49 protein-coding genes (1 of these 49 running past the window's edge) are annotated in these 57,671 nt (G+C 60.2%); 31 read left to right on the top strand and 18 right to left on the bottom strand.

Annotated features, from left to right (window positions below; translation table 11 throughout):
- The 7 genes from NKI22_RS21390 to NKI22_RS21360 all read left to right on the top strand — a co-directional run.
- Positions 1-510, top strand: partial view of a hypothetical protein gene (locus NKI22_RS21390; RefSeq protein ID WP_352639363.1) — the end only. The gene continues 771 nt to the left of window position 1, outside the view; the window shows 510 of its 1,281 coding nt (coding positions 772-1,281); its start codon lies off the left edge, out of view; the stop codon is at positions 508-510.
- A 278-nt stretch (positions 511-788) separates the two neighbouring features.
- Entirely contained in the window at positions 789-1,022 is a 234-nt protein-coding gene (locus tag NKI22_RS21385; protein ID WP_084642590.1) for a Trm112 family protein, read from the top strand.
- A gap of 337 nt (positions 1,023-1,359) precedes the next feature.
- Positions 1,360-2,583 carry a glycosyltransferase family 4 protein gene (locus NKI22_RS21380; protein ID WP_352484586.1) on the top strand — a complete coding sequence of 408 codons (1,224 nt, stop codon included), beginning with the start codon at positions 1,360-1,362 and terminating at the stop codon, positions 2,581-2,583.
- Positions 2,580-3,836, top strand: a complete 1,257-nt coding sequence (locus NKI22_RS21375) for an O-antigen ligase family protein (protein ID WP_023718567.1) — start codon at positions 2,580-2,582, stop codon at positions 3,834-3,836. Before NKI22_RS21380 ends, NKI22_RS21375 begins: the two co-directional genes overlap by 4 nt.
- Before the next feature lie 4 nt (positions 3,837-3,840).
- Positions 3,841-5,838, top strand: a complete 1,998-nt coding sequence (asnB, locus tag NKI22_RS21370; RefSeq protein WP_352639484.1) for an asparagine synthase (glutamine-hydrolyzing) — start codon at positions 3,841-3,843, stop codon at positions 5,836-5,838.
- A 1-nt stretch (position 5,839) separates the two neighbouring features.
- Positions 5,840-8,062, top strand: a complete 2,223-nt coding sequence (locus tag NKI22_RS21365; RefSeq protein ID WP_352815148.1) for a GumC family protein — start codon at positions 5,840-5,842, stop codon at positions 8,060-8,062.
- Positions 8,059-9,600 carry a lipopolysaccharide biosynthesis protein gene (locus NKI22_RS21360; RefSeq protein WP_352639368.1) on the top strand — a complete coding sequence of 514 codons (1,542 nt, stop codon included), beginning with the start codon at positions 8,059-8,061 and terminating at the stop codon, positions 9,598-9,600. Before NKI22_RS21365 ends, NKI22_RS21360 begins: the two co-directional genes overlap by 4 nt.
- 182 nt (positions 9,601-9,782) lie before the next feature.
- Here NKI22_RS21360 and NKI22_RS21355 read toward each other — a convergent pair whose 3' ends face one another.
- Together NKI22_RS21355 and NKI22_RS21350 are read right to left on the bottom strand one after the other, a co-directional pair.
- A complete protein-coding gene (locus NKI22_RS21355; protein ID WP_352589636.1) occupies positions 9,783-10,865 on the bottom strand; it encodes an NAD-dependent epimerase in 1,083 nt (360 codons plus the stop codon).
- Positions 10,866-11,170: 305 nt separating this feature from the next.
- The gene (locus tag NKI22_RS21350; RefSeq protein WP_031193850.1) at positions 11,171-11,881 is read right to left on the bottom strand and encodes a helix-turn-helix transcriptional regulator; all 711 of its coding nucleotides are present in this window, start codon (positions 11,879-11,881) and stop codon (positions 11,171-11,173) included.
- Between the two features lie 289 nt (positions 11,882-12,170).
- Between NKI22_RS21350 and NKI22_RS21345 the strand changes: the two genes are divergently transcribed.
- Positions 12,171-13,910: a PAS domain S-box protein gene (locus NKI22_RS21345; RefSeq protein WP_352589436.1), complete on the top strand. Its 1,740-nt coding sequence runs from the start codon at positions 12,171-12,173 to the stop codon at positions 13,908-13,910.
- 182 nt (positions 13,911-14,092) lie between these two features.
- On the opposite strand, the gene NKI22_RS21340 is transcribed toward NKI22_RS21345, so the two are convergent.
- The gene (locus NKI22_RS21340) at positions 14,093-14,767 is read right to left on the bottom strand and encodes a LuxR C-terminal-related transcriptional regulator (RefSeq protein ID WP_352484593.1); all 675 of its coding nucleotides are present in this window, start codon (positions 14,765-14,767) and stop codon (positions 14,093-14,095) included.
- A gap of 511 nt (positions 14,768-15,278) precedes the next feature.
- On the opposite strand from NKI22_RS21340, the gene NKI22_RS21335 reads away from it, so the two are divergent.
- The 5 genes from NKI22_RS21335 to NKI22_RS21315 all read left to right on the top strand — a co-directional run bounded on the left by NKI22_RS21335 (position 15,279) and on the right by NKI22_RS21315 (position 20,264).
- A complete protein-coding gene (locus tag NKI22_RS21335; protein ID WP_031193847.1) occupies positions 15,279-16,001 on the top strand; it encodes a nucleotidyltransferase family protein in 723 nt (240 codons plus the stop codon).
- A gap of 47 nt (positions 16,002-16,048) precedes the next feature.
- Positions 16,049-17,185 (top strand): DegT/DnrJ/EryC1/StrS family aminotransferase, encoded by a 1,137-nt coding sequence (locus tag NKI22_RS21330; protein WP_023718557.1) that lies wholly within the window; start codon positions 16,049-16,051, stop codon positions 17,183-17,185.
- Complete coding sequence (locus NKI22_RS21325; protein ID WP_031193846.1) at positions 17,182-17,856, top strand: sugar transferase; 675 nt, start codon at positions 17,182-17,184, stop codon at positions 17,854-17,856. Before NKI22_RS21330 ends, NKI22_RS21325 begins: the two co-directional genes overlap by 4 nt.
- 74 nt (positions 17,857-17,930) lie before the next feature.
- Positions 17,931-18,935 (top strand): SDR family NAD(P)-dependent oxidoreductase, encoded by a 1,005-nt coding sequence (locus NKI22_RS21320; protein ID WP_023718555.1) that lies wholly within the window; start codon positions 17,931-17,933, stop codon positions 18,933-18,935.
- A 66-nt stretch (positions 18,936-19,001) separates the two neighbouring features.
- Positions 19,002-20,264: a polysaccharide biosynthesis/export family protein gene (locus NKI22_RS21315; RefSeq protein ID WP_352639375.1), complete on the top strand. Its 1,263-nt coding sequence runs from the start codon at positions 19,002-19,004 to the stop codon at positions 20,262-20,264.
- A 47-nt stretch (positions 20,265-20,311) separates the two neighbouring features.
- On the opposite strand, the gene NKI22_RS21310 is transcribed toward NKI22_RS21315, so the two are convergent.
- Positions 20,312-21,610 carry an HlyD family type I secretion periplasmic adaptor subunit gene (locus NKI22_RS21310; protein ID WP_352589441.1) on the bottom strand — a complete coding sequence of 433 codons (1,299 nt, stop codon included), beginning with the start codon at positions 21,608-21,610 and terminating at the stop codon, positions 20,312-20,314.
- A 242-nt stretch (positions 21,611-21,852) separates the two neighbouring features.
- A complete protein-coding gene (locus NKI22_RS21305) occupies positions 21,853-23,604 on the bottom strand; it encodes a type I secretion system permease/ATPase (protein WP_023718552.1) in 1,752 nt (583 codons plus the stop codon).
- A gap of 408 nt (positions 23,605-24,012) precedes the next feature.
- On the opposite strand from NKI22_RS21305, the gene NKI22_RS21300 reads away from it, so the two are divergent.
- Positions 24,013-24,705: a N5-glutamine methyltransferase family protein gene (locus tag NKI22_RS21300; RefSeq protein ID WP_023718551.1), complete on the top strand. Its 693-nt coding sequence runs from the start codon at positions 24,013-24,015 to the stop codon at positions 24,703-24,705.
- A gap of 87 nt (positions 24,706-24,792) precedes the next feature.
- Here NKI22_RS21300 and NKI22_RS21295 read toward each other — a convergent pair whose 3' ends face one another.
- From NKI22_RS21295 to NKI22_RS21255, 9 genes are all read right to left on the bottom strand, one after another.
- Positions 24,793-25,059 carry an acyl carrier protein gene (locus NKI22_RS21295; protein WP_023718550.1) on the bottom strand — a complete coding sequence of 89 codons (267 nt, stop codon included), beginning with the start codon at positions 25,057-25,059 and terminating at the stop codon, positions 24,793-24,795.
- Positions 25,060-25,115: 56 nt separating this feature from the next.
- Positions 25,116-26,672: a class I adenylate-forming enzyme family protein gene (locus NKI22_RS21290; protein WP_023718549.1), complete on the bottom strand. Its 1,557-nt coding sequence runs from the start codon at positions 26,670-26,672 to the stop codon at positions 25,116-25,118.
- Positions 26,669-28,690 carry an asparagine synthase (glutamine-hydrolyzing) gene (gene asnB, locus NKI22_RS21285; RefSeq protein ID WP_352494500.1) on the bottom strand — a complete coding sequence of 674 codons (2,022 nt, stop codon included), beginning with the start codon at positions 28,688-28,690 and terminating at the stop codon, positions 26,669-26,671. The genes NKI22_RS21290 and asnB (NKI22_RS21285) overlap by 4 nt, the downstream gene beginning before the upstream one ends.
- A 3-nt stretch (positions 28,691-28,693) precedes the next feature.
- Positions 28,694-29,677, bottom strand: coding sequence for an NAD(+) synthase (gene nadE, locus NKI22_RS21280; protein WP_031193946.1), 984 nt, complete (start codon positions 29,675-29,677; stop codon positions 28,694-28,696).
- On the bottom strand, positions 29,674-32,412 hold the full coding sequence (locus NKI22_RS21275; protein WP_502897709.1) for an AMP-binding protein: 2,739 nt from the start codon (positions 32,410-32,412) through the stop codon (positions 29,674-29,676). Before NKI22_RS21275 ends, nadE begins: the two co-directional genes overlap by 4 nt.
- Before the next feature lie 267 nt (positions 32,413-32,679).
- A complete protein-coding gene (locus NKI22_RS21270; RefSeq protein ID WP_023718545.1) occupies positions 32,680-32,928 on the bottom strand; it encodes a hypothetical protein in 249 nt (82 codons plus the stop codon).
- Between the two features lie 12 nt (positions 32,929-32,940).
- Positions 32,941-33,372, bottom strand: a complete 432-nt coding sequence (locus tag NKI22_RS21265) for a hypothetical protein (RefSeq protein ID WP_352639384.1) — start codon at positions 33,370-33,372, stop codon at positions 32,941-32,943.
- Positions 33,373-33,470: 98 nt separating this feature from the next.
- Complete coding sequence (locus NKI22_RS21260) at positions 33,471-34,370, bottom strand: proline iminopeptidase-family hydrolase (RefSeq protein ID WP_352639386.1); 900 nt, start codon at positions 34,368-34,370, stop codon at positions 33,471-33,473.
- A gap of 173 nt (positions 34,371-34,543) precedes the next feature.
- The gene (locus tag NKI22_RS21255; RefSeq protein ID WP_352639388.1) at positions 34,544-35,269 is read right to left on the bottom strand and encodes a LuxR family transcriptional regulator; all 726 of its coding nucleotides are present in this window, start codon (positions 35,267-35,269) and stop codon (positions 34,544-34,546) included.
- A gap of 301 nt (positions 35,270-35,570) precedes the next feature.
- On the opposite strand from NKI22_RS21255, the gene NKI22_RS21250 reads away from it, so the two are divergent.
- From NKI22_RS21250 to NKI22_RS21205, 10 genes are all read left to right on the top strand, one after another.
- Positions 35,571-37,244 carry an ABC transporter substrate-binding protein gene (locus NKI22_RS21250; protein WP_352815150.1) on the top strand — a complete coding sequence of 558 codons (1,674 nt, stop codon included), beginning with the start codon at positions 35,571-35,573 and terminating at the stop codon, positions 37,242-37,244.
- A 107-nt stretch (positions 37,245-37,351) separates the two neighbouring features.
- Positions 37,352-38,380: an ABC transporter permease gene (locus tag NKI22_RS21245; RefSeq protein ID WP_352958834.1), complete on the top strand. Its 1,029-nt coding sequence runs from the start codon at positions 37,352-37,354 to the stop codon at positions 38,378-38,380.
- Positions 38,380-39,354 (top strand): ABC transporter permease, encoded by a 975-nt coding sequence (locus NKI22_RS21240; protein ID WP_023718540.1) that lies wholly within the window; start codon positions 38,380-38,382, stop codon positions 39,352-39,354. Before NKI22_RS21245 ends, NKI22_RS21240 begins: the two co-directional genes overlap by 1 nt.
- Positions 39,344-40,366, top strand: coding sequence for an ABC transporter ATP-binding protein (locus NKI22_RS21235; protein ID WP_352716113.1), 1,023 nt, complete (start codon positions 39,344-39,346; stop codon positions 40,364-40,366). The genes NKI22_RS21240 and NKI22_RS21235 overlap by 11 nt, the downstream gene beginning before the upstream one ends.
- A complete protein-coding gene (locus tag NKI22_RS21230; protein WP_352639398.1) occupies positions 40,363-41,349 on the top strand; it encodes an ABC transporter ATP-binding protein in 987 nt (328 codons plus the stop codon). Before NKI22_RS21235 ends, NKI22_RS21230 begins: the two co-directional genes overlap by 4 nt.
- 345 nt (positions 41,350-41,694) lie before the next feature.
- On the top strand, positions 41,695-42,903 hold the full coding sequence (locus NKI22_RS21225; protein WP_352937642.1) for an ABC transporter substrate-binding protein: 1,209 nt from the start codon (positions 41,695-41,697) through the stop codon (positions 42,901-42,903).
- Between the two features lie 11 nt (positions 42,904-42,914).
- Positions 42,915-43,688 (top strand): ABC transporter ATP-binding protein, encoded by a 774-nt coding sequence (locus NKI22_RS21220; RefSeq protein WP_352524838.1) that lies wholly within the window; start codon positions 42,915-42,917, stop codon positions 43,686-43,688.
- Positions 43,681-44,391 (top strand): ABC transporter ATP-binding protein, encoded by a 711-nt coding sequence (locus tag NKI22_RS21215; RefSeq protein ID WP_352494493.1) that lies wholly within the window; start codon positions 43,681-43,683, stop codon positions 44,389-44,391. The genes NKI22_RS21220 and NKI22_RS21215 overlap by 8 nt, the downstream gene beginning before the upstream one ends.
- Before the next feature lie 7 nt (positions 44,392-44,398).
- Positions 44,399-45,286 (top strand): branched-chain amino acid ABC transporter permease, encoded by an 888-nt coding sequence (locus NKI22_RS21210; protein WP_031193840.1) that lies wholly within the window; start codon positions 44,399-44,401, stop codon positions 45,284-45,286.
- A gap of 1 nt (position 45,287) precedes the next feature.
- Complete coding sequence (locus NKI22_RS21205) at positions 45,288-46,265, top strand: branched-chain amino acid ABC transporter permease (RefSeq protein WP_352639403.1); 978 nt, start codon at positions 45,288-45,290, stop codon at positions 46,263-46,265.
- 20 nt (positions 46,266-46,285) lie between these two features.
- Here NKI22_RS21205 and NKI22_RS21200 read toward each other — a convergent pair whose 3' ends face one another.
- From NKI22_RS21200 to NKI22_RS21185, 4 genes are read right to left on the bottom strand one after another with little or no spacing between them, the layout of a single operon-like run.
- Positions 46,286-47,458: an ABC transporter ATP-binding protein gene (locus NKI22_RS21200; RefSeq protein WP_352639405.1), complete on the bottom strand. Its 1,173-nt coding sequence runs from the start codon at positions 47,456-47,458 to the stop codon at positions 46,286-46,288.
- On the bottom strand, positions 47,451-48,593 hold the full coding sequence (locus NKI22_RS21195; RefSeq protein WP_352484610.1) for an extracellular solute-binding protein: 1,143 nt from the start codon (positions 48,591-48,593) through the stop codon (positions 47,451-47,453). Before NKI22_RS21195 ends, NKI22_RS21200 begins: the two co-directional genes overlap by 8 nt.
- A 22-nt stretch (positions 48,594-48,615) precedes the next feature.
- Positions 48,616-49,437 carry an ABC transporter permease gene (locus NKI22_RS21190; protein WP_023718529.1) on the bottom strand — a complete coding sequence of 274 codons (822 nt, stop codon included), beginning with the start codon at positions 49,435-49,437 and terminating at the stop codon, positions 48,616-48,618.
- Entirely contained in the window at positions 49,434-50,312 is an 879-nt protein-coding gene (locus NKI22_RS21185) for an ABC transporter permease (protein WP_023718528.1), read from the bottom strand. Before NKI22_RS21185 ends, NKI22_RS21190 begins: the two co-directional genes overlap by 4 nt.
- Before the next feature lie 247 nt (positions 50,313-50,559).
- On the opposite strand from NKI22_RS21185, the gene NKI22_RS21180 reads away from it, so the two are divergent.
- The 7 genes from NKI22_RS21180 to NKI22_RS21150 all read left to right on the top strand — a co-directional run bounded on the left by NKI22_RS21180 (position 50,560) and on the right by NKI22_RS21150 (position 57,521).
- Complete coding sequence (locus tag NKI22_RS21180) at positions 50,560-51,486, top strand: ArsR/SmtB family transcription factor (protein ID WP_352494491.1); 927 nt, start codon at positions 50,560-50,562, stop codon at positions 51,484-51,486.
- 4 nt (positions 51,487-51,490) lie between these two features.
- A complete protein-coding gene (locus tag NKI22_RS21175) occupies positions 51,491-51,652 on the top strand; it encodes a hypothetical protein (RefSeq protein WP_156948152.1) in 162 nt (53 codons plus the stop codon).
- 18 nt (positions 51,653-51,670) lie between these two features.
- On the top strand, positions 51,671-53,182 hold the full coding sequence (gene arfA / locus NKI22_RS21170; protein ID WP_352815154.1) for an arabinosylfuranosidase ArfA: 1,512 nt from the start codon (positions 51,671-51,673) through the stop codon (positions 53,180-53,182).
- A gap of 50 nt (positions 53,183-53,232) precedes the next feature.
- Complete coding sequence (locus NKI22_RS21165; protein ID WP_352589459.1) at positions 53,233-54,324, top strand: ABC transporter ATP-binding protein; 1,092 nt, start codon at positions 53,233-53,235, stop codon at positions 54,322-54,324.
- A 19-nt stretch (positions 54,325-54,343) separates the two neighbouring features.
- Positions 54,344-55,261 (top strand): carbohydrate ABC transporter permease, encoded by a 918-nt coding sequence (locus tag NKI22_RS21160; RefSeq protein WP_051409714.1) that lies wholly within the window; start codon positions 54,344-54,346, stop codon positions 55,259-55,261.
- Positions 55,258-56,106, top strand: a complete 849-nt coding sequence (locus NKI22_RS21155; protein WP_352484059.1) for a carbohydrate ABC transporter permease — start codon at positions 55,258-55,260, stop codon at positions 56,104-56,106. The genes NKI22_RS21160 and NKI22_RS21155 overlap by 4 nt, the downstream gene beginning before the upstream one ends.
- 95 nt (positions 56,107-56,201) lie before the next feature.
- A complete protein-coding gene (locus tag NKI22_RS21150) occupies positions 56,202-57,521 on the top strand; it encodes an ABC transporter substrate-binding protein (RefSeq protein WP_352589462.1) in 1,320 nt (439 codons plus the stop codon).
- Positions 57,522-57,671: the final 150 nt, after the last annotated feature.

The raw sequence follows: 57,671 nt of genomic DNA, 5'->3' as shown, positions 1-57,671 counted from the left end.
ACCGAGCATCATCGGCCTGGCCATGGGGACATGACGGTCGATGCCGACGGCAGCGAAATCTATGTGGGGATCAGTAAATCCGATCCGGACATATTCCAGGTGATCAAGCGAAGGCTGTCAGATGGGAAAGTCACCTCGCTGATGAGATATGGCGAAGCACAGCATGCATCGCTCAGGTCACTGGACAGGCCGGGTTGGGTGTTCCTTAGCTATTCCGGCGACCCGGACGAAGTATCGAAATATCCGAATTGGGCGCCGTATGCGCGGGAAGTCATCGCGCTGCGCATCGACGGCAGCGGAGAGGTTCGACGTGTTGTGCAGACGAAGAACGCTCCATTCGACTACTGGAGTGAGACCCACGCCTCGCCGTCCCCAGACGGTTCACAGGTGGTCTGGTCAAGCAATTGGGGAGTACCCGGCGGTCCGGTTTACGATTTCGTCGCCCGTATTGACTGGCCGGAACGGTCAAACACTGGCTCGAGAGCATTAACCGCGAGCGGTCTTCAATAACGAAACCTTCCGGCCACCTATCACGGTTGTCTCCGATCGTGCTTACCCATTGTCCGTTCAACACCTCACCTCCAACTTCGCCGCCACGCAGCTCCGTCCAATGTCAATTCATTCAAACAGACGACGACAGGTGGCCAAGCCTGCACCTACCGTGAAAGTGCAGTTTGCAAGGCTTATGACACTTGCCGGAACTCTACGATTTACAGAAATGACTCGAACGTCGGGTGATGGCTTTTGTGCGAAAGACGCTCGCGTCGGAGCCGAGAAAGGAATAGCAGATGGATGCGGATAGGCGAGCCGAAGAGAATGCCTCTTTCAATCCTGAGTTGTTGAAACGGTTAGTATGCCCAGTGACCAAAGGCTCACTTGCCTGGGATGGGGATCGCGACGAACTCGTATCGAAGAGCGCAGGACTTGCCTACCCGGTACGCGACGGCATTCCGATCCTGCTAGCATCGGAGGCACGGGCGATCATCTCCCGCGTGGTCAAACTTCGCGCATCCAGAGGATGAGCTAGCCGCGCAAATTAGGCGGCATTCCGACGGCAACCAGCACCAAGACAGGAAAGTGCCGCGGAGCGCGAGCCGTTTGTCAACAGACCACTCCGTGCTCGGGCATCTGGGCAGTGCCGACCTTTTTGATGCAACGCGCGGCTACCTGAACCGGCTGGGCACGGCGATCCGTTTCCGGGACACGGTGTGTGTCATTCAAACAGACGAGGACAGTGGCAAGGCCTGCCCCTACCGTGACCTTGGGCGTGATGGGTAACGAAACCAACACTATGAAAGCAAATTCAACGGCCGGCCACTTCGCGCGATCGGGCTACGGCGAACGGTCAGGAGACGCAGGATGAATCCGCACCTCGTGTGTGTTGGAGGCGAGGATCACGCCCTGCGAATCCCCTTCCTGATGTCGCTGCGAGAGAAGGGATTCCAGGTTACTGCGGTTTCGAGCGGCGGTGAAGCCGCATTCCTGCGGCATGGCATTCCGCATCGCAGCTACGGTTTCGACCGCTTTTCCAGCAGCAGCGGGGAATGGGCCGCCATCAAAACCATTCGAAAGCTGATGGCGGAACTCCGGCCGGATATTATCCAAAGCTTCGACACCAAGCCCAACCTGGTGACGCCACTTGCGGTGCGCGGGAGCGTTCCAGTCGTGCGCACAATCAACGGTCTGGGCTGGACGTTCTCGTCCCTGGAACCGCGCGCCCTGGCCCTGCGCCCAATCTTTTGCGGACTGCAATGGCTTTCGTCCTTATGGACGGCCGCTACGGTGTTCCAAAATCGGGACGATCAGTCATTCTTTGAACGCTACCGACTGATCATACGTGGCAGCGGACGAGTGATCCGCAGTTCTGGAATCGATGTCGATGCGTTCGCCATGGCAAGGCATCTTGCCCCGTCGGCGATGAAAATGCGCGAGGAGCTTGGGCTCCAATCCGCCGAGATCGTAATTTTTGTCGGCCGGCTAACTCGCCAGAAAGGCATCCCGACACTCCTCAAGGCAGTCCCTCGCATTTTGGCTGAAAGGCCCGATGCCCGTTTCGTGCTTGTCGGGCCATTGGAATCCGAGGGCCCATTTGCGGTGGACAAGGCGGAGATTGATCGACATGCGCCCCATGTCATCGCCTTGGGCCCACGACGCGACGTTCCTGCCCTGCTTGGCATGGCCGATCTGTTCGCCTTTCCGACACAATATCGCGAAGGGATTCCGCGCGTCCTGCTGGAGGCAGGGCTTGCAGGATTGCCTATCGTCGCCTCAAGGATGCCTGGCTGCAATGAGGTGGTCGAAGACGGATGGAACGGCCATCTCGTCCCACCGCACGATCCGAACAGCCTTGCATCTCGAATTATAGACCTCTTGTCCGACCGCCGGAAAGGAAGGACCATGGGCGCTCGCTCTGTCGAGCTGGTCCGGACGCAGTTCTCGCTGCCCTGGGTGGTCGAGCAATATTGCGATCTCTACGACAATGTCCTTAGCGCCAAATCCCATGGCGGCTTCGCTCGACCGGCGTCGCCCGCGTTGCTTGAAGAGGCTGCTGCAAACCGCGCATTGGGTGGAGCGCGCCGATGATCCGCGACGCGTTGCTCGCCTGCGGCGTTGCGATGTCCTATGCGGCGCAGCTCACCATTCCGGGAGTGCCACTCGGCTATGGCGAGCTGTTTCTCGCGCTTTGGATCATGCTGTCGATCGGCCGAGTGCTCGCCGGCGGTCATTTGGTAGTCAGGCCCGCCCTGATCCGTGTCGCGGGCTTCTGGCTGATCATGACGCTTGCTCTGGGGATTGGCACCATCGTCGGCTATCTGACCACGGTGCTGTACCTGTCGGTGGTGATGCACGATATGATAGCCTACCTGCTGCTGATCTGCGTCACCTGCCTAGCCGCCGCGGAGCCCGAGGCTGATCGTCATCTGCGCAGTACTGCCTGGTGGGTGGTCGCGATCGCGAATGCAGGCTTTATTGTTCAGCTGGCACTTGGATGGGGTTGGATCCACCAATCCGGCGTCGATCCGTGGTACTGGGATCGCTTCCGCGGCTGGTCCGAGAACCCGAACCAGCTCGCGCTCTATTGTGCACTCTTTGGCCCATTCGCCTTGCATCTTGCGACGACCACAAGCAATCCGTGGGCGAGATTGGCCGGGCTCAGCAGCCTTATCCTGACCATCTATATCGGAAGGCTGACGAAGAGTGATACCTATCTGTACACGACGGTCCTGGCCTGCTTGATATTTCTTGGGCTGCGGGTTCGGACATGGCTCGCAACCGGTGACGGCAAGGCCAGCTTTTCCCGGCAAGTTACCCTCCTGTTGATGATTGGCTTCCTTCCGTTGGCCTTGTCGATGACGCCCTACATTCTCACGGAAGCGGGCAGCGTCGAACAGTTCGCCTTAAGTCTCACCAAGGACAAGGGCGGCGACGCAACCGCCGAAACCGCCGCACTTCGCCTCCATCTCTGGGGAGATGCATTGGGCAAGGGCCTGACGTCAGGATCCCTGGGCCTTGGTCCTGGGCCGCATCTGGAGCGCCCGCCCATTTCCTACAGCCAGTTTCTGCCCCGGCCTTTCGAGGCTCACAACACGATTCTCGATCTATACACTCAAGGTGGTTTGATTGCGGTCCTAGCCCTGGCCTGGATTGTCGGCGCGGCGGCTTTATGCGCATGGCGTGCAAAGCTCGATGCCCTGTTCGTGCTCGTCGTGTCGATCGTTATCTTCGGGATGCCACATCTGATCATCCGCCATCCAATCGTGTGGTTTGCGCTGACCATTTGCCTTGTTGCCGGAACGCCGCAAACGGTTTCGGCAACCTCGAGCGACCGGAGGTGATGGCATGTGTGGGATTGCCGGAATTCTCCTTGCACCCGATGCAGCCAGTGCCAGGCCGCTCACGGCCATAGGGCAGATGACGACGGGCCTTCGTCATCGCGGGCCTGATGGTGAAGGCTTCTGGGTCAACCGTGAAGCCGGCATCGCCTTCGGCCACAGGCGTTTGGCTATCGTCGATCTATCGGAGGCGGGACGCCAACCAATGCATTCGGCAAGTGGCCGATATGCCATTACGTTCAACGGCGAGATCTACAATTTCCGCGATCTGCGCCGCGAACTTGAAGGCGCTGGCCATCGGTTCCGTGGCGCCAGCGATACCGAAGTCATGCTGTGCGCAATCGAGAGTTGGGGTCTCGACACCGCACTGACGCGCCTCGCTGGCATGTTCGCATTTGGATTGTGGGATCTGAAGACCAGGACCCTCCATCTCGCCCGCGACCGAATGGGCAAAAAGCCGCTCTATGTTGCTGCAACACGCGATGCGCTTGTTTTTGCCTCCGAGTTGAAGGCGATCAATCGTTTTCCAGGGTTCTGTCAGGAGCTCGATCTCGACGCGGCTGCGACGATGCTTTCGAAGGGATGGGTGCCGGGTAACAGTTGCATCTGGCAAGGCGTATTCAAGTTACCTCCTAGCTCGGTTCTGTCTGTGACGGCGGCAGATTTTGCCGAGGCGCGCAGTGCCGCATCCCTTTCGCAACGCGTCCGACACTGGTGGTCGCTGCCTGAAGTCGCCGCGAACGGTCGACTGAATCCAATCGCCGGCACCGACGAAGAACTGACCGACGAACTCGACGACCTGCTGCGACTTGCCGTTCGGGAACGCATGGTAGCCGATGTGCCGCTGGGTGCCTTTCTGTCTGGTGGCATCGACAGCTCCGCCGTTGTGGCGCTGATGCAGGCTCAGTCGCCGAAGCCGGTGCGCACATTCACGATTGCTTTCGGAGAAGGCGGGTTTGATGAGGCTCCCCACGCCGCGGAGGTTGCGCGGCATCTGGGCACCAATCATACTGAACTACACCTTTCGGCCGCCGCTGCGCGCGAGGTCATTCCAGAATTGCCGCAGATCTGGGACGAGCCGTTCGCCGACGAATCGCAGATACCAACTTTGCTGGTGGCGCGGCTCGCCCGCCAGCATGTTACCGTGGCCCTGTCAGGCGACGGTGGCGATGAATGCTTCGCCGGTTACGCCCGCCACTTCATGGCGGCGCGGTTGAAACGACAGCATGCGCTGCCGTCGCCGCTGCGTCACACGCTTGCTGCAGGGGTCGAATTGCTGGCCCGTGCGGCGCGCTACGATCTCGTCAGCAAGCTGCCGCTTTCGGCGAGTGCACGGCTCGCGCTGCGGAGCGATCGGCTGCACCGCCTCGCTCGGCTGCTCGCCGCAGCAGATGAGGACGAATTGTATCAACGGCTGACCGGAGTATCGACCGAGAGCCTCACACTCCACAAGCCGTCCACATCAATTCAAGAGTCACCCCGGCTTGATGGCCTGCTGTCCCGTCTCTTGTACGACGACATGGCCGGCTACCTGCCCGACGATATACTGGTGAAGTTGGACCGTGCCAGCATGGCCAACAGCCTCGAGGGCCGGTGCCCGCTTCTCGACCATCGGGTTGTCGAATTCGCTTGGCGGCTGCCCGCACATGCGAAGGTTCGCAATGGCAAAGGCAAGTGGATACTTCGTCAGTTGCTGAGCCGCTATCTTCCGCAACGGCTGATCGACCGGCCGAAGCAGGGTTTCGATGTTCCCATAGCGGTCTGGCTGAGAGGCCCGTTGCGCGACTGGGCCAGCGATCTGGTCGCCGATATGCGCCTCTCCGGAGATGGGATCTTCGACTTTGCGAAGGTCGCGATGTGCTGGCGCGACCACCTTGACGGAAGACAGGACCATTCTCGTGATTTGTGGCCCGCATTGATGTTCCAGGCCTGGCGCAACGAGGCCGGGCGGCCCCCAGGGCCGGCAACGGGCATGTCTACAGTGCTCGAACTGACAGGAGTATAAGATGGAAGGTTCCATAGTCAGCCGCATTCACCTTCCGCGCGCCACTGAAATGCACGTGCCGACGCGCGAGATCAACCCGCGCATGAGGCCATTCCTGCGCGAACAGATCGACGCGCAGACCCCCTTCCATCAACTCCTTATTACCGTCGCGAGGAGAAAATGGTTCCTGCTTGCAATGGTGATTTTGGGCGGTGTGTTGGCTGGGCTTGCGGGTTTTGCGCGTCCCGTCCTGTTCGAGTCGACCGCACAGGTGATTGTCGATGCTCCTGGCAGGAATGCGGCTCCCGGAGGCGCAGATTCTGCGCAGGAGATGCTGGATGCGAGCATTGATGACCACTTAACCATGCTCTCTTCGCAGGGGCATCTGCGTCGCGTGGTGGCAGCCCTGCGCAAGACGGAGGTTGGTAACATTGCTGAGCAAGGGGATGTCGTAACCGGAAATTCACGCCCCGCTCCGGCCGGCGGCGACTTGCAGAACATACGCACCTTCGCAGCCGGTCTGCTGGAAAGCATTTGGCCGCAGGGCAAGCCGGCGGCCGCCGATGAAGACGAACTCAAGGCATTACGGAAGGGCATGAGGGTTGGACAGGAACTGCGATCAAGAGTGATCACGGTCGGCTTCACCGACAACGATCCGGCGCGAGCCGCCCTTGTGGCCAATACGTTCGTCCAAGTATACATCGACGATCTCGCACAGAAGCGCAGGGCGTCAGACAGACTGGAACTCGCCTCGATCGTCGCTAGCCTACCGGTCGTACAAAGCGACTTGGCGAAAGCAACCGACCGCCTGGAAAAGTATCGGCTGAGCCATGGCGCGGTCGATCAAGGTGCGGCGGACAACGCTGCCAAGGAGACAGCCGAGCTCAGCCAGCAGATATCTTTGTCGAAGGCGGATCTCTCCGCAACGGAATCTCGCCTTCAACACATCGAGGCTTTGCGAAAGGAAGGAGCATCGGTCGCGACGCTCGCCGAAGCGATCGGGTCACCGGTACTGGCCGACATGGCGGCTCGCCAAGCCAACGACAATGCGGATGCGGGCCTGAGTACTGCAATCAACCGCGAGATCGAACAAGGCACTGATCGCATTGCTGCGGAGGCGAACATCTACCGTGCCCAGATTGCGGCTCTGGAGGGGCGCAAGAATGTGCTTGATGCGGTGGTGGCCGACACAGCCGGCCGGCTTTCCGGCTTGCGTGCGCTCGAGCCGCAGGTCAGCATCTTGACGCAGCGATACAACCAGCTACTCACGCAACAACAGGATCTGGTGCAGCGTATCGCAACCCCCTTGCCCGGAGTCTCGATCCTTTCAGCGGCGTGGCCGCCGACGAATCCAAAAACCCTGCCGCCCATCTTCCTTATTCCGCCCGGCATGATCGTGTTTGGTCTCATTGGCGGGATCTTCGTGATGGTCCGCAGCCGCCTCAATCAGACCTTGTGCGGCGAGGCCGAAGCTGAAGCCGCGCTCAGGGTCCCATGCCTGGGGCTGATACCGGAAGCGCCCACAATACACGCGAAACGACTTCAGCAGCTGGTTCTTGGCCAACGAAAGTCCAGCTACAGCCGAGCCATCACTTCCCTCCTCGTCACCGTGACACTCAACAAGGCGAGGGGCCGCGCTTCGCACGTCATCCTCGTAACGTCCAGTATCCGGCATGATGGCAAGACCGAGCTTGCATGGAGCTTGGCGTTGGCAGCTACCCGACTTGGGGGACGAGTGCTTTTTCTCGATCTTGACAGCACGGGGGCCCGCCTCACGAACGAGTTCCTGAACGAATTCGGCGCGCTCCGGCCGCATAAATCCTTTGGAGACTATATGAACGACCGTTGTCCCCTGCACGACGCGGTCACGGGAATGCCTGAAATTGGAATCGACTTCATGGCGCTGGCACCATCAGAGGATCTGCTGCCGCAGCTGTCCATGATCGACGGATCCCTGGTCACAGATGAGCTGCGCTCAATCTACAGCGTCGTCATTATAAATGGACCGCTGGGACTTGGAGGACCTGAGGCCAGGCTACTGACGGGCTGGGCTGACGCGGTTCTGTTCGCCGTTCGCTGGGGCAGAACGCGTCGCAGCATCGCGCGCGGTGTTCTGCAGCTGCTGACGGAGGACGAGACGGCTCAGGTCCCCGTAGGCAGCGTTCTCACGCACGTCAATCTACAGAAACACGCTGGCTATCGGTTTGGGGACAGCGCAGATCTCTTGCTCGAGAGAACATCATGAGTGTCACATGCGGGCTTCCGCGTAACGACCGTCGCGGCAGTCAGTCTGTCGAGCGGAAGATAATATCGAAGAGTTCGCAGACCGGAGCTGGGCCCGCCGGCGCAAGAGACATCGACGATTGCAGCGATCCGAAGCTCGCCCGCTTCCCTGCGGCCTCCGTTGCTCCAGCAAATATGGTTTTGCCGCACGAGGAGGACACGGGCCGGGGTCTCGGCTATGCCAGCATCTTCGCTCTTTTGGTCTATATCGGGGGTGCGGGCTTGACCAGCTTGGCGCAGTTATTGATTGCGCGCATCGTTGGCTCCACCAGCTATGGCATCTACTCCTATGTTCTGGCCTGGACCTCGGTGCTTGCCTATCTTGCAACGCTTGGGTTCCATGTATCCTTGCTGCGTTTCGTCTCCGCCTACAGTGCCAAAGGGCGGCTTGACCTGGTACACGGGGTAATCAGGTTTGCTCTGCAAAGGTCGCTGGCGGCAGCGACACTATTCGGCATCATTGGCGCCGCCTTGGTCTTGTTCTTTTCGGATTCTTCTCACAAGGAGCTTCAAACCAGCCAGCTGCTAGGCATGGCAGCAGTGCCTTTGGTCACCGCCTACGCGTTGGGCGCAACACTTGTTCGTGCTTTCGGCGGCGGTGTCTCGGCCCTCATGCCGGAACGCATCGTGCGCGACGGCCTATTGTTGACGTTGCTGGGAATGGCGGTCTTATCCGGATCATGGACCCCCAACGCACCCCTGGTGATGCAGGCGGTGCTGGCAAGTTCAGCCATCACGGTCGGCCTGGTGTTCATCATGGCGGCAAAATTTCAGCCGCCCGGCTTGCGGCAGGTTCAGCCAGGCGACGAGTCGCGGGAATGGTGGTCCGCGGTTCCGCCAATGATGCTCATGGCCGGGCTCGATGTTTTCATCAGCCGGGCCGGGGTCATGGTGCTGGGCTGGACGCATCACATTCGCGAAGCGGGCATTTTCGCCTTGGGATTGAACGTCGCATTGCTTGTGAGCCTTTCCCTGGTCGCTGTCTCGACGATGTTTGCGCCGACAGCGGCCGCCCTTCATGCCCGAGGCGATCGGATGGCTCTGCAGCAGCTGTTTTCACGGGCCGCCCTACTTTCCTCTGGCGGCGCCATAGCGATGGCCATCCCGATGCTTGCGATTATTGAACCTCTGTTGAGCTGGTTCGGCGGAGATTTCAGTACAGCGGCACCCGTCGCGCGGATACTCATTCTCGGATATGTCTTTGTCGCGCTATGCGGACCCCAGATGCTCCTCTTGATGATGACTGGAAACGAATGGGCGGCAGCCGCAACCATGATCGCCGGCGCCGCGGCCAGCATCATGGGCTGTGCCGCAGGAATTGCGCTCTACGGCGCGCCGGGCGCCGCAGTGGGCCTCGCGCTTGCGTTGGCGATTTGGAATGTGGCGATGTCGATTTATATCAGCAAACGGCTGAAAATTATCCCTGGGCTGATCTTTGCGCTGGCGTCGCTCAGAACGCGCGCAGTCGAAGGCCAGCCGCCTCATTGGTTCCTGCGCTGATCTGATGTTATCGCGCCCGATACTCGACGGCATCAGCGTTCAGGAATTTCGAGTCCAAGATTGTGTCGGATAGAGGCTGGCGGGGGCGGCTTTGGGGCCGACACTCGCTTTATTCTCTGTCCGAAAAAAATGCGAAATCTCAAATTTGCCGAGTGGCAGATCGTTGCCCGACAAGGCGCGGCCTACACTGTGGCCTCATCATTCACCGACGTTTGTTGCCGTATGCTGACCGCGTCATCCGTTCCATGAAAGTCCCGGTACCATTCGACAAAGCGTTGCACTCCGTCCTCAAGCGGTGTCGCCGGGGCGAAGCCGACGGCCTTGCGGAGATCGCTGACGTCGGCGCGCGTCTCCAGAACGTCGCCAGGCGGCAACGGCACATCCACGCGAAGCGCCCGGCTGTCAAGGGCGGTCTCGATGATCGAAATCAGTCGGTTGATTTCCTCGGGCCGGTCGTTGCCGATATTGTAGACGCGACACGGCGCGGAACTTGTAGCAGGGTCGGCGGTGCAAGGGTCCCAATTCGGATCGGGCCGCGGCGGTGCAGCGAGTGCCCGAACCACGCCCTCAGCGATATCGTCGATATAGGTGAAGTCTCGCCAGACGCGGCCGGCATTGGCTACTTCGATTGGCTTGCCCTCGATGATCGCGCGCGTGAACAAATAGACTGCCATGTCGGGCCTGCCCCAGGGGCCATAAACGGTAAAGAAGCGCAGTCCCGTCACGGGCAGGTCGAACAAATGGCTGTAGGAATGCGCCATGAATTCATTCGAACGCTTGGTGGCGGCGTAGAAGCTGACGGGATGATCGGCGCCGTGGTGCTCGGAAAACGGTATGGTTCGATTTAAGCCGTAGACGGAGCTCGAGGAGGCGTAGACGAGATGACTGACGCCGTAATGCCGGCAGCCCTCAAGGACGTTTAGAAACCCCACTATGTTCGATTGCACGTAGGCGTGCGGGTCAACAATTGAATGACGCACGCCGGCCTGAGCCGCGAGATGGACAAAGTGTGAGGGGCGAACGTTTGAAAACAGCAACTGAACGCGCGCGGCATCCGCCAGATCCATTCGTATCGGCGTGAACTCCGCCTCGCTACAGAGGCGTGCAAACCGCGCTTCCTTGAGCCGCAGATCGTAATAGGGTGTGAAATTGTCGACGCCCACGACTTTGACACCCAGACGCAAAAGCCGCGAGGCCACGTGAAAACCAATGAAACCTGCTGCGCCGGTGACGACGATCGGTCCTGTCCGTGCAAGTCTCTTCACCGCTTGATCCGAACGCGATCGGGCGATTTCCACCTTCTCCGTTGCGGCAAGGACAGACTCGCTGCATAGATCGTTGTCCAACTTGTCGCCTTTCGAATTCCGTTCGACAGTACCGAATTGCCGGTCCGAGATTCCAGCTTCCGATATTTACGTCAGCGCATCGAACCTGGTGGAGTTCAGGCGACGTCGGTGCCACGAACCGCGCAACGCGATGCACGACCTGCCAAATCATGACACTCCAAATTGCGTCGTCTGGATCCCGGGCGGACGCCGACGTCCGGCGATTGCATTTAAGTGGCCGGCCCTTATGGCAGGACCGAAATACGCCCAAGAAGGGCCACCAGTTCCGCCTGGCGTTTCGTTTCGGTCTTGGCGAACAGCGAGGCAAGCTGGGAACGGATCGTGGTGCGGCTGAGACGCCAGCTGCGAGCGATCTCCAAAGGTGCGTCGCCCTGAGCCAAACGCAAGGCGAGGTGCGTTTCTGCGCTCGTCAAGCCAAACATTCTTTGCAACGTGCGAGGATTTGGCCCCGACCTGTTGTCCCGGTCCAGCAACGCCACGATGCTCGTTCCGTCGGGAGCAATAACTCCGTTCTCGTTCAATATCACCGGCCGGTCGCCCCTGCTGCGGATTACCACCCAGGATAACGAGCCCGGCAGGAATTGGCCCGGAACATTCGCGATCAGCCGCCTTAGTGCGGCCGTAAGCCCGCTCGCCGTGTCAGCCGCTTCGCCCTGGCGCTCAAGCGTGGTTTGGGCGGCTGCGTTCCACTCGACTACTTTTCTTTCGCGATTCAGCACGAGATAGCCACAGCCAATGCGATCAAGCACGCCGGTTATGGATTCCAGACTGCGGCCTTTTGGTTCCCCAAGCCGTGCGTCCAATGGATCCGATGCGCGATCGGGAAGGTGACCAGAAGAGGGTCGCGTATTCCGCGCGTCAAAATCGTACTTGGTCCTCGTAGCAATGTACCTACCGCCCGAAGAAGCATCAACATGTCTATCGATCAGATTCATTTTCTACCCCTAACCCAAAGTTTCACACACGCCCGAAAATAAGTATTCGGGATTCGGATAGCCTTTTATGTTTAGATGGATTCTAGTCTTCTATGCGCTGACGGATAACGTGTTCATCACCACCTTGAAAACTCAATATGATCTGACAGTTCTAAGGCAGCTCATAGCCCCTGCTGCATCCGATAAAATGCGCGCTATGATAGCGGTATGGCAATCCGGCAGTGGTACTAAGCTGTACGTTTTTTGCTCTAGTCTCGACGGGCTAGTCAGAAGGTTGTAGTCTGTGTCCATGAGCTCGCAGTCGCGCAGGTCGAATTCGAAACCGTCGGGCAGATTGCTAACTCATATTGCCTCTGCATCCGTACTAGCTGCCACACTGATATTTGAAATAAAATCGTCAGCCTATATTGGGCAAGGCGCCAGTTTTCTGGAATTTGTTCCGGCTATTATTATTATCGCTTATCTCGAAGATCGTGTGCCTGCGCTCGCTGCGACCATTCTGATGGTGGCGGTCGGCCTTTGGGCGCGAGGATACGATCAGATTTCAAATGGCGATTGGGCACGCGCAATCCTGCTTCTGGTTTCGGGTGGGGTGATTGCCATGACGTTCCATCGCCTGCGGCAGGACTTGCGTGAGCTGCTGGAAGTCGCGGAGGCCAGGCTCGCTGCCGTCGAGGCGACCGAAAGCCGCTATCGTTGGGCCTTCGAACGTGCTGCCATGGGATTCGCGAACACCAACGAGAAAGGTGAGTTGCTGCAATCCAACAGACGCCTTTGTGAGATGACCGGGTACAAGGAGGAGGAGCTTGCCCAATTGCAGCTCGATACGCTCGCCCACCCGAACGACCGGGACACCTTGGCGCAATTGTTGGCGGGCCTAGGCAACGACATTGCTTCGTTCGTCTCGGAGGTCCGTCTTTTAAGAAAGGACGGTACGGCATTCTGGGCCAGGCTAACGCTTTCTTCGTCCGTGCCCGAGGGGGGACTCTCGGAGAGCATCTTCGTGGTGGTCGACGATATTTCGGAACGACGAGCTGTTCACGAAGCGCTTCGGGCTCAGAAGGAATGGCTAGACCTCGCTCTGTCTGCTGGACGCTTGGCCACGTGGCGGATCGACCTTAAAGACGGGACAGTCACAGGCTCGGACACGTTCTGGGACGTTCTCGGCTTGGCCCAGGCCAATAGCCGCAGTTTGGAGGAACTATCAGCTGTCGTTCATCCGGCGGACTGGCCAAAGCTGGCGGCATCGAGAAAGTCCGCATCATCGGTCATGAATTACGATGTTGAGATACGCGTCCGTCGACCGGACGGGCATATCCGCTGGGTTGCCCTGCGCGGAAGGGAGGAAAGACAGGGTGATGGAGGACAGCGGCTTGGAGTGGCTGCCGACCTGAGCGAGAGACGACAAACCACGCTGCTGCGCGCCGCGGCAAAGAAGCGGGAGCGCATTATGCTCGAACAACGCCACAGGTTCGGCAACGTTTTCGCGGTGATCACGGCGCTCGTGAAAATGGTCGATGTTCCTGGAAACAATGTTGCCAAATACAAGGAAATGCTGATCGACCGGATACGCGCGCTCGAGGCAACCCATCTGCTTCTTTCACGCAACGGCAGCGTATCGGGGGCGCTAAACGATCTCGTTGCTCAAGAGTTGCAACCATATATGGGAACACGCGCCATATCGGTCAGCGGTCCTTCCGTGGTGATGTCGGGAGGCGCCGCCGAGAGTTTTGCAATGATCGTCCACGAGCTTGCCACCAATTCCATGAAATATGGAGCGCTTGGCGATCCAAAAGGCCGGATCGACGTAAGCTGGACATTTGCACCTGAAGACACAGGCAGTGAGATCGTGTTCGAGTGGGTGGAATCGGGACGGCGGCGGACCTCGAGCGTAGTCCGTCATGGCTTCGGTTCCATGATAATCGGAGTAGATGGAGCGCCGCTTGTCGGTCACTCTCCCAAACTGGAAATAACTGACCACGGGTTGCGGTATTCGCTGCGGCTATCACGCAAGGAAATCGGATCCTAGTGCAGTGCTCCGATCGAAAAGCAGATACCTAAAAGACGCGTCGCGCTGAATGGCCTTGGAGATGCGCTTAGGTTCTTTTCCAGGGATGTCGTTGGCCAAAGGCCGCAGCGCAGTTTCGGTATATGCAGTATATGCATGAAACCTTGGGCGCCGTTTGCATGTCCAAAAGGACGCGCGGCGCTCTAGCTGGCATGTCTCGAAAGCCATGTCTTCAGCATAACGGCAGCTTCTGTCCGATTGCGTACCCCCAACTCACGCAGGACCGCAGCAGCGTGGATTTTCGTGGTCGCCTCTGCGATTTCCAGGTCGCGAGCAATTTCCTTGTTTGAATAGCCTTCCGCCATCAGCTTGAGGACTTCCTTTTGCCTCGAGGTCAGCCTGCCAAGGTTGAGGCCTGTGGTACGTCGCTGTGGGCCTTTCTCGGAGTGTGTATGCGCGTGGGTTGTTTGCGTTGCACCCGGGCGTGACAGAAGTGCAGGAACATAGATGCGGCCGGAGAGGATTTCATTGACAGCCAAAACGACCTCTTCGTCCGTCTGCGACTTTACGATGTAGCCATGAAGCCCGATCGAAAGAGCCGTGAGTATTTCCGAGCGTGAATCGTTTCCGGAAACGATCGCAAATCGCGTGTCCGGATAGGCGGACAGGATCCCGCCGAGCACCTCCTGATTGAACAGGCCCGGCATATTCAGGTCCAGGATCGCAAGATCCACGAACGATTGCTCTGCCAGCAAACTGAGCACCGCGTCGAAACAAGACGCTTCAAATATCTCCACACCTGGAATGCCTGCGGTCAGTGCCAATCGCAAGCCACGACGATACAAGCCGTGATCGTCGGCGATGACGATTCGATACATTGAACTACCCCAACGCGTATCTGAATGGATTGAACGGTGATGGGCCTGAAAGTCGTAGCCATTCACTCGTCGATTCATCCAGCCGACGCCGCGGCACCCCAACGCCGCAAACGCCAGATTTCTAATATAATCTTAAATGACGGGAAACGCTCCTCTTTTTTTGCCCCTTGTGAGCGAAACCCGCCGAACGTCGTCGAACATGTGTTCTGACCTCTTGGAAAGCTGACAGACCGGCTGGTCGTTCAGCACTGCGATAGGTCTGTAGGTATAGAACAGCAAAACGGCTGAATTGTTACCATTCGAATGCACGACGACATCCACCCCGACGGCCACATACCATCCAGATGCAATGTCCGGATCAGGGATCGGTGGGGAAATCTCACCGGTCTTCTACGGGAAATCTCACCGGTTCTTCTGAGGGGACAAGAACGCGTTTCCCGGGTGCTGACCAGGGTAGGATAACCGGCCCGTGACGATGGCGTTCAGGCCGAATGAACAAGGGAGGACCAGGATGAAAGCGGTGATTCAATGTGGTGGAATGGGAACACGCCTCCGCCCCTTCACTTCGATCTTGCCGAAGCCGCTCATGCCGATTGGTGCACGGCCGGTTCTCGAGATGCTTCTGAAATGGTTGCGACGCAACGGTATTCAGGAAGTCTATATTACAACCGGGTATCTCGGCCACTTGATCCGCACCGTGTGTGGAGATGGCTCGCAGTGGAACCTGAAAATTCGATACACGCAGGAGATGGAGCCGCTGGGCACCATCGGGCCATTGTCTTTGATCAGGGACGAACTGACGGAGCCATTCATCGTTCTCAATGGCGATGTCCTTACGGATCTAAGCCTCAGTCGATTTGTAGCAGCGCACCGTAAGCACACCGATCCAGTGACGATCGCAACAGCCTGTCGCCTGATCAAGATGGATTTCGGCGTCATCGACGAAGTCGACAATACCGTGCAGACCTTTCGCGAGAAACCGACGCTGTCGCATCTGGTCAGCATGGGGATTTACTGCATGAATCCAGACGTTCTGCAGTTCATCCCGTCCGGCATACCCTTTGGGTTCGACGACCTGATGCTCCAGATGATGCAGAACGGCACAACCGTGCACGTGTACAAGCATGAAGGTCTCTGGCTCGATATCGGGCGCGTCGACGACTTTCAGAACGCACAGACCATTTCCTGGGAAGACCAGTCGGCCTCGATCGAGGTCACTGCGACGGCTGCATGATGAAGTCACCAGCGCGGTTCCCACAGTTATCAGTCTAGGAGGTTGTGATGCTCTTGGTCAGTGCCCCGATCTTGGGTGTGCCGGAGAAGACTGCTTTGACCAAGGTCATCGACAGCGGCTGGCTGACCATGGGGGAGCAGGTACGAGCCTTCGAACAAGCCTTTGCCGACGTGCATGGTGCGGAGGATTGCGTCGCGGTCAGTTCTTGTACCGCAGCGCTTCATCTCATTTTGCACGCACTTGGTATCGGCCCGGGCGACGAGGTGCTGGTCCCATCCTTGACTTTCGTGGCGACCGCAAATGCGGTCCTCTATGTTGGTGCGACCCCCGTTTTCGTCGACATCGAGTCGGTCGATGTGCCGCTGATGTCCATCGCGGAAGCCGAAGCGAAATGCACGGCCCGCACCAAGGCAGTCATTCTCGTCCATTTCGCCGGCTACCTCGCCGATCGGGAACAATGGCAGAAGTTCGCCCGTGCCCGTGGGCTGCATATCGTCGAGGACGCGGCGCATGCGCCCGGCCTGAAGGAGGTGGGGACATTTGGTGCCGCGGCCGCCTTCAGCTTCTACGGCAACAAGAACATGACCACGGCGGAAGGCGGGGCGGTGATTGCCAGGGATGCCGGTCTGCTCGAGACGATCCGCCAGGCGCGTGGACATGGGATGACCACCGGGACACGTCAAAGGCTGAACAGCCGCACCCCGCAGTATGATGTCACCATGCTCGGATTCAATTATCGCATGGATGAATTGCGGGCTGCGATCGGATTGGTCCAGCTGCAAAATCTGCAGGAGTGGAATGAGATCAGGCGTATCCTGGTGATGCTGTATCGCCGTCTCATCGCGAAGCATTGCCCGGCCGTGACCATCCCGTTCCACGAGCCGCGGACGTCGGCCTACCACATCATGCCTATCCTTTTGCCGCGTTACGCCGACAGGCAAGACGTCATCGACGCACTGCGCGCGCAAGGGATACAAACCACTATCCACTACCCGCCGGTGCACCAGATGACGCTCTATCGTGAGCTCATTCCCGGTACTCATTTACCGCGCACGGAAGATTTCGCCCAGCGCGAACTCACTGTACCGCTGCATCCGCAGATCACCGCACCTTTGGTCGAAACGGTAGTGGTCGCTCTTGCCGCGGCGGTCAATAACTGCGCTCAGACAGGAACAGCCGCATGAATGCCCTGGACCTAGCCATTCACCGGCCTAACGTCTCGAGCGCCGCCCATGGGGCTGTGAGACGAGCAATCGATCTCGTCATTGCTGCAGCCGCGGCGATCGTCTTCGCTCCGCTGATGCTGCTGATTGCCCTGGCGCTGCTGCTGGAAGGCGGTCGGCCAATCTTCTTTACGCAGACCCGCGTCGGGGCCGGTGCTCGCCCATTCCGCATGTACAAATTCCGCAAATTCAGAGTGCGATGCGATCCCGGTGGCCTGGCGCTGACCATGGCCGATGACAGCCGCATGACGCCAATCGGGCGGTTCCTCGCCGCCACCAAATTCGACGAGCTGCCGCAGCTATGGAATGTCTTCAGAGGCGAGATGGCAATCATCGGTCCACGCCCGGAGAGCCTTGCCTTTGCCGATTGTTTTCGTGGGGGCTTTGAGGACATTTTACAATACAAGCCAGGCTTGTTGGGTCCGGCCCAGGTTCTCTTCCGGAATGAAGCGCATTTTTATCCGCGATCCGTGGACCCGCTATTGTTCTACCGCCAGGTTCTGTTTCCTGCCAAGGCCAGGCTCGACCTTTCCTATTATCCGCAGCGCACGATCGTCTCTGATGTCGTCTGGATGGTGCGCGGCTTGCTGGCGGTGCTTGGCGTCGTTTCGCCGCCGCCGATCGGAACGTGAGAGCAGGTGGAATACCCGCGCTCTCGTGGATTTGCAAAGTCAGTGCCTCACGTCATAGGGGGAACGCTTGGGTCATGGCATACAAGGGCAGGAAAGTTCTGGTTACCGGTGCCGATGGGTTCATCGGGTCGCATCTCACCGAAGCACTCGTCCGTAGCGGCGCGGACGTCACTGCGCTGGCTCTCTACAATTCGTTCGACAGCCACGGCTGGCTGGACGATTTGCCGGACACCATTCGAAGCCAGCTGAACCTCATCCGCGGTGATGTTCGTGACAGCGCGTTCCTTAACCGGATCGTGCGTGGCCAGGCGGTGGTGTTTCATCTCGCCGCACTGATCGCGATCCCATATTCGTATGCCGCGGCCCAGTCCTATGTAGAAACCAACATCCTGGGCACGGTCAACGTCCTCGAAGCGGCGCGGCAATGGGAGACGGAGCGGGTGGTGCACACCTCGACAAGCGAGGTTTATGGCACCGCGCTGACAATGCCCATCAGCGAATCACACCCGTTGCAGGGACAGTCACCATATTCGGCATCCAAGATCGGTGCGGACATGATGGCGGAGTCGTACGCCAGATCGTTCGACGTCCCCGTGGTCATCATGCGGCCCTTCAATACGTATGGCCCACGCCAGAGCGAGCGGGCCATCGTACCGACCATCATACGTCAGGCTCTCGACAAGAAATGCTCGGCGATCATGGTGGGAGACACCAGCCCGATCCGCGATCTTACTTTCGTGGAAGACACTGCGGCGGCGTTTTTGACCGCAGGTTCGGCCGAGCTCGAATTTGGCCATGCCTACAATGCCGGAAGCCAGCGCGCCGTGACGATCTCGGACATATTGGATCTGGTGGTCGAGTTGAGTGGCTGCAAGAAACCAATTCACCGCGACGAGCGCCGCCTGCGGCCGCAGAATTCAGAGGTGCGTGCCTTGCTGGCTGATTCTTCGCTCCTCGAAAGCAAGACTGGATGGCGCGCCCAGACCAGCCTGCGCGAAGGGTTGGAGCGGACCATCGGATGGTGGCAGGGACGCCTCAGCGAAGGCCGGGTGCGCCATGAGATGGGTTACATGACATGAGCTTTCGCCTGGGTGGATTGGCTCCGCAGTTGTCGCTGGATTCGAACCAGAAGGAGATTGTCACCAATGGTCCTTGTTAACCGAATCCTTCTTGTCGTGCTCGGCATGCTGGCTGCCATGGATACGGCCGCTGCAGCGGAAGCGCAGGTCGCCTATCGACTTTCCGCCGGCGACACCGTCGAGATAGGAATTGCCTCCATCCCGGAGCGAACGCAACGTGCCGTGGTCCAGATGGACGGCACGATCGCGCTTCCCGAAGTCGGGATGGTTTCGGTGGGCGGCCTAAGCCCGGCCGAACTGCAAACACGCATGCAGACGATCCTGCCAACCAAGATATTCCACCATCGTCTGCCTGACGGGCGGGAGCAAATGATCGTCATCAAGCCGACAGACGTGACCGCCGTGGTCGCAGAATATCGGCCGATCTATGTGACAGGGGATGTGCTCACTCCCGGACAGCAGGCCTACCGGCCGCTGATGACCGTGCGGCAGGCGATTGCCGTGTCAGGTGGTTTCAGCCTTTTGCGGTCCCGGGCAAACCAGGTTGGCCCCGATCCGGTGGATCTGCGGCGCGATTACGAATCGCTTTGGGGGGAATACACGAGAGACTACTATCACAGCGCCCGCATTCGCGCCGAACTTCAGGGCAAATCGAGCTTCGACATGCAGCCACCACAAGGATCGCCCTTGCCGGCAGTTTTTGCATCGGCGATCGCCCAGGCCGAAGCAGAAGGGCTGAAGCTCTCGTTGGACAACTTCCACCAAGAGCAGAGCTTTCTCGATAAAAGTGGCAAGGATGCCGCTGCACAAACCGAGACCTTGCTCAAACGCGAGCAGGCCGAAGCGGATGGCGTGAAGGCGGACGAAGACGAGCTGGCGCGCGTAAGGAAAGCGTTTGAGTCCGGAAATCTCACCAATAACCGGCTCGCCGACGTCCGGCGCGCTTTGGTACTCTCTTCCAGCCGGGCACTCGAAACGTCGGTTGAACTTATGAGAGCACGACGTCAGCAGGCTGATTTTGCCAGACAGCACGAACGCAATGACAACCAAAGAAGGATAGGTCTGCTGACTGAGTTGAAAGATACCAATGTGCGTCTTGCCGACATCAATGCAAGACTTCGCGCCGCCAGCCAGAAGTTGCAGCCCACGGGAGCTGCCGCCCTGCCGTTGCCGGTTGCCGGTGAGACGATCCAAGCCGAGGTCACGATCGTTCGCAGGGTCGGCGAAGAATGGCGGAAACAGCCGGCCCAAGAAGACACCGAGGTCATGCCGGGAGACACGATCGAGGTAAAGTTCAGCAGCGCTCTCGAGAGCGCGGCGATCCGATAGATCGGCTGCGCCTCGAGCCAAGCGGCCGCCACTGGGTTGGCAGCCGCTTACTGCCTGAAAGCTCTGGAAAATTGGTCGGTAAGAGGTTTCATCAAGTAGGACCAGACACTGCGCTCGTCGGTTCTTATATGGACTTCGGCGGGCATGCCCGGTTTGAGGATTTTCTCTCCTGTCAGGCAGGTCGCTTCGTTCTCGACATCGATGCGCGCCGAAAAATAGGAAAGCTGACGTTGCTGATCCTTGATCAGATCTGCGGAGACGCGGTTGACCGAGCCTTCGCAAGCCGGTGTAGTGCCGGCGTCGAACGCCGGAAAGCGGATCGACACCTGCTGTCCGGGATGGATCTCATCAATGCGCGACGGAGGAATGGAAGCGTCTACGACAAGGTTGTCGGAATCGGGCACAATCATCATGAGCACCTCTCCGGCGCCAATCACGCCTCCGACGGTGTGGACCGAGGATTCTTGTACCGTGCCTGATTGCGGGGCGCGAATGTCTGTCCTGCCGAGCTCGTCTTCGGCCACCACCTTGCGCTCACTGAGTTCGGTCTGCTTGGCTTCCGTTTCGCGAAGTTCGTTGGTCACGTCGCTCCGCATTTGTTCGTCGAGCTGAAGCACCTGCAGGTCCGTTTCACTGATGTGAGCTTGTACCTCTGCTATCGCTGCGACAAGGCGTCCCGATTCGCCGCGAGTCCGGGTCTTCTCCAGGCTGACAGTGCTCAACCTCTCCTTGGAGACCAACTTCTTTGCGTAGAGAGATTCGACGTCAGCAAGGTTCTTGGTCAGCAGATCCAGAGACTCATCCGTCGCAGACTGCTGCGATTTGAGGCCATCGATCTGACGTTCCAGCTGCTTAGCGCGGCTTTGCAATTGTGCCTTCTGGCCAGCCAGCGCCGCAGCACGGCTTTCGAACAAGGCACGTTCGCCACTGACAAGCGCCGCCACTTGCGGGTCACCCATTTGAACCCGAAGGCCAGGCGGGATCTGCATTTCCGGCAGACCCTGGCGCTCGGCTTCCAGCCGGGCCAGACGAATGGTGGCTCGATTGAGGTCCTCGGTGATTATCTGCAGGTTTGCTCGGGTCAATGTGTTGTCCAGCCTGACCAACACGTCGCCGGCCTTCACGTGATCGCCGTCCTGCGCGAAGATTCCGCCGATGGTGCCGCCGGTTTGATGCTGGACTTTTTTTATGTTGCTTTCGACCACCACAGTTGCAGGCGCAATCACCGCGCCGGCAATCTTGGTCAATCCCAACCACAGCCCTCCGCCAAAGATCAACAGCAAGCTGGTTGCCAAGCCCAAGAGCAGATTGGCCCGGATGCCATCCGGATCCGGCTTCGTTTCCAACGAACGGCTTTCGCCACCGGGCGCGGCGTATGGCGACACGGTAACAGTAGAGCGATACCTCACATATGCCCGGCTGCACCTCTGTGCAGCGGAACGAGAATGTTCTGCCAGGCTCCGGAGCAGATTGCCCCAGGGTAAATTGGCTCGAATGCCATCCGGCTCTGGCTTCGCCCCGGTCGGCTGGCCTTCGCCAGCGACCGCAGCATATGACGACATGGTCACGTTAGACACTAAGCAATACCTCACGCATGCCCGCTTGCACCGTGCTGCAGCGGAACGACAATGTTTGGCTTGTCCGGACGCGGGAAGGGCCGGATCACATTTGCCAGAACGTCTTCGCGCGAACCGAACGAATGGAGCATCCCGTTCGACAGGACGAGTACCTGATCGATGTTGACGAGAGCGGAGGGGCGATGCGCAACGACGATCACGATACCGCCGCGCTGACGCACTGCCAGGATCGCGCCGGCCAAAGCAGCATCGCCGTCTGCATCCAGATTGGAATTTGGTTCGTCAAGAACGACGAGGAATGGATCACCGTAAAGTGCCCTGGCAAGTCCGACGAGCTGCCTCTGCCCAGCCGACAGGGCTGCGCCGCCTTCTCCGATGCGTGTTTGAAAACCCTGCGGAAGACGCATGATCATCTTGTCCACGCCCGCAGCTTTGGCAGCTGCCAACACGCCCCTTGCGTCGCTTTTGCCGCCGAACCTTGAAATGTTGTCGGCGATCGTGCCGTCGAACAGCTCAACGTCCTGCGGCAGGTAGCCAATATGAATGCCGAGCAGCTCTGAATTCCACTGATCGAGCGAGGCGCCGTCCAATCTTACCGTTCCTCGAAGCGGCTTCCATGCCCCGACCAAAGCGCGCACGAGCGTGGTCTTGCCGGAGCCGCTCGGGCCGACGACCGCCAACCCTGCGCCCCTCGCCAAGCGGAAGCTTACATTGAAGATTGTTGGCTTCTGCAGACTTGGTGGCGCGACCGTCAATTCCTCGACCGCAAGCTCCGCCTTTGGGCGTGGCAGTTCCATTGGCTCTTGCTGGCTATCAAAAGCATCCAGCGCTGCCGCCAGCTCGGAATAGCTTTTGCGGGTTGCCAGAAACCCTCTCCAATTTGCGATCGCCACATCGACCGGCGCCAGTGAGCGGCCCAGCAATATGGACGACGCTATGATCACACCCGGCGAGGCCTCGCCCCCGATCACGAGGTAGGCACCAAGCCCCAGCACGCATGATTGCAAGGCCATTCGGAGCGTCTTCGACAGTGAGCTCGCTGCGCCAACGACGTCGGAGAGCCGTTCCTGGTTCTTCAGATAAAGATGACTGACCTCGTTCCAGCGCCGGCTAAGCGGGGCGGACAGGCCCATAGCCTGAACAACCTCTGCGTTGCGGCGGCCGGAATCGGCCAGAAGCCGCTGCGCAACGAGTGTTTCAGACGCACGAGCCGCAGGTTTGCGGCCGATGATCTCCGCAGCCACCGTCAAAAGCACAACGGCGCATGCGCCGAGCGTTGCCAGCACGCCAAGCGCAGGGTGCAGCAGATAGATGACCACCATATAAAATGGTATCCAGGGAGCGTCGAATAAGACTGTCGGCCCCAGTCCGGAAAGAAAGCCACGTAGCTGGTCCAGATCACGAAGCGGATGTACCCGGTTCGCATCCGGCCCGGCAACGAGGGGCAGGGAAAGCGAGGCTGCGAACGCCTTTTGCTGCAGATTTCTATGCAGGCGGCTGCCGATGCGGACCAACAGGCGAAGCCTCACGAAATCGAGGAGCCCGTAGGCCGCGTAAAGTCCCAGCATCCCGACTGTAAATCCGACAAGAGTCGGCACGCTCTGCGAAGGCAGCACGCGATCGTAGACCTGGAGCATGTAGACGGAGCCGGTCAAGGCGAGGATATTTATCAATGCGGAGAAAACGCCTACGCCAACGAGGCCGTGCACACAGCCGAACATCGCGGATCGTAGATCGAGCGAGCGCCCTTTGGTTGACTTCATGATATGCGCTCTTTGACGCGAAATTGCCGCGCAATCTCGTCGGTTCTTTCGATGAGGGACAAACTTTAACCTTCCGGGAAGCAGCAGCTCCGCCCTTCGCTGCTGGAACATTACGAATTGCTTACATATGTGCCTTCTTTGATTAAAATGTAGCAAAATCGTGACGCCAGGCTGAGAATTCGGCAACTGGCTCGCCAGGCTGGGGATAACCGGGTCTGGTAAGGAGATATTCCTAATCATGACACAGCGCAGAAGCTTATGGTCATCTTTGTAGCATCAAGGCGTCGAAGCGTCTGGGGACGGATGGGTTTTGATTTTGTCGATCGAGAGTTAAACGGTTTTGAGATACACTTCATCGGAACGCAATTGTCGGCCACCAACGCCGGCTAAAACGGGGAGGCGAGTGTCGTGAGCGAAGAGATCAATGTTGCCGACGCCTACGGCAGGGGCCGCAGCACCTTCATGGGATTGCAGCTGCTGGTCTCGCCCGGTGCGCTTGTTCCTCGGCCGGAAACGGAACTGCTCGGCAACGCCGCTCTCGATGTTCTGAGCCAACTGAACTTGCCGGTGCCTCGCGTTGTCGACATGTGCTGTGGGGCGGGCAATCTGGCGTGCGCCATCGCGCACCACGCTCCCACCGCGCGCGTGTGGGCAAGCGATCTTACCGACGGATGCGTGGAGGTCGCGCGCCGCAACGTCACCCATCTTGATATGGAGGAGCGGGTAACGGTGCTTCAGGGCGACTTGTTCGGCGCCTTCTCCGGCTTGGAGCTTGACGGCACGATCGACGTGATCGTTTGCAACCCGCCCTATATTTCGGAAAAACGGCTCGAGGGCGATCGTTCGCATTTGGTCGAGCTCGAGCCGCGTGAAGCGTTCGCAGCCGGACCCTACGGTCTGAGCATCCATATGCGAGTGCTCAAGGACGCGCCGCGTTATTTGCGGCGCGGAGGCATCCTGCTTTTCGAGGTTGGGCTTGGCCAGGACCGGCAGGTCATGAGTTTGCTCGAGCGTTCCAAGGCTTATGAGAGTATCCGGGCAGTCACCAACCAGGCCGGCGAGGGCAGGGTGGTTGTGGGGCATACGAAGGCGCAGGCGTAAGCACCGCCGTCGCGACAGGCCTAGACGCGCTGTCGCAACCGGAAACGGTCGGGGACTTGAAACAGAGTTGCGCGAGATGTCGGCAAATCAGTTTCTCTTGCGCATGACATATTGCGCAATTCCCTCGATGGAATCGAGATTCTCGGGCAGCAGCTCGCTGTCTTCGACCGTGATGCCGAAGGTCTCCTCGATGAAGCCGATAACCTCGAGCACCCCCGTCGAGTCCACGATGCCTTGGTCGAGAAGCGAGGTGTCGCTCTCCAGGCTCTCTGGATCGGCTATATAGAAATTCGACGCCAGGAAAGCGCGAATTTGATCGCTGCAGGTATCGGTTCTATCCTTGGTAGACAACATTGATTTCGCCTCCGGTACAAAAAATGAATGCTGATCAACTTCGCCCTGATACCGACTCATGACAGGGCGGTTTTTTTGAGTTTGCCCGTGTCGGTCATCGGCAGACTGGGTACGATGACGATCGACTTTGGAACCATGAAGTTTTCCAGTCGTCTCTGGCACTCTTTCTGCAACTGCTTTTCACCGATCATGCTTCCTTGCTCCATCACGACAAATGCCTTCACTGCTTGTCCAAGCAACTCGTCCGGAACGCCGATGACCGCGGCTTCCCGTACGCCCGCAATCTCCATCAACACGTTTTCCACCTCCTTCGGCGCTATCTTCTCGCCCCGCGATTTTATGATCTCGTCGCCGCGACCGACAAAGTAGAGGTAGCCCTCGGCGTCCATCCGGCAGTAATCGCCGGTGTACAGGACCTGCTCGCCCGGCAGCGGTCCGGGCTTGAGCTTCCTGGCCGTCGCCTCCGGCTTGCCCCAGTAACCCTTCATCACCGTCGCTCCGCGGATGACGAGCTGGCCAACGACACCGTGGCCGACCCGCCTGTCATGCTCGTCGACAATCCACATTTCCGTATTGGGGATGGCGATCCCGACGCTCAACGGCTTTCGCTCGAGATCCTCCGGCGGCAGGTAGGTACAGCGCTTGCATTCGGTAAGGCCGTACATCGAATAGATACGGGCACGAGAAAATAGCTCCTGAAGCAGGAGAATGTGCTTGAGCGGCAGAGCGGCCGCAGTGTTCGTGACATAGCGAATACTCGAAAAATCCTGATCCCTGAGAGACTTGAGCTCCCCGAGTGCGGCGAAGATGGTCGGTACGCCGGGAAAGCCCGTCACCCTTTCTTGCTTGATCAGCCCAAGGATCTGCGCGGGGAAGGCGAACGAGCGTTCAAGCACCAGCCGGGCGCCCGCGCCGAATGCCATGATCATCTGGTACAGGCCGTAGTCGAAGGCGAGCGGCAGGACGTTGAGGATCACCTCGTCTTCAGCAAGCGCCAGGTATGAGGAAATCGAGGCGCACGCGGCAACCATGTTTCGGTGCGTCAGCATCACGCCCTTGGGCTCGCCCGTCGAGCCGGACGTATAAATGATTGCAGCAAGATCGATATCGATGCAGCGGCGCGCGGGCGGCGTGCTGCGGGCTGCCGCGACCGCAGTTTCCCAGCGCACAGCATGCGGCAGTTCTTGCAGGTCGTCGCGTTCGATCGGCCCGGAGACGATCATGCAGCGCAACGATGGGCAATTCCGCGCCGGCTCCCTGAAAATCGAATGCAGGTGGTTGTCGGTGATCAGTGCCGTCGGGCGGCAATCGTTGAGCAGATAACCAAGCTTGTCGCTTTTGGTGAGTGGATTGACGATGCACACCACGGCGTTGGCCTTGAGCACGGCCCAGAAAGCGACGACGGCCTCGACAGTGTTGTCGGCGAAGATCACCACCCGATCGCCGCGCGCGATTCCGGCCTGGCTCAAATGATGCGCTATGGCGTTCGACCGCATATCGAGATCGCCGTAGGTGACACGTTGATTACCGCACACCAGGGCCACCTTCCCGCCGAGCCGGCTGGCAGAGTGGATGAGATAGTCGTGCAGGAGCGGTACGGCGCCATGCATCATGCGAGCACCTCTGCGCGATGCTCGCGGTCGATATCGACGCTGAGCTTGAGCGTGCGAGCTCCACTTGGTCGGCTCGCGATAAATTGCTCATGAAGAAGCTGCGTCGACAGCACCCCGACCAGCGCCATATTGTCGGAGTTGGACAGGTCGGCGCCGCCGGCGCTGGCCTGGCACTTGCTCAGGAGACGGGCAACCGACTTAGGATCGAAGACGTTTGCCTCGCGCAGCGCCGCCTCCGAAAGTGCTTCGCGAATATAGGCCGGAGCGCCATCGGCGACGAAGCAAAGCGCGTTGGGGGCCCGGTAGGGCTGCTTCTTGCGAGTGACGATTTCCGACGGCACAATCGGTTGCGCCACACGCTTCAGAACATGCTTTTCATCGAGCACGCGCAGCTTGTAGGCGGCCGGAAGCGAATTCGCGAGCCTCACGAGTTCATGATCGAGGAATGGGAAGCGCCCCTCGACGGAATGGGCCAAGAGCATCCTGTCCCCTTGCGATGAAAGCAGGTATCCCGACATCAGCGTCTGGATCTCGATATGCTGGTCCTGCGCAAGGGAGTCCCATCGCGAAAACTCCGCCGGCAGGCGGGCAAGCAGCTCGGACACGGCGTTGCGGCGCTCCGTTTGGGCGCGCATGTCTGCCGAAAACAGCCGCTTGATGGCGCTCGTGGTACGCCAGCGCGTGCCATGCGCAAAACCAGGTGCGTCATGGGCGTGGATGTCGCGCCCGAAGAACTGGCGTGCCATCGCCTGCTGTTGCACCGGCGAGCGGCTGAGATAGGGATAGAGGCGCTCCAGCAGCCGGGAGCGTCGCGTCGAGGCGGGCTGGCGTCCCCAGAAACGGCGGACCTTGCCCTCGCGGAACAGATCGTAGCCGGCGAACATTTCGTCGGCCCCTTCGCCGGTCAGCACGACCTTGATGCCATGCTGACGCACCAGTCTCGATAGCAGGAACAGCGGCGCCGGCGCGGTCCTGAGGATTGGCCGCTCGGTGTGGTAGATCACCTCAGGGAAGATGCCAGCGATATCGCTGCGCGAAACAACCACCTCATGGTGCTCGCTTCCCGCCACGCCGGCAACCAGGCGCTGGAAATGAGTCTCGTCATACTCGGCGTCGGCAAAACGCAGGGAGAAAGTCTGGAAGCGCCCGCCGGCGAAGCGTCTTCCAAGCGCGGCGACCAGCGAGCTGTCGAGCCCGCCGGACAAATAGCAGCCGACCGGCACGTCGGCGCGTACTATCCTGAGCGCCGTAGCGGCTTCCAGGGCGCCGCGCACTTCCTCCACCGCGTCATCAAGTGAACCGGCGAATTCGTCATCGCCGGGTCCGTCAACCTCTGGATAGCTTGGCTTCCAAAAAGCCCGCTCGCGAACGATGCCACTGTCATAAATGCGAATGTGCCCTGGAGTGAGTTCGCTTACTCCTCCAAACACGCCTTGTGGCGGCACGACGGTCCAGAGCGTGAAAGTCTGATCGATGCCGGCTGGATCGAAGGCGCGGGGTATATCCGCATCGGCCGCGAAAATGGCCTTCACCTCGCTGGCAAAGTAAAGCCGTCCGCCATGCTCGCAAAAATGCAGCGGACAGATGCCGAACCGATCCCGCGACAAGACGAGTCGACCCGCCACGGAGTCCCAAATGGCGACTGCCCATTGCCCATTCATCCGCTCGAAGGCGGCCTCGCCCCAGGCATGATAGGCATGGACGATGACCTCCGTGTCGCTGCGTGTGCGGAAGCGATAACCGAGCGCGACCAGGTCTTGTCGCAGCTCGATGTAATTGAAGATTTCGCCGTTAAAGACGATCCACATTGTGTCGCCCGCGCCAGCGAGTGGCTGCTGGCCACTGGCGAGATCGATGACGGACAGACGGGCATGCGCCAATCCCGCACGTTTGTCCCGGTAAAGACCGCGCTCGTCCGGGCCGCGATGCGCCAGTGTGCCTACCATGCGCATCAGCGCATCACGGGAAGGGGGCGCCGCGGCGGCGCTCAGCGACACAATTCCGGCGATGCCGCACATCGCCTAGCCCTCGCCCATTGAAGAGGACACCAACGGCCGCGCGTGAAGATAACGTGCGGCGCGCCGTTTGCTGTCGATATCCTTGAAAACTTTCTGAACCTGCACCACGGTGAGACCGGTGGCCTCGGCGACGTCTTCGCTAGCGATCCCGTGGTTTAACCCGTAGAGGCACAAATCCATCAGATAATAAGGCAGTGCGAAGTAGAACTCCTCCTGGCTCTGCGCCATCGAGAAGGTGTCCGTGGTGGGCGGTCTGCGCCGGACCTCTTCCTCCACCCCAAGATATTCGGCCAACTGGTAGACCTGGGTCTTGTAGAGGTGAACGATTGGCATCAGGTCGGCGATTCCGTCGCCCTGCTTGACGAAGAAGCCCTGGTCGTATTCCAGGCGGTTCGGCGTGCCCGCTACCGCGTAGTTGAGGCGGTCGGCATGATAGTACTCGGTCATCTTGCGCAGGCGCTGCTTGTAATTGGTTGCGGCGACGATCTGCAGATAGGCTGCCGACGGCAGACGCACCGTGTCGGTCCTGCCCTCAGGGTCCTGAACCGTGAGGCGCGTGATGTTGAGACCATTGCTCTCGAGAACTGAGGCCAGCACCAGCTTGCATTTCCAGCCGTCCCCATAGTCGGGAACGACAGTCTGGATTGCCTCGGTCTGCCGACAATAGGCGCCGATCGCTTCGAGGGCCGGTGTTATGTCCTCTAGGATCGCATCGATGCCAAGCTGTGCGGCGACAGTGCGGCCAAGCCTTAGCGAGTCACCGGAGGAGTGGCGCTCCGGCATGAATATTCCGAGGACCTTGTCTTTCCCAAAGGCGCGAACACACAACGCCGCGACGACGGAGCTGTCGATGCCGCCTGAGAGGCCGACAACCGCGCCTCGACGTCGCAGCGTGCCAAGGACCTGCTGGCGCAGGATCTGGACGATGCGATCGACCTCCGCAGCAGCGTCGAGCACAAGCGCGTCCTTGCTGAATGTTGAGATCAGGTCGATAGCTTGTACTCCAGTTTGCGAGACTCGGTTGGCGAATAGGTTTGCGCCACCGCTTTCTCGATAAGCGGGCGGTTGGTGGCGAGGTGAGGTTCTACGACCAGATCGATGTGGCTGCCGACGATCGGAATCACGTCCAGATGTCCGAAAGCGCGATCCCAGCCGATGGCCAGAGGCATTCCGGGTCGAGCACAGCGGAACAGGGTGCCTGTGATCGGCAGCGCCGGCTTTGGCTCGGCCACCCACTGGAAGAAGGCTCGCGCGCGCAAAACCTCTTGCAGTTCCAGTTTGGTTCTAAAACTCGTCGCGTTGAACTGTCCCTGAGCGAAACGATCGAGAAACCGGACCAGTTGCGCCTCGCGCCGCATTGCCACGGCGACTTTCGCGAGGGCCCGGCAAGCCATCCGATAAGCGGATACGCGGTTGGTTCGGATTCGATTGAATGTGCGCGTAAACGTCTCCCAGCGAGCGCTTCGCTCGCCGACGAGACTGGTGTCGAGAATGCCAAGGAACCTTACGGTCCGCCCCGCGGCCAGCAGCCGCGCCGCAACTTCGAAAGCGACAGCACCGCCGAGCGAATGACCGAGAAGTCGTATATGACCCGCGGGTTGAGCGCGGCGGATCTGCTCGACGGCGGCATCGGCCATGTCGGAGAGGCTGTTTTGCCCGCGCAGGATCATGGTCAGGGCTGGGTACCTGATCGGGGCAACGCGGGTGATCTTGCCCATCGCTGCTGCAAAGGCAGCAAGGCTCGGGCCGTAGCCGACGGATCCCGGGAACAGAAAAAGAATTGGAGGATCATGCTTCTGGGCGCGCGCGCTTTGGTCGCCTGCCTGTGCAGACGCGACCGCCTTGACCATCTCGTCCAGGCTCATTCCAACGGTGAACGCCTCAAGGCCGAGTTCCTGCCCGATGGCGCTTTCGATTTCCATGACGCAGTGCAGCAGCTTCAGCGAGTCTCCTCCGGCGTCATCCCAGCGTCCCGCCGCTACGCGCGTATTGAGGATGCTGGTCCACGCCCGCTGGACGATCTGCTGCGCCGTCAGCTTGCCTCGCGGCTCGAGCGGACGCGCCGTCGCTGCCGTCCCTCTGGCTGAAAGATCCATCTCTGCAAGTGTCGAGATGTCCACCTTGCCGCTTGGCAGACGCGGGATCTCGGCGATCGTGTGTAACCGCAAGGGACGCAGCGGCGGTGGCAGATTGATCCTCACAAGCTGGCGAAGCTCGTCCGAAAAGCTCGCTTCGGCCGAGCGCCGAGGAACGGCAAAGGCGACAAGCTCATTGGCCGCAGTCACGATTGCCACGGCATCCGCAACAGCATGCGCGCAACGCAGCACCCGTTCGAGTTCGGCTGGCTCGACGCGTCGACCGTTGATCTTTACCTGCCGTCCCTTGCGACCGACGATGTGCAGTAAGCCTTGATTATCAAGTCGGACGAGGTCACCTGTCGCGAAAATCCGAAGGCCTGGATCGTCCGGGTCTGATGTCGCCGGCATAACCGCCCCGTCCTCCCAATGGCCAAGCAAGACATACGGGCTCCTGATCAGAAGCTCTCCGCTGCGGCCCGATTGAACGCAGCGGCCCGCTTCGTCGACAATTGCGAAGGTGATTCCAGGCAGCAGCCAACCAACTGGAACCGAATCTCCATGCTCCGGCCAGTCTCGCGGCAAGAACCATTGTGAGCCGGTGGTCTCGGTTGACGAGTAACCGATCTGGATGAGGCACGTATCGGAGACGGCCTTGCGCAGCAGTGCGATGTCGGTCCAGGGCACCTTCTCGCCACCGATCCGGGCGACTCTAAGCGAATGGAACGCTTCAGCAGGTCCGTCGGCCATGAGCGCGCGAAGCAGCGCTGGCACCAGATAGGTGATTGTCACGCCTTCGGATCGCACTAGGCGCTGAACGGCGCGCAAGCCGACCGCTTCGACTTCGACCAGATGCAAAGTGGCCCCGGTGAGAAGGGCTGCAAGAATCTCCCGGTACCCGGCGATTGTGGCGGGTCCGGTCAATGGCAGGAAAACATCATCCGAGTTGATGTGGCATGCATCGACATATTGCTGGACCCGGCACAGCAAGCTGCGCTGGCTGTTAACGATGCCTTTGGGGCGGCCTGTGCTCCCTGACGTATAAAGCACGATGGCGGGCGCATCGACCGAGACGGGGTAAGGCTGAGGCACTTGTACCGATTGCGAGGCCGCACTGGTGGGCACATCGATCCAACTGACTTGGTGAGGCAAACCGGCGGGTCGGACATTGCCCTCGCCCAGGATGGCCGAGAGCCGCGCCCCCGCCATGATTTCCAGGATCCGCGAGCTGGGATCTCGCGCGTTGAGTGGCACCGAAAGTCGCCCAGCCGTCATGCTTGCCAGCATGGCGATGGGATACCAGGCCGAGTTGGCCTGAAGAATCCCTATCGCCTGTCCGTCTGGGACGGCGGCAGCGATCTGGTAGGACAGCGTCTCAACTGACCGGAGAAGCTGGGAATAAGTCAGACGATTGGCGCCGTCGCTGATTGCAAGCTTGTCGGGGTACTGGCGGACCATATTTCTCAGGTGATCGAATACGGCAACGTTGGTAAAATCGGTGCCCAATCCTTGAAATGGGCGCAGTACCGGACCACCCTGATCCAGTGCGTATTGTGGAACACTTGACCATTTATTGGAGGTCGTTGTCTGACAATCCACCGCTAGATCCTGATCCGCGACTTCTGATCCCAAATATGCCGAAGACATGAGTTGCCCACGCTAAGATTAGGATCACTTATCGCCTCCCGCCCCAATCTTTTCATCGATCATTCTGATGATGCCCCGATCTTCGCCCAAGGACGCTTGGTTAGTCACTTCGCCTGTTTCGCAAGCCGCCGGCAGAGCCAATCATGCCGGGCTCGCGTGGTGCGCTTGACGCAGCGAGCACTGGCGTTCGTGCCAAGTTGGCAACGCCTGTTACACATCTGCCAAGGTGGGATCGAAGACGGAATCGCCGCTATTCAGGCACATTGCCTATTCTGTGGTTCTCCCGGGCGATACCGGCAATGGTTCAGTATCGGAGTAGCTGCCGGCGACAAAACAATATGCATAGATCTGTCCCCGATTTTCGTCAGTCACGCGGATCCAGTCTTTTTCCCACTTTCGGAAGGTAATATGTCCATCAGTCACCATGGCCGCAGCCTTGAACGGACTCGGCGCGTTGACGACGCGCACCGAGATCACATCGTCGCCGTCCATACGCTCGACGAGATACGTCTGCATGAAAGCCTCCCGCTAAACCACCCGCACTTTAACGCCGGCTAATAGATTCGGTTGCAACGTGCTTGGCGAAACTTGGGGTGGACACGTTCCATACCTGCAGGCACCTTCGCACTCGGCGTCGGCCGCGATGGTCTCGCCTGTCGGCAACGGTTCGCGCGCCCTGAGCGTCGAGACCAAAAGAAGCTCAAGACAGCTCAGCGGGCTGAGATATCGGCCGGATGGCTGAGCGCGCAGCCTGCGCGCCGCCCAGACCGGCACCATCGCCGCGCCGATTTCGGACGTCACCAACCCCTTTTTCGCCGAGTTCGTACGCGGACTGGAGACGCAGCCCACCAGCGCGCCGAGCGCTATAATATTCTGCTGTTCAACACCGAGGAGAAACACGGCACGCGAAGCGCGCGAGATCGACCGGGTGCTGGAGCGCCGCATCGACGGCATCGTCATGGCACCGGCGGCGGCAACGAGGAGTTGCTCGCCGACCTCGCCGAGAGCGGACTGTCACTCGTCTTCGGCCACCGCAGGCTGAAGGGCGTGCTGGAACGTCAGTCGTATTTGGCCAGGAAGCGCCCGACGGCGGCGAGGCAGTCGTGCTTTTCCTCGACATGCGGCATGTGGCTGGAATTCGGGAAGACCAAACCTTCGACGTGCGGGATAAGATCCAGAAAGGGCTGGACGCAGGCCTCGGTCGCTTCGTCGTAGAAGCCGCGGAAAACCAGGGTCGGCGCCTCGATCTGATGCAGGCGGTCGACGATGGTCCAGTTCCGCATCGTGCCGATGACGTGGAACTCATTGGGACCATTCATGGTGTGATAGACGGTCGGATCTTCCTCGATTGCCGCAAATGTCCGGGCGACCTCTGGCGGCATCGGAACGACGCGACAGACATGGCGGTCGTAGAAAGCCTTCGTCGCCGCAACATATTCCGGATGATCGGTGGTTCCTGCCGCTTCGTGCCGGTCGAGCGCGCTTTGCACATCGGCTGGCAGCCCGGCGCGCAATTGCCGGGCTCCTTTCACCCACAGCACCATCGAGGCCAGCGAATTGGCCAGGATCAATGCCTTGAGCCCCTCCGGGCGGCGCACCGCGTGCTCGGCCGAAAGTATGCCGCCCCAGGATTGGCCCAGCAGGGCGTAGCGGCTGGCAATGCCGAGATGGGCGAGCAGCGCATCGAGTTCGCCCAGGAAGAAATCGACGGTCCAGAAGTCACCGCCCTTATCCGGCAGATGGGTCGATTTGCCATTGCCGATCTGGTCGTAGTGGATGACGGCTCGTCCGGTTTCGGCAAGCTCCTTGAATGAATCCACATAGTCGTGCGTGCAGCCCGGTCCACCATGAGCGACGATCAGGGGCAGCTTGCCCGAGGTGAGGTCTCCGGTCACTCGGTACCAGGTGCGATAGCCCTGGTATTGGCTAAATCCTTCGGTGATCGCATGCGCCGTCACAATCAAAGCTCCGCATCATGGCGCGGCAGGGGCCGAAGTGTGGACCCCTCCCAAGCCTTGTTTTGCGGCCGACGGTACTAAGCGGCCCGGCGCATTTACAGCTAGCACTATTTATAGGTTTGCCGGTTATGGGTTTGCCCGAGGCAAGGCCGATCGTCCGCAGGTCGAGAGCCTCAATGCTCCGGTTCAAGCAGCCGGTAATGGGCGGCGAGCGCGATGGCATGGAAGCGGTTGCGCGCGCCAAGCTTTCGCGTCGCCGCGTTGAGGTGCAGCGTTGCGGTAGGCACCGCGCGGCCAATCTCGCGCGCGACCTGCTTGGCCGTCAGTCCGGCAGCGGCCAGGCGCAGGCACTGGCGTTCGCGCGACGTCAGATGGACATGTTGGCAGGTGCGGATTCCAGCATCGAAACCGGCATAGACGGAATCATGCAGCAGATGACCCAGATCGCCGATCTCGGCGATGAAGGGTCTGGCTTCGGCCTCGAACCCGGCCTCCGGATCGGCACGGATAGCGGTGAAGGTGGCGAGATCGCCGCCGGCAAGGCGAATGGGTACGGTGACGCCGCAGGTCATCCTCGTGTCAAGCAGATAGCTGACCACAGGATCGTGCCTGGACTGAAGCACGCGCTGCATGACGGTGCTCTGAACGCCGTTGTGCGACCAGAGAAACGGTCTCGATACGGCGAGCGCGGCCTCCTGCACCGGGTCGAGCTGATAATATCCGCCCTTGCACCAGAGATCCTGCATGTCGCGCGGCACGTTGCGCAGAGCCATCAGCGAGGGCGTGATAAGCTCGCCCTTGTGACTGACCGGCACCGGCGTATAGTCGTAGATGAATGCGGTGAAACCGATGGGCTCCAGCACCTCCGTCGCCATCGCCATGGCAGCGTCGATGCTCATTCCAGTTCGGAACCGGCTCTCTAGATCGCCTGGAAGACTTTGCATCTGGCAAGCTTACCCGCTGGTCATTGCTTGTCAAATAGCCATGTCGGTCGGCTGCTCAACAAATAGGCGGAGATAAGCCTGTTCGACCCTATCTATCTTAATAGCTATCCCGTCTCGCTTAGCTCGACGTAGTCTTTTGCGATTGGGCGAAGTAGCGGACGCCGTTCGCAAACCCAGGACTGTTTTCAGCCGCGCGATGGTCGATCGACCGGGTTCAGCACGGCAAAAAGCGACACGCCTCCATGAGGGAACAAATATGCGACCCCAAAAAGCATTTGCAGCGTTGATACCTGGCCTGGCTCTGCTCGGCGTGACGATGATGTCGCCGGCAAGCAGTGCTTTGGCCGCCGAGGGCAAGCCAGGCGGCACGCTCCGATTGCTGGCCAATGCCGCGGCAGGTACCGCCGATCCGCACATCAATTACACTCTGCAGTATTTCCAGATCAATTACGTCCTCTACGATGGCCTGGTGACCTACAGGAAGGCCGGGGACAAGACCGGCTTCGAGGTCGTCGCGGACCTGGCGGAAAGCCTCCCGCAGATCGAGAACGGCGGCAAGACCTATGTCTTCAAGCTGCGCAAGGGCATCAAGTTCGCCGATGGCTCGGACGTCACGACGAAAGACGTGGTCGCTTCGTTCCAGCGCATCTTCAAGATCAGCGGGCCGACGGCCGGGACCTTCTACAAAGGCATCGTCGGCGCGGATGCATGCCTGAAGGCGCCGGCTGCATGCACCCTCGAAGGTGGCCTGGCGGTCGACGATACGGCCGGAACCATTACCTTCAACCTGGCCCAGCCGGACGCCGAGTTCCTGCAGAAGCTTGCTGTTCCACACGCGTCGATCCTGCCGGCGAGCGCGCCGCTCAAGGACGCCGGCACCGATCCGATCCCTGGTACCGGACCGTACATGATCGCCAGCTACGACCCCAACAAGCTGATGAAGATTGTGCGTAATCCTCATTTCAAGGAATGGAGCAAGGAAGCGCAGCCGGCCGGATATCCGGACGAGATCGACTATGAATTCGGCCTTACCGACGAGGCGGCGGTGACGGCGGTCGAGAATGGCCAGGCGGACTGGATGTTCGATCCGCCGCCGTCCGACCGTCTCGCCGAACTCGGCACCAAATATGCCAAGCAGGTCACGGTTCACCCGCTGACGGCGATGTGGTACGCGCCGATGAACACCAATCTGGCGCCGTTCAACGACATCCGCGTTCGCCAGGCGGTGAACTTCGCCATCGACCGCGCCGCGATCGTCAAGCTTTTCGGCGGCAGCAATCTGGCGCAGCCGGCCTGTCAGATCCTGCCGCCGGGCTTCCCGTCATTCGCAGCCTATTGCCCGTTCACCGCCAATCCGGGTGAGAAGTGGTCCGCGCCGGATATGGATAAGGCCAAGCAATTGGTTGCTGAATCGGGAACCGCAGGTCAGGAGGTGACGATCATCACCGAGGACACCACTGTCTCCAAGGCGATCGGCGTCTATCTGCAGGACGTGCTCAACCAGCTTGGCTACAAGACGTCGGTCAAGCCGATTTCGCAGAACATCCAGTTCACCTACATCCAGAACACCAACAACAAGGTGCAGATTTCGATCTCGCAATGGTTCCAGGATTACCCGGCGCCATCGAATTTCCTGCAGGTCTTGTTCAGCTGTGCCTCGTTTACGCCAGGTTCCGACGCCTCGGTCAATATTTCGGGGTTCTGCGACAAGTCGATCGACGCATCGATGGACGAGGCAGAGGCAGCCACCATCGCCGATCCGGCCAAGGGCGCGACACTCTGGACCGCCATCGACAAGGCGGTGACGGACAAGGCGCCGGTCGCCGTCCTGTTCACGCCGAAGCGGGTCGATGTCATCTCGTCCAGGCTGAAGAACTTCACCTTCAGCCCACAATTCTACTGGATCGTCAGCCAGTCTTGGGTGGAATAACCTCCCGGAGCCAATGCGACGGAGCGCCGCCGGCTCTCCGTCGCATTTCCTTTTCCGGCGGATCAGCGCATCTTTCAGGCCGAGATTTTTCCTAGGCAATCCTGTTCATGGTCAATGTCATTGCGGATCAGCCCGCCATCCCGGTTCGCCGGGCCACCGATGGCCCGTGGCGCACGGCATGGCGCAAGCTGAAAGGCGATCGTTCGGCAATATCGGCATTCGCCGTGCTCGTCGTCGTCGTGATCGCCTCGCTCGCGGCGCCGCTTTATGCGCGGTACGTCTCCGGCACCGATCCATTTGTGACCAATCTCAATGGCGAGGTCGTCGTCGATGGGGTGACCCAGCCGGTGCTGCAGCCCTCCACAGAAGGCCTTGGCCTCGGCATGACGCCGATCGGGCCGACGTGGCGCATCGGTCCCTACCTGCTCGGAGCCGACAACCAGGGCCGCGACGTCGCGGCGCGGCTGCTTTACGGCGGACAGGATTCGCTGTTGATCTCGGGTGCTGCAGTCGCGCTGTGCCTCGTCCTCGCGACGTTTCTGGGGGTCGTCTCCGGGTTCTTCGGTGGCATCGTCGACATCGGCCTGTCGCGCATTCTCGACGTGCTCTGGGCCTTCCCGATTTTCCTGCTGGCGATCTCGCTGTCGATCGTGCTGATTGCGCAGAGTATCCGGATCGGTCCATTCGAAATCCGCTCCGGCAGCCTGTGGCTACCGGTCTTCATCATCGGCATCGTCTATGTGCCCTATGTGGCGCGGCCGATCCGTGGCCATGTCCTGACCTTGATGCATGCCGAATTCGTGACCGCTGCGATCGGCCTGGGCGCGTCGCCCTGGCGCATCCTTTTGCGCGACATCATGCCCAATGTGGTGACCCGGATCATCGTTTTCGTGCCGTTGATCCTGGCGCTCAACATGATGACGGAATCCTCGCTGTCGTTCCTGTCGATCGGCGTGCAGCCGCCGGATGCCAGCTGGGGCACCATCATCCAGGACGGCCAGGGCCTGCTCTATTCGCGGCCGGTCGTTGCACTGGCGCCGGGGCTGGCCATCGTCATCACGGTCCTGGCCCTCAACATTCTGGGCGACAGCGTACGCGACGCGCTCGATCCGAAATCCTCGCCGAGGGGCGTCTAGTGGTTGCCGCGCTCGGCTTCCGGCTTGGCCAGATGGTGCTGGTCATGTTCGGCATAAGTGTCGTTGCTTTCCTGATTTTCTTTGCGACGCCGGGCGCCGATCCGTCGGCGCGCATTGCCGGCCGCAATGCCTCGCAAGAGACGTTGATCCAGGTGCGCCACGATTTCGGTCTCGACCGGCCATTGCCTGTGCAATATGGGCTGATGATGAACCGGCTTTTTGTCAGCCGTGATCTCACCTCCTTCGTCAATCGCGGGCAGCGCGTCATCCCGACCGTGATAAGCGCCATTCCGGTGACGCTGTCGCTGGTAGGCGGCGCGGCAGTGCTGTGGGTGCTGGGTGGACTGATTGTCGGGGTGATCGCAGGCGCAACGCGCGGTACATTCGTTGATCGGGCGCTGATGATCCTGAGCCTGGTCGGCGTGTCGATCCCGGTCTTCTGGCTGGGCGAGGTCGCCAACCTGCTGACACAAAGCCGCTGGCACGACAGCTGGCTGTTTTCCTGGGTTCCTCCGCTCGGCTACATCCCCCTGACCGAGAATCCCTGGGGCTGGTTCAAGGCGCTCGTCATTCCGTGGTTCACGCTGGCAACCCTCTACGTCGGCCTCTATGGACGGGTGCTGCGCGCAAGCCTGATCGAGATGATGCAGGAGGATTTCATCCGCACCGCCCGGGCCAAGGGGATCGGCGAGCGCCGGGTGTTGCTGCATCATGGCCTCAGGACCTCGCTGGTCGCGTTCGTTACCATGTTCGGCCTCGATTTTGGTGCCCTGGTCGGCGGCGGCGCACTGTTGACCGAAGTGGTCTTCGGATTGCAGGGTGTCGGGAAACTGACCTATGAGGCACTGCAGACCCTCGATCTGCCGATGATCCTGGCCACGGTGATTTACGCCGCCTTCTTCGTGGTGATGGCAAACTTCATCGTCGACGTCGTCTTCGTCATCATCGACCCGAGGGCACGCAATGTCGGCTGATGCTCCTCTTCTGGTGGTCAAGGACCTCACCGTCTCCTTCCGCAGCGACGAGGGCCTGGTGCGGGCGGTGGGAGGCGTCTCGTTTGCCGTCGAGCAGCGCGAGATCGTCGGGGTGGTCGGCGAATCCGGTTCGGGCAAAAGCCAGACCTTGCTCGCCATCATGGGGTTGATCAACAGCCCCAACGCTATCGTCTCCGGTTCCATCTGTTTCATGGGACAGGAGCTGATCGGGCTCAGCCGGCGTGCGCTCGATGCCATTCGCGGCCGCCAGATCGCGATGATCTTCCAGGATCCGATGTCGGCGCTCACTCCTGTGCATACGATCGGCAACCAGATCGGCGAGCAGGTGCGCGCGCATGAAAAAGTGTCGGCGAAAGCCGCGCGGGCGCGGGCCGTGCAATTGCTGGATGCGGTCGGCATCGCAAATCCGGATCGGTTCGTCGACAGCTACCCGCACCAGCTTTCCGGCGGCATGCGCCAGCGCGCGGTGATTGCCATGGCACTCTCCTGCAACCCGGCGCTGCTCGTCGCGGATGAACCGACCACAGCCCTCGATGTTACCGTGCAGGCGCAGATCCTCGAACTGATCGGACGATTGCGCGACCAGTTCGGCTCGGCGGTGATCCTGGTCACGCATGATCTTGGCGTCGTTGCCGAAGTCGCGGACCGGGTGCTGGTGATGTATGGCGGACGCTTTGTCGAGGAGGGCGGCAAGAGCAGCGTGTTCCGGGCGCCGCTGCATCCCTACACATGGGGCTTGTTCGGCTCGATCCCGCCGATGGAGGGACCACGTCCGGCCCGGCTTGCCGCTATCCCGGGGATTCCGCCCTCGCTCTCCAACCTGCCGAAAGGCTGCGCCTTCGGCCCCCGGTGTGCCTTTCGCCACGACGCCTGTCTGGTCCAGCTGCCGATCATGCAAGGCGAGAGCCATCGCGCCGCCTGCGTGTTGCCGGAGTCCACGCGCAAACAATTCGCTGTCCAGAAGGCTGGCGGCGTGGAGATGCAACGATGAATGCCGTGCCGCGCCCGCTGCTTCGCGCCGGCGATCTGTCGAAACGTTATAGCGTCGGCCGCTCGATCTTCCCGGCACAGCGCCGGACCGTACATGCGGTCGATAAGGTGTCTCTCGACATCTGGCCCGGGGAAACGCTCGGCATCGTCGGTGAGTCCGGTTGCGGCAAATCCACGCTTGGCCGGTGTCTGGTGCGTCTGACCGAAATCAGCTCGGGGTCGCTGGAATTCGAGGGCCGCGACATCAGCGATGCCTCCCAGCGCCAGCTTCGTCCGTTGCGGCGGCAGATGCAGATGGTCTTTCAGGATCCCAGCGCTTCGCTCAATCCGCGCCGGCGGGTCGGCGATCTGCTGGCCGATCCATTCCGTATCCATGAACGCCTCTCGGCATCGGAAATGGCGGACCGCGTGGCCGACCTTCTGCGCCGGGTCGACTTGTCGCCCCAGCACGCATCGCGCTATCCGCACGAATTCTCCGGCGGCCAGCGCCAGCGTATCGGCATCGCCCGTGCGCTGGCGCTGCGGCCACGGCTGATCGTGGCCGACGAGCCGGTCTCGGCGCTCGACGTGTCGATCCAGGCGCAGATCGTCAATCTGCTCGCCGATCTGCGCGAGGAGTTCAACCTGACCTATGTGTTCATCGCTCACGACCTTTCCGTGGTGCGTCAGATCTCGAGCCGTGTGGCGGTAATGTATCTGGGATCGATCGTGGAGAGTGGGCCGACCGACGAGGTCTTTGCGGCGCCCAGACATCATTACACCGCGGCGCTGCGTTCCGCCGTTCCGATACCCAGCATCGACCGGGCGCGGCGCGGGCGGTTGGTACTCAAGGGCGACCTGCCCAGCCCGATGAACCCACCTTCGGGATGCCGGTTCCACACCCGCTGCCCAGCCGCCACCTCCCTCTGCCGCAGCGAGCGTCCGCTTCTTCAAAGCATCGGCGATGGCCGCCTGGTTGCATGCCATCATCCAGCCGGCGGTTGAGAACACACGTTTCTCGTTCAGCTGCATCATCTGATCACGACCGCTCGGGCCGGGATTTCATCACGGCACGTCGGCTTCAGAGAGATCAGACGCCATCTGGACCCTGCACGATCCGGCCCTATGTTGCGCTTCGACGTCCGCGGCATGGGCACCGCGAGCCTAATACTAAAGTAACTGTTCTCGCGTTGCCGCGCGATGCTACGATTTGAGGGACGGGCATAGGCGGCCGTACAGCGCTGCGATTTTCCGCCGGAGAGGACGGAATATGGGAGGCCACTCTTCGTGCCGCAGCAGGCAGCCGCCGACATGTTGCTCGGTTGTCGACCATAAGGGAGGAAGTCACCAATGAAGATATCGTACCTGGCCTCGGCCGCGCTTCTTGCAGCGACTGCGATGCCTGCCGCAGCCGCCGAGATTTCTGACGGCAAGGTCAAGATCGGCATTCTCAACGACCAGTCGGGCGTCTATGCCGATTTCGGCGGCAAGTGGTCGGTCGAGGCCGCCAAGATGGCGGTCGAGGATTTCGGCGGCAAGGTACAAGGCGCGCCGATCGAGATCGTCAGCGCCGACCACCAGAACAAGCCGGACATCGCCTCCAACATTGCGCGGCAGTGGTATGATACCGAACAGGTCGATTCCATCATGGAACTGACCACCTCCTCGGTGGCGCTGGCCGTCCAGGGGATTTCCAAGGAAAAGAAGAAAATCGACATCGTCACCGGCGCCGCGACCACCGAGCTGACCGGCAAACAATGCTCGCCCTATGGCTTCCACTGGGCCTATGACACGCATTCGCAGGCGGTAGGAACCGGTGGCGCTCTTGTCCAGCAAGGCGGCGACAGCTGGTTCTTCGTCACCGTCGATTATGCATTCGGCTATTCGCTCAAGGAGCAGACCGCCAACTTCGTCGAGAGCCATGGCGGCAAGGTGGTTGGCGAGGTGCGCTATCCGCTCGGCTCGACCGATTATTCATCCTTCCTGCTGCAGGCGCAATCGTCGGGCGCCAAGGTCGTCGGGCTGGCGAACGCCGGCCTCGACACCTCCAACTCGATCAAGCAGGCGGCCGAGTTCGGTATCGTGCAGGGCGGTCAGCGGCTTGCAGCGCTTCTGTTCACGCTGGCCGAGGTGCATGGGCTCGGCCTCGAGGCAGCGCAAGGCGTGGTGCTGACCGAAGGCTTCTACTGGGATCGCGATGACAAGAGCCGCGAGTTCGCCAAGCAGTTTTTCAAGCGCACCAACCGCATGCCGAACATGATCCAGGTCGCCACCTACTCGGCAGTGACGCAGTATCTGAAGGCGATCGACAAGGCCGGCACCGACGCGACTGAAGCTGTCGCCAAGGAATTGCATTCGATGCCGGTGAACGACGTCTTTACGGCGAACGGCAAAGTGCAGTCCGACGGCAACATGGTCCACGATATGTATCTTTATCAGGTCAAGTCGCCGAGCGAGAGCACCAAGGAATGGGACTATTACAAACCCCTTGCCACGATCCCCGGTAACGAGGCGTTCCTGAGCCCCAAGGAAAGCGGCTGTCCTACGGCCAGCGAGTGATTGGCGGGCCGATGGCGCCGCCCGAACCGAATGGGCCGCGGGTGGTGCTTTCCGCCCGGGGCCTGCGGCGCGACTTCGCCGGTTTCGTCGCGGTCAGGAATGTCGATCTCGACCTCTACCATGGCAACATCCACGCGCTGATCGGGCCCAACGGCGCCGGCAAGACCACCGTCTTCAACCTGCTTACCAAGTTCCTGCCGCCGACGAGCGGCAGGATCGAACTGCTCGGCCACGACATCACCCGCACGTCGCCGGCCAAGGTCGCGCGGATGGGCCTGGTGCGCTCGTTCCAGATATCGGCGGTGTTTCCGCATCTCAGCGTGCTCGACAATGTGCGCGTTGCATTGCAGCGGCCGGGCGGGCTCAGCGTTCAGTTCTGGCGCTCGCTGGCAGCGCTCGATCGATTGACGCCGCGCGCCGAGGAGCTTTTGCGGTCTGTCGGCCTCGACGATGCCAAGAACAGGCCCGCCGCCGATCTCTCCTATGGCAGGAAACGCGTGCTCGAGATCGCCACGACGCTGGCCCTCGATCCGAAAGTGCTGCTGCTCGACGAGCCGATGGCCGGCATGGGGCATGAGGATGTGCGCACGGTTTCAGACATCATCCGCTCGGTCGCCAAGGATCGCGCCGTGCTGATGGTCGAGCACAATCTGACTGTTGTAGCCGATCTTTGCGACTGGATAACCGTCATGCAGCGCGGCGAAATCCTTGCCGCCGGCGACTATGCCACGGTCAGTCGCGACGAACGGGTGAGGATCGCCTATATGGGCACCGCCGATGAGTGACGCCGCGCCTCTTCTTGCAGTCCGCGGCCTCAACGCCTGGTATGGCGAAAGCCACGCGCTTCACGGCGTCGATCTGGAGGTCTTTCCAGGTGAAACGGTGACATTGCTGGGCCGCAACGGCGTCGGCAAGACCACGACATTGCGCGCCATCATCGGGCTGATCCGCCAGCGGACCGGCCAGATCGCTTTCGACGGCAAGGATCTGATGCGCCTGCCACTGCACCGGACGGCGCATCAAGGCCTTGGCCTGGTGCCGGAGGAACGCGGCATCTTCGCGACGCTGACGGTGGACGAGAATCTGGTCCTGCCGCCGATCGTAGCCGAGGGCGGCATGAGCGTGGAGGAAATATTCGATCTCTTCCCCAATCTGAAGGAGCGCCGCAACAGCCCCGGCACCAGGCTGTCGGGCGGCGAACAGCAGATGCTGGCGATCGCGCGCATGCTGCGGACCGGCGTGAAAATGCTGCTTCTCGATGAACCGACCGAGGGACTGGCTCCCGTTATCGTGCAGCGCATCGGCGATCTGCTGGCGACGATGAAAAAGCGCGGCATGACAATCCTGCTGGTCGAGCAGAATTTCCGCTTTGCCAGCCGTGTCACCGATCGTTTCTATCTGATGGAGCACGGCAAGGTGGTGTCGGGCTTTCCGGTCGGCGAACTGCCTGATCGCATGACGCTGCTGCATGAAGTGCTGGGTGTATGATGGCGCCATGACGATGATCTTCGGAATACCCGTTCAGGCATTCCTCGGCCAATTGCTGGTCGGCCTCATCAACGGCTCTTTCTACGCCATGTTGAGCCTGGGCCTAGCTGTCATATTCGGCCTGTTGCGCGTGATCAATTTCGCTCACGGCGCGCTCTATATGCTCGGCGCCTTCATCGGCTATCTGCTGCTCACCCGGTTCGGCATCGGCTATTGGCCGGCTCTGATCCTATCGCCGCTGATCGTCGGCGGCTTCGGTGTCGTGGTCGAGCGCCTGGCGCTGTCGCGGCTTTACGATATCGACCCGCTTTACGGTCTACTTTTCACCTTTGGCCTCGCGCTCGTGCTCGAAGGCGTGTTCCGGTACTACTATGGGGTATCGGGAAGTCCTTATTCCGTGCCGCCGCTGCTGTCCGGCGGCACCAATCTCGGCTTCATGTTCCTGCCAAATTACCGCGGCTGGGTGGTGGTCGCCTCGATGATCGTCTGTTTCGGCACCTGGGTGCTGATCGAGAAGACCAAGCTGGGCTCCTATCTGCGCGCGGCAACGGAGAACCCCCGCCTGGTCCAGGCTTTCGGCGTCAACGTGCCGTTGCTGCTGACCCTTACCTACGGCCTCGGCTGCGCTCTTGCCGGTCTCGCCGGCGTTCTCGCCGCGCCGATCTATCAGGTAAGCCCGCTGATGGGATCTGACCTCATCATCGTCGTGTTCGCCGTTGTCGTGGTCGGCGGCATGGGATCGATCCTCGGGGCGATCGTTACCGGTTACATGCTTGGGCTCGCCGAAGGCCTGACCAAGGTTTTCTATCCCGAAGCCTCCAATCTGGTGGTCTTCGTCATCATGGCGATCGTGCTTCTGGTCCGGCCCGCCGGTCTTTTCGGAAGGGACGTCTGAGATGGCCGAACTCTCACTTCGCGAGACGCGCGCCAAAAGTTCGGTATGGCTTGAATGGACGCTGGTGGGGCTCGGCATCCTGGCGCTGCTGGTGGCGCCTTTCTTCGTCTATCCGATCTTCCTGATGAAAATGCTGTGCTTTGCGCTGTTTGCCTGCGCGTTCAACCTTCTGCTCGGCTACACCGGGTTGTTGTCCTTCGGCCATGCGACGTTCTTCGGCGGGGCGGCCTACTTCAGCGCATATGCGGTCAAGGTCTGGGGCTGGCCGCCGGAAGCGGGCATCCTGCTCGGCGTCCTGGGTGCCGCGCTGCTTGGCCTTGTGATGGGCTTCTTTGCCATCCGCCGGCAAGGCATCTATTTCGCCATGATCACGCTGGCGCTGTCGCAGATGTTCTTCTTTTTCTGCGTGCAGGCGCCGTTCACCGGAGGTGAGGACGGCATCCAGGGCGTGCCGCGCGGCAGGCTGTTTGGAATGCTCGACCTGAACGTCTCGATGAACATCTACTATTTCGTTCTGGCGGTCTTCCTGATCGGCGTGTTCGCCATCTGGCGCATCATCAACTCGCCTTTCGGCATGATCCTGCGTTCCATCCGCGAAAACGAGAGCCGGGCGATTTCGCTTGGCTATTCCGTCGCCAACTACAAGCTGGCGGCTTTCGTCATGTCGGCAACATTGGCCGGGCTGGCCGGCGCGCTCAAGGCGATTGTTTTCCAGTTTGCCACGCTCACCGACGTCACCTGGCAGATGTCGGGCGAGGTGATCCTGATGACGCTCCTCGGCGGCATTGGCACCATGGTCGGGCCGATCATCGGCGCCAGTCTGGTCGTCGGCCTGGAAAACACGCTCGCCACCTCGAATTTTCCGGTGACCATCGCCACCGGCCTGACCTTCATGGTCTGTGTGCTGGTTTTCCGGCGCGGTATTGTCGGTGAGGTCTATGCGCGGTTTCTCGGGCCAAAAGGTGACGCGAAAGACTGAAATGGCTCAGCGCCGCCTCGCTACGCGATGCTTACGCCTTGCGCGTCGAGAAGCACGCAGCTCAGCGGGTCGAAGCAGACATCGACCGTTTCGCCCTCACGCAGCGGCTGGCCGTCGATCAGCGTGTTGGCGCGCACCGGCGTGCCAGCGCCGATGTCGATCTCGTAGACCGCATTGCCGCCGAGATAGGAGGTCGAGACTATCCGTCCCGCCAGCCTGTTGGCAGCACCGGCGGTGCCGACGGTAAGCTTCTGCGGGCGAACGACGACGGTGATCGCGCTGCCGGCCGTGAGCGCCTTCGGTGCGGCCGCCTTTACGACATGGCCGCTGGCCAGCGCGATCGTTGCCATGTTGCCGTCCATCGCCGTCACGCTGCCGGGCAGCATGTTGGCCTTACCCAGGAAATTGGCGACGAATGCGGTGGCCGGCTGGTCGTAGACCTGCGCCGGGGAACCGATCTGCTCGATCAGGCCGGCGTTCATCACGACGATGCGGTCGGACATCGACAAGGCTTCTTCCTGGTCGTGCGTCACAAAGATGGCGGTGATGCCCGTCTCCCGCTGGATTTTCTTGATCTCGACGCGCATGTCCTCGCGCATATTGGCGTCGAGCGCCGACAAGGGCTCGTCTAGCAGCAGCACTTCCGGTTCGAAGACGATGGCGCGGGCCAGTGCGATGCGTTGCTGCTGGCCGCCCGAGAGCTGTGACGGCAGCTTTGTCTCACTGCCGGGCAGCCGCACCATATCCAGCGCCTTCTTGACCCGGCGCACGATTTCCGGTTTCGGCACGTTCCGGTATTTCAGCCCGAATGCGACGTTGTCGAAGACGTTCTTGTGTGGAAAGAGCGCGTAGTTCTGGAACACCAGGCCGATGTTGCGCTTGTAGATCGGGATGTCGTCGACGCGCTTTCCGCCGATCGAGATCTGCCCGCTGGTGATATCCACCAGGCCGGCGATCGATCGCAGGATCGTGGTCTTGCCGCATCCGGACGGCCCCAGCAAGGTGACGAAACTGCCCTTGCGGATCGCCAGTGAAAAATCGCGCACGGCGGCGAACTTGCCGTAGAAAATATCGATGTCGCGAAACTCGACCGCAGGCTTTCCTGTCGGCTGGCTTTCGCCCCGAGCGAGCGGGTCGCGATCAGCCCCGGCCGATGCCGGCCGGGGCTGATCGTGGCTGTTATCGTCATGCACCTTTCGACACCCTGTCCCATTGCTTGGTCCAGGCGTCTTCGTTCTTCGCCCAGTAGAGCGGATCGGCGAAGGTCAGCGACTTCATCGATCCGGTCGGGTCGAAGGCCGGAAGCGCTGCGATCTTGTCGGTCAGCTTCACCTTGGTCGGATCAAGCGAGGGTGGATAATTCTGGCCTTCGGCGACAGCGATCGACGTGGCCGGATCCAGCATGAAGTTGATCAGTTCCTCGCATTCGGCCATCGGCGATCCCTTGAGCACCAGCATGTCCTCCATCCATGCGTATGAGCCGGCGGGGTCGAGATAGCCGATCGGTTGGCCCTGCTGCTGCAGGGCGGCGACGCGTCCGGACCAGGCATCGGTAACGACGATTTCGTTGCGCGACAGGAGGTCCATCAATTCCGCGCCGGAACTCCAGAACTTCTTGGCCAGGTCGCGGGTCTCGCGAACCTTGGCCCAGACCGCATCCATGTCCTGGATGTTGTTGGGGTCCTGTTTCGTCTGCAGCGCCGCATACCAGACGCGCGTCGTCATATCGGCGTAGCCGCCGACCTTGCCGGCATATTTCTTGTCGGTAAGCAGGTTGGCGCCCTTTTCCTTGGCTTCCTCCGGCGAGATGACTTTGTTGTTGTAGGCGATGCCGGTGGTGCCGTAATCATATGGCACTGCCGACAGCTTCGGCGTGATCTTGCGGAACGGCTCGATCATGGCGGTCAGCACATTCGCCATGTTCGGAATGTTCGCCTCGTTGATCTCCGAGTTGAAGCCGCCATTGACGTATTTGATGTAGTAGTTGACGCCGGAAGAATGGACGATCTGGAAGTCGCCCGGCTTCGACGTCTTGATCTTGGTGATGATCTCGTTCTCGTCGCCAAAGGTGCCCTGGACGACCTTGACCTTGGACTTGGCGGTGTAGGGCTGGAACGCGTACTTATCGATCGCCTCCTGCACCACGCCGCCCCATCCGTCGAAGCGCACTTCCGAAACCGCGGCCAGCGCGCGTCCCATCCAGGGCATGGAAAGCCCGGTGGCGGCGGCAGCGGCGGCCGTCAGCGTCAGGAATGATCGCCGGCTGATGTCGCCATTGGCATAGCGTTCGTTGAGCCGTTCCAGTCGTTTGGTGGTTGTCAGTTTCATTTTCATTCTCCCATTTTCATTTTCACTTGCCTGCCTTGAACCAGGTGAGGCTTTGCAGGATGAGCCCACCAGCCAAGGGAATGCCGACCGTCAAAAGGATCATGACAGTGCCCAGCGCGTTCACCTCGGGGCTGATCGAGATCTTCAGCATCGAGAGGATTTGCGTCGGCATGGTCTCGACGCCCGCCGGTCGCCAGAACAGGCTGGCCGAGGTGTTGTCGAACGAGATGGTGAAGGCGAGCAGCACGCTGGCAAGCACTGCGGGAATGAGCAGCGGCAGCGTGATCTCGCGGAATGTCGACACACGCGGCGCCCCGAGCGACAGTGCCGCCTCCTCATAGGAACGTTTAATGCCGACCATGCGCGCCTGAACGATCAGCACCACGTAGGGGAGCGTGAGCAGAATGTGGCCGAGCACCAGAAGCGTCATGCTGCGCGGTTGGTCGACGGCTTTGATCATGACCAGCAGGCCGACGCCCAGTATCGTCTCGGGGACCAGCGCGGGAAGAATGACAAGCGTGTTGATCGCCTGCTTGCCACGGAACTCGAAGCGCACCAGCGCCAATGCCGCCATGATGCCGAGCAGCGTCGTCACCGTTGCCGTCACCAGGGCAATCCACATCGATGTCCGGAAGGCATCGAGGACCGGCCCGTTGGTGAGCAGCTTCTCGTACCAGCGCAGGCTGAAGCCGGTGAGGGGAAAGCCGCCAAACATCGAGGCGTTGAAGGAAAGCACGACCGTGGCGAGGATCGGGGCGAACATGAAGACATAGACGCACACCGTGATCGCGCCGGTTAGCCGCCACGCCCATCTGCCTTCGCGATCGGGATGCTCCGCTCTCATGCACTGAGACCCTTCATGATCTGCGACAGGCCCATATAGCGGCTGTAGGCGGCCGCGGCCGCACCGAGCAGAACGAACAGGACGATGGAAAGCGTGGCGCCCATCGGCCAGTTGAGCTGCCCCATGATGGTGTCGTAGATCAGGTTGCCGAACAGCGCGTCGCGGCTTCCCCCGAGCAATTGCGGCGTCACATAGGAGCCGGCCGCCAGCACGAAGCAGAGCAACAGTCCGGCGCCCAGCCCCGGAATCGACAGCGGCAGGGTCACTTCGCGGAACGCCTGTGCGCTGGTGCAGCCCATCGAGCGGGCGGCGGCGATCAAGGTGCGGTCGATGCCCTCCAGGCTGACATAGACGTTCAGGATCATGTAGGGCAGCAGAAAATGCAGCAGCCCCATGATGACGGCGCCCTCGGTGTAGAGCATCGGCAACGGCTCGTTGATGACCCCCAGCCGGATGAGCACGACGTTGATCAGCCCCTGTTCGCCGAGAATATGGATCCACGAGAATGTCCGGATGGTGAAGCTGATCCAGAACGGCACGATGAGCAGCAACAGCAGCAGCCATTTGTGCTTGAAAGTCGTGGCCCAGATGAAATAGGCGGGGAAATAGCCAAGGATCGCGCAGATCACAGCGGTGATGGCGCCGACGCGAACGGTCTTCCAAAGAAAGCCGTGATAGTAGCTGTCGGTGAGGAATTCCTTCCAGTTGTCGAAGGTCAGCACCGCCGACTCCACCCCAGCGGTAACGAAGGTGAAAAACGTGTAGACAGTCATCATCGCGATCGGCAGCAGCAGAAGCAGGGTAAGCAGCAAAAGCACGGGCGCGACGAGGACCCAGGCCAGTCGCTGATCATATAATTTCCACCCTTTGGTCACGACCCGTCCAACCACTTCATGTCCAAGCCGCCATCACCGGGCTCGGCTCCGGACTAGATTGGGCGATCGGCGTTCAGGTGTCCACTCTGCATATGGCTCCTGCACAAATTCTGTGCAGGGCCACCGCGCGACCGTCGCCCTGCTGGATTTAACAAATTGCTCGGGTTCGCCTGCGCATTGATTAAATCAGATATCCCGATATACAGGATAATTTCGGATATAGATTTGGCATGGGCCCGGGCATTTCATGAGTCGCAATTTTCTGGTGATTGAACCTGAGGAAGGCATTGCCGTGCTCAAGGGGCTTGCCTCCTCGGCGCGTATCTCAATGCTGAAACTGCTGCATGAGAAGGGGCCGATGAATGTCAACGAAATCGCCGCCGTGCTGTCGCTGCCGCAGTCGACCGTCTCGACCAACATCCAGGTGCTGGAGGATGCGGGGCTGATCCGCACCGAGAACCTGAAAGCGAAGAAAGGCAGCCAGAAAATCTGTTATCCGACGGCCGAAGAAGTGCTCGTCGTGTTCAAGAGCGAATATCGTGCGGTCAAGAACGACGCGATCGAAGTGTCGATGCCGATCGGGCTTTACACCGGCTTCGAGGTTACCGCGCCCTGCGGCCTTTGTTCGCCGGACGGCATCATCGGCTTGCTCGATGTACCGAACACTTTCCTCGATCCGGATCGTATGAAAGCCGGGCTGTTGTGGTTCACCCGCGGTTTTGTCGAATACCAGTTTCCCAATAATGCCAAGCTCGCCAATGCCGAGATCACCGAGCTCGAAGTGGCGATAGAGCTGTCTTCGGAAGTGCCGGGCACCAGCGCCGATTGGCCCTCGGACATCACGCTGACGATCAATGGCGTCGATGTCGGCACCTGGACGTCGCCGGGGGATTTCGGCGACAAGCGCGGCGTCTTCACGCCGTCCTGGTGGAAACTCAAGGGTTCGCAATACGGCAAGCTCAAGAACTGGCGAATTGCCAATGACGGCACCTATGTCGACGGCCTCAGGATTTCCGAAACCGGCCTCGCCGCACTCGATCTGAAGAGCCATCATTCAATCCGCGTCCGTATCGGCGTCAAGGACGACGCCAAGCGCCCCGGCGGGATCAACATTTTCGGCAAGGGCTTTGGAAATTACGATCAGGACATCCTGCTCCGGATCAAAACTGGTTGATATCATGAAACCGGGTTCTGAAGATAACGCAGCAATTTCAATGAACTGGCTTTCTGCTGAGCCAAAACCTTCGTCTAATTGTCCTACTTTTGGCTATTTTGGCTTGACGAAGAGCTGCCAATTCCTCTTTGATATCGGGCAAGATGATTTAAATCATCGTTTGTGATATCGATGGGAGGAATGCATGAAGGCAGCCGTTACGGCACATCCGCATTATGTTGTCTCGGAAATCGATCCGAGGCTCTACGGATCCTTCATCGAGCATCTCGGGCGGGCAGTTTATACCGGCATCTACGAGCCAGGCCATCCGACGGCGGATGCCAATGGCATGCGTCAGGACGTCATCGATCTCGTCAGAGAACTTAATGTTCCGATCGTCCGCTATCCCGGCGGCAATTTCGTCTCCGCCTACAATTGGGAAGACGGCATCGGCCCCAAGGAAGAGCGCCCGGTGCGGCTCGACCTCGCCTGGCATACGTCGGAAAGCAACGAAGTCGGCCTGCACGAATTTGCCGATTGGTGCACCTCCGCCAACACCGAGATGATGCTTGCCGTCAATCTCGGCTCGCGCGGCCTTGACGAAGCCCGCAACCTTCTGGAGTACGCCAACCATCCCGGCGGCAGTAAATGGAGCGACAAGCGCATCGCCAATGGCCGCAAGGAGCCCTTCGACGTCAAGCTCTGGTGCCTCGGCAATGAAATGGACGGCCCCTGGCAGATCGGCCACAAGACCGCGGACGAGTATGGCCGCTTAGCGCATGAGACGGCCAAGGCAATGCGCGCCTTCTCCAAGTCGCTCGAGTTGGTGGTCTGCGGCTCTTCGAATGCCAAGATGCCGACCTACCCTGAATGGGAAGCGACGGTTCTCGACCATACCTACAACGAGGTCGACTACATCTCGCTGCACATGTATTTCGACAACGAAGCCAACGACGCTTCGAACTATCTCGCCATGAGCGAAAAGCTCGACGACTACATTGTCTCGGTCGCCGGCGTCATCGACTATATCAAGGCCAAGAAGCGCTCCAACAAGCAGGTCTACATCTCGTTCGACGAATGGAACGTCTGGTACCATTCCAAGGAGCAGGACAAGAAAATCCTCGGCGGCAGCGACGGCTGGCCATTCGCCCCGCCGTTGCTCGAAGACATCTATAATTTCGAGGATGTGCTGCAGGTCGGCCTGATCCTCAACACCTTCATCCGCCGTTCCGATGTCGTCAAGATCGCCTGCCTGGCACAACTGGTCAACGTCATCGCGCCGATCATGACCGTTCCGAATGGCCCGGCATGGCGGCAGACGATTTTTTATCCCTATCTGTTTGCTTCTAACTACGGCCGCGGCAATGCGCTGGATCTCAAGGTGGAAAGCCCGACCTATAAATCCACCGTTGCGGGCGACGTCGCCTACGTCGACATTGCCGGCGTGCACGACACGAAGACCGGCCACGTCACCTTCTTCGCCGTCAACCGCCATTCGAGCGAGGCAATCGAAACAGTGGTCGACCTCACCGGCTTCGGCGAAGCGGAAATCGTCGATCACCGGGTCGTGGCGCACGCCGATCTGAAAGCCGTCAATTCGGCCGAGAACCCAGGCAATGTCGGCCCAAGGAAGGGTGAGGGCGCCTCACTCGCCGGCGGCAAGCTGAGCCTGTCGCTGCCGGCCTATTCCTACCAGGTCATTCGCCTGAGGCTCTGAGTTCAGGCGGATCATCGAGACAAGCGCAAGCGCTGAGGAGGAGCGTCGACGTGACGGCCGATATCGAGATCAGAAACGTGAGCAAGCAGTTCGGTGCCATGACGGTGCTGGATCATCTGTCGCTCTCCATAAGGGCACGCGAATTCATCGTGTTCCTGGGGCCGTCCGGTTGCGGAAAATCGACGCTTCTTCGAATGATTGCCGGTCTCGAAGCTGTCGATAGCGGCGAGATTGCCATCAACAATGAGCGCATCGATCATCTGCCGCCGGGCAAGCGCGGCATTGCCATGGTGTTCCAGTCCTATGCGCTTTATCCGCATATGACGGTGCGCGCCAACATGGCCTTCGGGCTTGCGAATATCGGCGTTCCAGGCAAGGTCATCGAGGCGCGCATCAACGAAGCCGCCCGCATCCTCGAAATGCCGCATTTGCTCGATCGCAAGCCGGGCCAGCTCTCCGGCGGTCAGCGCCAGCGCGTCGCCATCGGCCGTGCGATCGTCAAGGAGCCGAAGGCGTTCCTGTTCGACGAGCCGCTCTCCAATCTCGATGCGGCGTTGCGCACCCGCACCCGCATCGAACTTGCCCAGCTTCATCAGCGCCTGCAGTCGACGATGATCTTCGTCACCCACGACCAGGTCGAGGCAATGACGCTCGCCGACCGCATCGTCGTCATGAACAATCGCAAGATCGATCAGATCGGCACTCCGATGGAGATCTACGAGCGTCCGGCGACCAAATTCGTCGCAGGGTTCGTCGGTGCGCCGGCGATGAACTTCGTTGATGCGACGCTCAACAAATCCGGCGAGAACGCCACGGCCAGGTTTGCGGACGGCATCTCGGTGCAGACCGAGATCGCCTCCAGCCAATTGACCGATGGCAAGTACACTTTCGGCATCCGTTCGGAAGACGTCCGTATCGTTGCCGCCGGACAGGGCAATGCCGATGGCGTGGTCGATGTGCTCGAGCGGCTCGGCGAACGCACCCTGATCTACGCGCGGCTGGGCGATGGCCAGCAGATAGTCGGTTCCGATGCCGGCAACAGTCGCGTCGCCGTCGGCGACAGGATCGGGCTCGCCTTCGACGGCCAGAAATCGCATCTGTTCAATGAGACCGGCCGCGCCTGGCATGCGAGGGAGGCCTGAGATGGTTGACCGGCTGGCGATGTCCCCGACCGCGACGCTTGCTGTCGGCGCCAGAACGCCGACCGCCGACATCTATGCGCCGCAATGGCGAAACTTCATTTTCGTTGCGCCATTCTTGTTCTTCTTCACGACGCTGCTGCTCTTCCCGCTGCTCTGGGGGATGTGGCTGAGTTTCCACAAGGCCGACACGTTCTCGTCCGGAAATTTTGTCGGTTTCGGCAATTACGTCAGGCTGTATCACGACAAGGTCTTCCTGCAATCGATCTGGAACACCTTCTACTTCGTGCTGCTGACGGTGCCGACGCTGGCGCTGATCGGTCTTTTCCTGGCGCTTTGCCTCAATCGCCGGACGCGCACTGCTGCGGTTTTGCGGACGCTGTTCTTTTCCTCGTCGGTGCTGTCGGTCACCATCGTCACGCTGATCTGGCGCATCGTCTTCATTCCGAATGTCGGCCTGTTGTCGACGATCTACGGATGGTTCGGCGCGACCGCGCCGGCTTTCATTTCCGATCCCAACCTGGCGATGGTCGGCATCGCCATTGCCACCATCTGGTGGTGCATCGGCCTGCCGATGATGCTCTTTCTCTCGGCGCTCCAGCAGATTCCGCAGGATATCTACGAGGCGGCGGCGCTGGACAATGCCAATCGCTGGCAGACGCTACGCTCGATCACGCTGCCGTCGATCAAGCGGACCTTCATCCTGGTGATCATTATCCAGATCGTGCTGCAATTCCAGCTGTTCGGCCAGGCTTGGCTGATGACGCGGGGCGGTCCGAACAACCTGACCAAGCCGATCGTGCTCTACATCTACGACACCGCATTCCGCCGCTGGGATCTCGGCCTGGGCGCCGCTGCATCGGAAATCCTGTTCATCCTCATCCTGATCGCGGCCATGGCCCAGTACCTGGTGACACGCAGCAGGGGAGACCAGGCATGAGCGCTCCAGCCGCTTCCATCAAGGGACGGGCATTTGGCGACCATTTGTTATTGGCCCTGGTCCTCCTGCTTTCGATCGTCATGATCGCGCCGGTTCTGTGGGTCATCGGCCTGTCACTCAAGGACAATGCGGAGCTGATGGCAGATCCGAATTCGGTGTTTCACGCGCCCTATACGCTGAAGAACTACATCAACACGGTCGGCACCTCGTCGGTGTTCATCTGGGTGCGCAACAGCATCATCGTCTCGGGCGGATTGACGCTCGGCACCTTGATCCTGTCGTCGCTCGCCGGCTACGGCTTTGCACGGCTGAATTTCCCCGGCCGAGACGTGCTGTTCGTGATCGTGCTGTTCGGCCTGGCGGTCCCGGAGCAGGCCGTGCTCGTCGCCCGTCACCAGATCTTCAGCATGCTGAAGTTCCACAACACCTATCAAGGGCTCATTCTGCCGGGCCTTTCGGCTCCGTTCGGCGTCTTCCTGATGACCCAGTATTTCAAAGCCATCCCGAAGGAGTTGGACGAAGCCGCCATGCTCGATAACGCCAGCCGGCTCAGGATTTTCTGGAAGGTGCTTCTGCCGCTCACGCTGCCTGCGCAGGCAACGCTCGGCATCTTTACCTTTCTCGGCGCGTGGAACGATTATTTCTGGCCGCTGATTTCGGCAACGAGGAAGGACATGTTCACGCTGACGGTCGGCATGGCCTCGACGCAGACCAACTTCGCCCAGTCCGAAGGCATCGGCTTCCTGATGGCGCAGGCGGTGTTTGCCGGTGCACCGATCCTGATCGTCTACCTGTTTTTCCAGAAATACATCGTCACGGCGGTCTCCGGCGCTGCGGTGAGATAACGAAGATTGCCTGACGGCCGGGGGGAATGCGCAGCGATTGAAGCACGAAGGCCAATCCAGGGTGGAGCGGCGGAAACTCAGTAGGAGGAACTGATATGAAACTGAAGAAAATGCTGTTTGCCGCAGTCTCTGCGGGCGCAATGATGCTCGCAAATCCAAGCTTCGCGGCCACGGAACTGAGCGTGCAGCGCTTTTTCGGCGCCTGCGATGCCGATTTCGGCACCAACACCGATCCCACCAAAGCCGTTGGCGAATGCGGAATCATCACCTCGCTGATCAACAAGTTCAACGCCGACAATCCCGATGTCCACGTCAACGTCACCACCGTGGAATGGCCCGGCTACGATCAGCTGACCGCGCAGTTCGCTTCAGGCGACGCTCCGGACATCGTCACGATCCATGAATCCGTACTGTCGGATTATCAGTCGAAGGGCCTGTTGATGCCGCTCGACGATCTCTTGAAGTCAGTCGGCGTGACACCCGACGCCTTCACCGACGCGGCGCGCAATGGCGCCACCAAAGACAGCAAGATCTATGGCCTGCCGATCGACAGCTGGACGATGCTCTATCATGTCAACATGGATCTTTTCAAACAAGCCGGCCTCGTCAGTGCCGACGGCACGCCGATTTTTCCAAAGTCGCCCGAGGAACTGCTCGCCCAGGCCGAACAGTTCAAGCAGAAGACGGGCAAGCCTTATTTCGTCCAGAACCTGACCAATGAGACTGCGCTCTACACACGCAATCTCTACACTTATCTTTTCCAGCAGGATTCCGATTTCTTTGCCGATCCGAAGCATGTGAAGTTGAATACGCCGGAAGCCAAGAAGGTCGTCGAGATGTACAAGGCGATCTTCGAGAAGGGCTACACCACCAAGGACCTCGATTATGGCGGCTCGATCAATGCCTTCCTTGCCGGCGAGGGTGGCGTCCACCTCAACGGCACCTGGGTGGTCGGCGATTACAACGCCCAGTCCGAAACCAAGGGTACGGCGCTCAACAAGGGCGGCTATGCGGTTTATCCGTATCCGCAGCTGTTTGGCGGCACCCACGCGCAATATGCCGACGGCCACACCTGGGCCGTGTCGCAGAAAGACCGCACGCCCGAACAGATCGCGGCCATCGGCAAATTCCTGAAGTTCTTCGCCGACAACGACTTTGAGTGGTCGCGCACCGGTCACCTGCCCGCCTACAAGGCCGTCATCACCTCGGATGCCTTCAAGGTCCTGCCGCATCGCAACACGATCTCTGCGGTCGCCGACCTCGGCAAGCCGCTGCCGTCGGCCGTACAGCGCCAGTTTGCGATCCAGGACATTATCGGCGAAGAGATGAGTGCAGCAATCAGTGGCCAGAAGGACGTCGACACCGCCCTTGCCGACATGGAAAGCCGCGTCAACGAATTGCTCGCCAACATTTGACCACGGGTTTCGAAAGGCCCTCCCAAGGCGCCCCCGCGGCTGGAAACGGATAGTGTCCTGAAGGTTCTGCAAAAAGTTTTGGAGAGAGAACGGCGCTTGCTCTGAAGGGCGAGCGGCCATGGCACGGTGGTGACGTTGCAATCACCGATT

Origin of the sequence: Mesorhizobium sp. M0778 (assembly GCF_040320105.1) — a bacterium.
In the GTDB taxonomy this organism is placed as follows: domain Bacteria; phylum Pseudomonadota; class Alphaproteobacteria; order Rhizobiales; family Rhizobiaceae; genus Mesorhizobium.
Note: the sequence above shows the minus strand (reverse complement) of the source record. Positions and strands in the feature narration are given on the sequence as shown.

Bases quoted from the DNA above. Each gene is read 5' to 3' on its own strand.
- NKI22_RS21315 (WP_352639375.1), top strand. From the start codon at position 19,002: ATGGTCCTTGTTAACCGAATCCTTCTTGTCGTGCTCGGCATGCTGGCT.
- NKI22_RS21230 (WP_352639398.1), top strand. From the start codon at position 40,363: ATGAATGCCGTGCCGCGCCCGCTGCTTCGCGCCGGCGATCTGTCGAAA.
- NKI22_RS21340 (WP_352484593.1), bottom strand. From the start codon at position 14,767: ATGTATCGAATCGTCATCGCCGACGATCACGGCTTGTATCGTCGTGGC.
- NKI22_RS21325 (WP_031193846.1), top strand. From the start codon at position 17,182: ATGAATGCCCTGGACCTAGCCATTCACCGGCCTAACGTCTCGAGCGCC.
- NKI22_RS21195 (WP_352484610.1), bottom strand. From the start codon at position 48,593: ATGAAACTGACAACCACCAAACGACTGGAACGGCTCAACGAACGCTAT.
- NKI22_RS21335 (WP_031193847.1), top strand. From the start codon at position 15,279: ATGAAAGCGGTGATTCAATGTGGTGGAATGGGAACACGCCTCCGCCCC.
- NKI22_RS21215 (WP_352494493.1), top strand. From the start codon at position 43,681: ATGAGTGACGCCGCGCCTCTTCTTGCAGTCCGCGGCCTCAACGCCTGG.
- arfA (WP_352815154.1), top strand. From the start codon at position 51,671: ATGAAGGCAGCCGTTACGGCACATCCGCATTATGTTGTCTCGGAAATC.
- NKI22_RS21320 (WP_023718555.1), top strand. From the start codon at position 17,931: ATGGCATACAAGGGCAGGAAAGTTCTGGTTACCGGTGCCGATGGGTTC.
- NKI22_RS21350 (WP_031193850.1), bottom strand. From the start codon at position 11,881: ATGAATCTGATCGATAGACATGTTGATGCTTCTTCGGGCGGTAGGTAC.
- NKI22_RS21305 (WP_023718552.1), bottom strand. From the start codon at position 23,604: ATGAAGTCAACCAAAGGGCGCTCGCTCGATCTACGATCCGCGATGTTC.
- NKI22_RS21150 (WP_352589462.1), top strand. From the start codon at position 56,202: ATGAAACTGAAGAAAATGCTGTTTGCCGCAGTCTCTGCGGGCGCAATG.
- NKI22_RS21205 (WP_352639403.1), top strand. From the start codon at position 45,288: ATGGCCGAACTCTCACTTCGCGAGACGCGCGCCAAAAGTTCGGTATGG.
- NKI22_RS21220 (WP_352524838.1), top strand. From the start codon at position 42,915: ATGGCGCCGCCCGAACCGAATGGGCCGCGGGTGGTGCTTTCCGCCCGG.
- NKI22_RS21160 (WP_051409714.1), top strand. From the start codon at position 54,344: ATGTCCCCGACCGCGACGCTTGCTGTCGGCGCCAGAACGCCGACCGCC.
- NKI22_RS21330 (WP_023718557.1), top strand. From the start codon at position 16,049: ATGCTCTTGGTCAGTGCCCCGATCTTGGGTGTGCCGGAGAAGACTGCT.
- NKI22_RS21255 (WP_352639388.1), bottom strand. From the start codon at position 35,269: ATGAGCATCGACGCTGCCATGGCGATGGCGACGGAGGTGCTGGAGCCC.
- NKI22_RS21250 (WP_352815150.1), top strand. From the start codon at position 35,571: ATGCGACCCCAAAAAGCATTTGCAGCGTTGATACCTGGCCTGGCTCTG.
- NKI22_RS21365 (WP_352815148.1), top strand. From the start codon at position 5,840: ATGGAAGGTTCCATAGTCAGCCGCATTCACCTTCCGCGCGCCACTGAA.
- NKI22_RS21270 (WP_023718545.1), bottom strand. From the start codon at position 32,928: ATGCAGACGTATCTCGTCGAGCGTATGGACGGCGACGATGTGATCTCG.
- NKI22_RS21295 (WP_023718550.1), bottom strand. From the start codon at position 25,059: ATGTTGTCTACCAAGGATAGAACCGATACCTGCAGCGATCAAATTCGC.
- NKI22_RS21175 (WP_156948152.1), top strand. From the start codon at position 51,491: ATGAAACCGGGTTCTGAAGATAACGCAGCAATTTCAATGAACTGGCTT.
- NKI22_RS21190 (WP_023718529.1), bottom strand. From the start codon at position 49,437: ATGAGAGCGGAGCATCCCGATCGCGAAGGCAGATGGGCGTGGCGGCTA.
- NKI22_RS21180 (WP_352494491.1), top strand. From the start codon at position 50,560: ATGAGTCGCAATTTTCTGGTGATTGAACCTGAGGAAGGCATTGCCGTG.
- NKI22_RS21210 (WP_031193840.1), top strand. From the start codon at position 44,399: ATGACGATGATCTTCGGAATACCCGTTCAGGCATTCCTCGGCCAATTG.
- asnB (WP_352494500.1), bottom strand. From the start codon at position 28,690: ATGTGCGGCATCGCCGGAATTGTGTCGCTGAGCGCCGCCGCGGCGCCC.
- NKI22_RS21225 (WP_352937642.1), top strand. From the start codon at position 41,695: ATGAAGATATCGTACCTGGCCTCGGCCGCGCTTCTTGCAGCGACTGCG.
- NKI22_RS21265 (WP_352639384.1), bottom strand. From the start codon at position 33,372: ATGACGATGCCGTCGATGCGGCGCTCCAGCACCCGGTCGATCTCGCGC.
- NKI22_RS21245 (WP_352958834.1), top strand. From the start codon at position 37,352: ATGGTCAATGTCATTGCGGATCAGCCCGCCATCCCGGTTCGCCGGGCC.
- NKI22_RS21385 (WP_084642590.1), top strand. From the start codon at position 789: ATGGATGCGGATAGGCGAGCCGAAGAGAATGCCTCTTTCAATCCTGAG.
- NKI22_RS21380 (WP_352484586.1), top strand. From the start codon at position 1,360: ATGAATCCGCACCTCGTGTGTGTTGGAGGCGAGGATCACGCCCTGCGA.
- NKI22_RS21235 (WP_352716113.1), top strand. From the start codon at position 39,344: ATGTCGGCTGATGCTCCTCTTCTGGTGGTCAAGGACCTCACCGTCTCC.
- NKI22_RS21360 (WP_352639368.1), top strand. From the start codon at position 8,059: ATGAGTGTCACATGCGGGCTTCCGCGTAACGACCGTCGCGGCAGTCAG.
- NKI22_RS21290 (WP_023718549.1), bottom strand. From the start codon at position 26,672: ATGATGCATGGCGCCGTACCGCTCCTGCACGACTATCTCATCCACTCT.
- asnB (WP_352639484.1), top strand. From the start codon at position 3,841: ATGTGTGGGATTGCCGGAATTCTCCTTGCACCCGATGCAGCCAGTGCC.
- NKI22_RS21375 (WP_023718567.1), top strand. From the start codon at position 2,580: ATGATCCGCGACGCGTTGCTCGCCTGCGGCGTTGCGATGTCCTATGCG.
- NKI22_RS21275 (WP_502897709.1), bottom strand. From the start codon at position 32,412: ATGTCTTCGGCATATTTGGGATCAGAAGTCGCGGATCAGGATCTAGCG.
- NKI22_RS21345 (WP_352589436.1), top strand. From the start codon at position 12,171: ATGAGCTCGCAGTCGCGCAGGTCGAATTCGAAACCGTCGGGCAGATTG.
- NKI22_RS21155 (WP_352484059.1), top strand. From the start codon at position 55,258: ATGAGCGCTCCAGCCGCTTCCATCAAGGGACGGGCATTTGGCGACCAT.